50 protein-coding genes and 1 tRNA gene (2 of these 51 only partly in view) are annotated in these 56,775 nt (G+C 66.0%); 28 read left to right on the top strand and 23 right to left on the bottom strand.

What is annotated here, in order from left to right:
• On the top strand, window positions 1-854 hold the 3' portion of the coding sequence (locus tag BM353_RS01090; protein WP_092075751.1) for a YeeE/YedE family protein. The gene continues 229 nt to the left of window position 1, outside the view; only the last 854 of its 1,083 coding nucleotides appear in the window; the start codon falls outside the window, past its left edge; its stop codon occupies window positions 852-854.
• Here the strand turns inward: BM353_RS01090 and BM353_RS01085 are convergent.
• Both BM353_RS01085 and BM353_RS01080 read right to left on the bottom strand, forming a co-directional pair.
• The gene (locus BM353_RS01085; protein ID WP_092075749.1) at window positions 790-2,067 is read right to left on the bottom strand and encodes a DUF3422 family protein; all 1,278 of its coding nucleotides are present in this window, start codon (window positions 2,065-2,067) and stop codon (window positions 790-792) included. The two genes, BM353_RS01090 and BM353_RS01085, sit on opposite strands and share 65 nt — an antisense overlap.
• A gap of 127 nt (window positions 2,068-2,194) precedes the next feature.
• A complete protein-coding gene (locus tag BM353_RS01080) occupies window positions 2,195-2,614 on the bottom strand; it encodes a PaaI family thioesterase (protein WP_092075747.1) in 420 nt (139 codons plus the stop codon).
• Window positions 2,615-2,729: 115 nt separating this feature from the next.
• Here BM353_RS01080 and trmFO point away from each other — a divergent pair, with 115 nt between their 5' ends.
• Both trmFO and gluQRS read left to right on the top strand, forming a co-directional pair.
• On the top strand, window positions 2,730-4,082 hold the full coding sequence (trmFO, locus tag BM353_RS01075) for a methylenetetrahydrofolate--tRNA-(uracil(54)-C(5))-methyltransferase (FADH(2)-oxidizing) TrmFO (protein ID WP_092075745.1): 1,353 nt from the start codon (window positions 2,730-2,732) through the stop codon (window positions 4,080-4,082).
• Window positions 4,079-4,939, top strand: a complete 861-nt coding sequence (gene gluQRS / locus BM353_RS01070) for a tRNA glutamyl-Q(34) synthetase GluQRS (RefSeq protein WP_092075743.1) — start codon at window positions 4,079-4,081, stop codon at window positions 4,937-4,939. Before trmFO ends, gluQRS begins: the two co-directional genes overlap by 4 nt.
• Here gluQRS and hisI read toward each other — a convergent pair.
• Window positions 4,920-5,279 (bottom strand): phosphoribosyl-AMP cyclohydrolase, encoded by a 360-nt coding sequence (gene hisI / locus BM353_RS01065; protein ID WP_092075741.1) that lies wholly within the window; start codon window positions 5,277-5,279, stop codon window positions 4,920-4,922. The genes gluQRS and hisI overlap by 20 nt on opposite strands.
• Window positions 5,280-5,345: 66 nt before the next feature.
• Here hisI and BM353_RS01060 point away from each other — a divergent pair, with 66 nt between their 5' ends.
• Together BM353_RS01060 and BM353_RS01055 are read left to right on the top strand one after the other, a co-directional pair.
• A complete protein-coding gene (locus BM353_RS01060) occupies window positions 5,346-5,792 on the top strand; it encodes an iron-sulfur cluster assembly scaffold protein (protein WP_092075739.1) in 447 nt (148 codons plus the stop codon).
• Between the two features lie 76 nt (window positions 5,793-5,868).
• Entirely contained in the window at window positions 5,869-7,281 is a 1,413-nt protein-coding gene (locus tag BM353_RS01055) for a methyl-accepting chemotaxis protein (protein WP_177220415.1), read from the top strand.
• Window positions 7,282-7,439: 158 nt separating this feature from the next.
• Here the strand turns inward: BM353_RS01055 and BM353_RS01050 are convergent, their stop codons facing one another.
• From BM353_RS01050 to dnaG, 4 genes are all read right to left on the bottom strand, one after another.
• Complete coding sequence (locus BM353_RS01050; protein ID WP_092075735.1) at window positions 7,440-8,873, bottom strand: NAD(P)(+) transhydrogenase (Re/Si-specific) subunit beta; 1,434 nt, start codon at window positions 8,871-8,873, stop codon at window positions 7,440-7,442.
• Window positions 8,874-8,886: 13 nt separating this feature from the next.
• The gene (locus BM353_RS01045; RefSeq protein WP_092075733.1) at window positions 8,887-10,461 is read right to left on the bottom strand and encodes a Re/Si-specific NAD(P)(+) transhydrogenase subunit alpha; all 1,575 of its coding nucleotides are present in this window, start codon (window positions 10,459-10,461) and stop codon (window positions 8,887-8,889) included.
• A gap of 542 nt (window positions 10,462-11,003) precedes the next feature.
• On the bottom strand, window positions 11,004-12,980 hold the full coding sequence (gene rpoD / locus BM353_RS01040) for an RNA polymerase sigma factor RpoD (protein WP_092075731.1): 1,977 nt from the start codon (window positions 12,978-12,980) through the stop codon (window positions 11,004-11,006).
• A 188-nt stretch (window positions 12,981-13,168) separates the two neighbouring features.
• A complete protein-coding gene (gene dnaG / locus BM353_RS01035; RefSeq protein WP_092075729.1) occupies window positions 13,169-15,160 on the bottom strand; it encodes a DNA primase in 1,992 nt (663 codons plus the stop codon).
• Window positions 15,161-15,258: 98 nt separating this feature from the next.
• Here dnaG and BM353_RS01030 point away from each other — a divergent pair, with 98 nt between their 5' ends.
• The 7 genes from BM353_RS01030 to BM353_RS01000 all read left to right on the top strand — a co-directional run bounded on the left by BM353_RS01030 (window position 15,259) and on the right by BM353_RS01000 (window position 24,168).
• A complete protein-coding gene (locus BM353_RS01030) occupies window positions 15,259-16,392 on the top strand; it encodes an alpha-hydroxy acid oxidase (protein ID WP_177220414.1) in 1,134 nt (377 codons plus the stop codon).
• 193 nt (window positions 16,393-16,585) lie between these two features.
• Window positions 16,586-17,227: a YrbL family protein gene (locus BM353_RS01025; RefSeq protein ID WP_092075727.1), complete on the top strand. Its 642-nt coding sequence runs from the start codon at window positions 16,586-16,588 to the stop codon at window positions 17,225-17,227.
• 107 nt (window positions 17,228-17,334) lie between these two features.
• Window positions 17,335-17,409, top strand: a tRNA-Gly gene (locus BM353_RS01020).
• Window positions 17,410-17,540: 131 nt separating this feature from the next.
• Window positions 17,541-19,055, top strand: a complete 1,515-nt coding sequence (locus tag BM353_RS01015; protein WP_092075725.1) for a malonate--CoA ligase — start codon at window positions 17,541-17,543, stop codon at window positions 19,053-19,055.
• A gap of 235 nt (window positions 19,056-19,290) precedes the next feature.
• Window positions 19,291-19,824, top strand: a complete 534-nt coding sequence (locus tag BM353_RS01010) for a MarR family winged helix-turn-helix transcriptional regulator (RefSeq protein WP_092075723.1) — start codon at window positions 19,291-19,293, stop codon at window positions 19,822-19,824.
• Window positions 19,825-19,915: 91 nt separating this feature from the next.
• Window positions 19,916-21,049, top strand: a complete 1,134-nt coding sequence (locus tag BM353_RS01005; protein ID WP_092075721.1) for an efflux RND transporter periplasmic adaptor subunit — start codon at window positions 19,916-19,918, stop codon at window positions 21,047-21,049.
• Entirely contained in the window at window positions 21,046-24,168 is a 3,123-nt protein-coding gene (locus BM353_RS01000) for an efflux RND transporter permease subunit (protein ID WP_092075719.1), read from the top strand. The genes BM353_RS01005 and BM353_RS01000 overlap by 4 nt, the downstream gene beginning before the upstream one ends.
• 71 nt (window positions 24,169-24,239) lie before the next feature.
• Here the strand turns inward: BM353_RS01000 and ggt are convergent, their stop codons facing one another.
• The 5 genes from ggt to BM353_RS00975 all read right to left on the bottom strand — a co-directional run bounded on the left by ggt (window position 24,240) and on the right by BM353_RS00975 (window position 31,162).
• Complete coding sequence (gene ggt, locus BM353_RS00995; RefSeq protein WP_092075717.1) at window positions 24,240-26,054, bottom strand: gamma-glutamyltransferase; 1,815 nt, start codon at window positions 26,052-26,054, stop codon at window positions 24,240-24,242.
• Window positions 26,055-26,168: 114 nt separating this feature from the next.
• Window positions 26,169-27,020: a hypothetical protein gene (locus BM353_RS00990; RefSeq protein WP_092075715.1), complete on the bottom strand. Its 852-nt coding sequence runs from the start codon at window positions 27,018-27,020 to the stop codon at window positions 26,169-26,171.
• Between the two features lie 117 nt (window positions 27,021-27,137).
• The gene (gene polA, locus BM353_RS00985; protein ID WP_177220413.1) at window positions 27,138-29,936 is read right to left on the bottom strand and encodes a DNA polymerase I; all 2,799 of its coding nucleotides are present in this window, start codon (window positions 29,934-29,936) and stop codon (window positions 27,138-27,140) included.
• 324 nt (window positions 29,937-30,260) lie between these two features.
• On the bottom strand, window positions 30,261-30,980 hold the full coding sequence (locus tag BM353_RS00980; protein ID WP_092075713.1) for a DsbA family protein: 720 nt from the start codon (window positions 30,978-30,980) through the stop codon (window positions 30,261-30,263).
• A gap of 2 nt (window positions 30,981-30,982) precedes the next feature.
• Complete coding sequence (locus BM353_RS00975; protein ID WP_092075711.1) at window positions 30,983-31,162, bottom strand: zinc-finger domain-containing protein; 180 nt, start codon at window positions 31,160-31,162, stop codon at window positions 30,983-30,985.
• A gap of 65 nt (window positions 31,163-31,227) precedes the next feature.
• On the opposite strand from BM353_RS00975, the gene BM353_RS00970 reads away from it, so the two are divergent.
• A complete protein-coding gene (locus BM353_RS00970; RefSeq protein WP_092075710.1) occupies window positions 31,228-32,169 on the top strand; it encodes an ABC transporter ATP-binding protein in 942 nt (313 codons plus the stop codon).
• On the opposite strand, the gene rlmN is transcribed toward BM353_RS00970, so the two are convergent.
• The gene (rlmN, locus tag BM353_RS00965) at window positions 32,166-33,347 is read right to left on the bottom strand and encodes a dual-specificity RNA methyltransferase RlmN (protein WP_092075708.1); all 1,182 of its coding nucleotides are present in this window, start codon (window positions 33,345-33,347) and stop codon (window positions 32,166-32,168) included. The two genes, BM353_RS00970 and rlmN, sit on opposite strands and share 4 nt — an antisense overlap.
• Before the next feature lie 188 nt (window positions 33,348-33,535).
• Between rlmN and BM353_RS00960 the strand changes: the two genes are divergently transcribed.
• Window positions 33,536-34,312, top strand: coding sequence for an SDR family NAD(P)-dependent oxidoreductase (locus BM353_RS00960; RefSeq protein WP_092075706.1), 777 nt, complete (start codon window positions 33,536-33,538; stop codon window positions 34,310-34,312).
• A 531-nt stretch (window positions 34,313-34,843) separates the two neighbouring features.
• On the opposite strand, the gene BM353_RS00955 is transcribed toward BM353_RS00960, so the two are convergent.
• Window positions 34,844-35,839, bottom strand: a complete 996-nt coding sequence (locus BM353_RS00955) for a GNAT family N-acetyltransferase (protein WP_143104070.1) — start codon at window positions 35,837-35,839, stop codon at window positions 34,844-34,846.
• A gap of 124 nt (window positions 35,840-35,963) precedes the next feature.
• Between BM353_RS00955 and BM353_RS00950 the strand changes: the two genes are divergently transcribed.
• Window positions 35,964-36,827, top strand: a complete 864-nt coding sequence (locus BM353_RS00950; RefSeq protein ID WP_092075702.1) for a LysR family transcriptional regulator — start codon at window positions 35,964-35,966, stop codon at window positions 36,825-36,827.
• A gap of 96 nt (window positions 36,828-36,923) precedes the next feature.
• Here the strand turns inward: BM353_RS00950 and BM353_RS00945 are convergent, their stop codons facing one another.
• Complete coding sequence (locus tag BM353_RS00945; protein WP_092075700.1) at window positions 36,924-37,490, bottom strand: invasion associated locus B family protein; 567 nt, start codon at window positions 37,488-37,490, stop codon at window positions 36,924-36,926.
• Window positions 37,491-37,658: 168 nt separating this feature from the next.
• On the opposite strand from BM353_RS00945, the gene BM353_RS00940 reads away from it, so the two are divergent.
• A complete protein-coding gene (locus BM353_RS00940; protein WP_092075698.1) occupies window positions 37,659-38,654 on the top strand; it encodes an asparaginase in 996 nt (331 codons plus the stop codon).
• A gap of 13 nt (window positions 38,655-38,667) precedes the next feature.
• On the opposite strand, the gene serB is transcribed toward BM353_RS00940, so the two are convergent.
• A complete protein-coding gene (gene serB, locus BM353_RS00935; protein ID WP_092075696.1) occupies window positions 38,668-39,543 on the bottom strand; it encodes a phosphoserine phosphatase SerB in 876 nt (291 codons plus the stop codon).
• A 237-nt stretch (window positions 39,544-39,780) separates the two neighbouring features.
• On the opposite strand from serB, the gene BM353_RS00930 reads away from it, so the two are divergent.
• From BM353_RS00930 to BM353_RS00920, 3 genes are all read left to right on the top strand, one after another.
• On the top strand, window positions 39,781-40,935 hold the full coding sequence (locus BM353_RS00930; protein ID WP_092075693.1) for a phosphoserine transaminase: 1,155 nt from the start codon (window positions 39,781-39,783) through the stop codon (window positions 40,933-40,935).
• Window positions 40,936-41,034: 99 nt separating this feature from the next.
• Window positions 41,035-42,630 (top strand): phosphoglycerate dehydrogenase, encoded by a 1,596-nt coding sequence (gene serA, locus BM353_RS00925; RefSeq protein ID WP_092075691.1) that lies wholly within the window; start codon window positions 41,035-41,037, stop codon window positions 42,628-42,630.
• A 61-nt stretch (window positions 42,631-42,691) separates the two neighbouring features.
• Window positions 42,692-43,429, top strand: a complete 738-nt coding sequence (locus BM353_RS00920) for a metallophosphoesterase family protein (RefSeq protein ID WP_092075689.1) — start codon at window positions 42,692-42,694, stop codon at window positions 43,427-43,429.
• Between the two features lie 60 nt (window positions 43,430-43,489).
• On the opposite strand, the gene BM353_RS00915 is transcribed toward BM353_RS00920, so the two are convergent.
• The 3 genes from BM353_RS00915 to mgtE are packed head-to-tail and all read right to left on the bottom strand — an operon-like array spanning window position 43,490 to window position 45,914.
• Complete coding sequence (locus BM353_RS00915) at window positions 43,490-43,957, bottom strand: OsmC family protein (RefSeq protein ID WP_092075687.1); 468 nt, start codon at window positions 43,955-43,957, stop codon at window positions 43,490-43,492.
• Window positions 43,954-44,520, bottom strand: coding sequence for a 5-formyltetrahydrofolate cyclo-ligase (locus tag BM353_RS00910; protein ID WP_092075685.1), 567 nt, complete (start codon window positions 44,518-44,520; stop codon window positions 43,954-43,956). Before BM353_RS00910 ends, BM353_RS00915 begins: the two co-directional genes overlap by 4 nt.
• Entirely contained in the window at window positions 44,517-45,914 is a 1,398-nt protein-coding gene (gene mgtE, locus BM353_RS00905; RefSeq protein WP_092075683.1) for a magnesium transporter, read from the bottom strand. The genes BM353_RS00910 and mgtE overlap by 4 nt, the downstream gene beginning before the upstream one ends.
• Before the next feature lie 151 nt (window positions 45,915-46,065).
• Between mgtE and guaD the strand changes: the two genes are divergently transcribed.
• On the top strand, window positions 46,066-47,382 hold the full coding sequence (guaD, locus tag BM353_RS00900; RefSeq protein ID WP_092075681.1) for a guanine deaminase: 1,317 nt from the start codon (window positions 46,066-46,068) through the stop codon (window positions 47,380-47,382).
• A gap of 69 nt (window positions 47,383-47,451) precedes the next feature.
• Here guaD and hisN read toward each other — a convergent pair whose 3' ends face one another.
• Together hisN and BM353_RS00890 are read right to left on the bottom strand one after the other, a co-directional pair.
• Entirely contained in the window at window positions 47,452-48,252 is an 801-nt protein-coding gene (gene hisN, locus BM353_RS00895; RefSeq protein WP_092075679.1) for a histidinol-phosphatase, read from the bottom strand.
• A gap of 89 nt (window positions 48,253-48,341) precedes the next feature.
• Window positions 48,342-48,716 carry a helix-turn-helix domain-containing protein gene (locus tag BM353_RS00890; protein WP_092075677.1) on the bottom strand — a complete coding sequence of 125 codons (375 nt, stop codon included), beginning with the start codon at window positions 48,714-48,716 and terminating at the stop codon, window positions 48,342-48,344.
• A gap of 321 nt (window positions 48,717-49,037) precedes the next feature.
• Here BM353_RS00890 and BM353_RS00885 point away from each other — a divergent pair, with 321 nt between their 5' ends.
• Window positions 49,038-50,012: an NADPH:quinone oxidoreductase family protein gene (locus BM353_RS00885; protein WP_092075675.1), complete on the top strand. Its 975-nt coding sequence runs from the start codon at window positions 49,038-49,040 to the stop codon at window positions 50,010-50,012.
• Window positions 50,013-50,018: 6 nt separating this feature from the next.
• Here the strand turns inward: BM353_RS00885 and BM353_RS00880 are convergent, their stop codons facing one another.
• Window positions 50,019-50,900 carry a LysR family transcriptional regulator gene (locus tag BM353_RS00880; protein WP_092076436.1) on the bottom strand — a complete coding sequence of 294 codons (882 nt, stop codon included), beginning with the start codon at window positions 50,898-50,900 and terminating at the stop codon, window positions 50,019-50,021.
• A gap of 117 nt (window positions 50,901-51,017) precedes the next feature.
• Between BM353_RS00880 and BM353_RS00875 the strand changes: the two genes are divergently transcribed.
• The 4 genes from BM353_RS00875 to rlmH all read left to right on the top strand — a co-directional run bounded on the left by BM353_RS00875 (window position 51,018) and on the right by rlmH (window position 53,196).
• Complete coding sequence (locus tag BM353_RS00875) at window positions 51,018-51,227, top strand: DUF1127 domain-containing protein (RefSeq protein WP_092075673.1); 210 nt, start codon at window positions 51,018-51,020, stop codon at window positions 51,225-51,227.
• 148 nt (window positions 51,228-51,375) lie between these two features.
• On the top strand, window positions 51,376-52,113 hold the full coding sequence (locus tag BM353_RS00870; RefSeq protein ID WP_092075671.1) for a Bax inhibitor-1/YccA family protein: 738 nt from the start codon (window positions 51,376-51,378) through the stop codon (window positions 52,111-52,113).
• Between the two features lie 259 nt (window positions 52,114-52,372).
• Window positions 52,373-52,726: a ribosome silencing factor gene (rsfS, locus tag BM353_RS00865; protein ID WP_092076434.1), complete on the top strand. Its 354-nt coding sequence runs from the start codon at window positions 52,373-52,375 to the stop codon at window positions 52,724-52,726.
• Complete coding sequence (rlmH, locus tag BM353_RS00860) at window positions 52,726-53,196, top strand: 23S rRNA (pseudouridine(1915)-N(3))-methyltransferase RlmH (RefSeq protein ID WP_092076432.1); 471 nt, start codon at window positions 52,726-52,728, stop codon at window positions 53,194-53,196. Before rsfS ends, rlmH begins: the two co-directional genes overlap by 1 nt.
• Here the strand turns inward: rlmH and BM353_RS00855 are convergent, their stop codons facing one another.
• Complete coding sequence (locus BM353_RS00855; protein WP_092075669.1) at window positions 53,197-53,397, bottom strand: hypothetical protein; 201 nt, start codon at window positions 53,395-53,397, stop codon at window positions 53,197-53,199.
• 201 nt (window positions 53,398-53,598) lie between these two features.
• Between BM353_RS00855 and gpmI the strand changes: the two genes are divergently transcribed.
• The 3 genes from gpmI to BM353_RS00840 all read left to right on the top strand — a co-directional run.
• Window positions 53,599-55,128 (top strand): 2,3-bisphosphoglycerate-independent phosphoglycerate mutase, encoded by a 1,530-nt coding sequence (gene gpmI / locus BM353_RS00850; protein WP_092076430.1) that lies wholly within the window; start codon window positions 53,599-53,601, stop codon window positions 55,126-55,128.
• A gap of 168 nt (window positions 55,129-55,296) precedes the next feature.
• Window positions 55,297-56,628, top strand: coding sequence for a S41 family peptidase (locus BM353_RS00845; protein ID WP_092075667.1), 1,332 nt, complete (start codon window positions 55,297-55,299; stop codon window positions 56,626-56,628).
• A 102-nt stretch (window positions 56,629-56,730) separates the two neighbouring features.
• A protein-coding gene (locus BM353_RS00840; RefSeq protein WP_092075665.1) for an RNA pyrophosphohydrolase crosses the window boundary here: on the top strand, window positions 56,731-56,775 show its start. Its footprint extends 459 nt past the window's final position; only the first 45 of its 504 coding nucleotides appear in the window; the start codon lies at window positions 56,731-56,733; its stop codon lies off the right edge, out of view.

Genomic DNA, 56,775 nt, shown 5'->3' with positions numbered 1-56,775 from the left:
ACGATCACCGCTTCATGGCGGCGGACCTGCCCGCGATTGCCATCGTCATCGGCGGGCTCCTGTTCGGCGCGGGCATGGTGCTCACGCGCGGCTGCATCTCGCGGCTGACCGTCCTGACGGCGGGCGGCAACCTGCGCGCGCTTACCGTGGTGATCGTCTTCGCCGTGACCGCCCACGCCGCGCTCAAAGGCGTGCTTGCCCCCCTGCGCACTGCGCTCGGCTCCGTCACCCTCCCGCTCGGCGAGGCCGTCTCGCTCGCCGCCTTGCCCGGCGGCGCGCTCCTTTGGGCCGCTGTCCTCGCCGCTGGCGCGCTCGTCGTGGGCCTGCGTTCGGGCAATCGCACCGGTTCGCTCATCATGGCAGCGCTCATCGGAGCGCTGGTCCCGCTCGGCTGGGTCGGCACCGGCTTTCTGCTCTATGACGACTTCGATCCCATCGCGATGGAGAGCCTGTCATTCACCCTGCCCCACGCCGAAACACTCTTCTGGACCGTGGCCAGCACCTCGATCCCCGCAGGCTTCGGCACCGGCCTCATTGGCGGAACGCTGGCGGGCGCACTCGTCTCGGCCCTCGCTTTTCGCGAATTCACCTGGGAAAGCTTCGAGACCCCGGCGCAGACCGGACGTTACCTGCTGGGAGGGCTCTTCATGGGCCTGGGCGGCGTACTCGCCGGCGGCTGCACGCTCGGCGCGGGTCTCTCGGGCGTCCCGACCCTCTCCGTTGCCGCGATCCTCGCGATCCTCTCCATCGCCGCAGGCGGGCTCATCGCCGGCCGGCTGGTCGATGGGGTCACTCCATTTTCTCGCGGATCCGCCGGATCATCAGCAGGACGGCCAGCACAACAGGCGGCGTGACCAGCGCGATCAAAAGCCCCTTGCTCATCCCCAGCCACCCGGCGACCGGATAGAGCAGATAGCCCGCGAGCGAGACCGCGTAGTAGCTGATCGCCACGACGGAGAGCCCCTCGACCGTCTTCTGAAGGCGCAGTTGCAGATCCGCCCGGCGGTCCATGCTTGCCAGGAGCGCCTGGTTCTGGGCCGAACGTTCCACATCGACCCGTGTGCGCAACAGCTCCGCCGCCCGGATCGCCCGGTTGGCAAGCGCCCCAAGCCGCGCCTCGGTGCTCTTGACGGTGCGCATCGCCGGATCGAACCGGCGCAGCATGAACTCCGCGAAGGTCTGCCGCCCGTCGAAGCGCACCTCGCGCAGCACCTTGATCCGCTCCAGCACCAGCGCCTCATAAGCCCCGGTCGCGCCGAAACGGAAGGCCGCACGGGCGGAAAGCGATTCCAGTTCAGCCGAGATCGCCAGCAGCTGGCGCAGGGTCTCTTCCGCCGCGCCGTCCTGCGACGTCATCCGGTCCATGAGCTGGGTGAGGCGCGTGTCGAGCGCGCCCATCTGGGCCGACATCTCCCGCGCCCGCGCAAGGCCCAGCATCGACATCGTCTTGTAGGTCTCCACCTCGCAGAGCCGCTGGACGATCCGGCCGACGCGCCGCGCATTGGCCTCGGGTTCGGAGAAGACCGCAAAGCGCAGATGCCCGCCCGCATCGATGCGAAAATCCCCCGCGATCACCGCCGTGTCATCGAGAACCGACGACACCGCCACGCTCTCGGCCACGAACCACTCCGCCACCAGCGCCTCGATCCGGTCCGGCGCGGGGCGCGGCTCGACCCGGATCATCGCCGATGTCATCCGCACGCCGGGCGCGCCGGCCAGCCATTCCTCGGGGAAAACCTCGGTCTCGGCCGCATCGAAGGGCCGCGGCGAGACCCCCTCGGCGAAGGCGGTGTAGGTGACGAATTCGGTGTGCTGTTCCCACTTCAGCCGGTGCCGCCCGATGCGGCAGGAATGATGCGTCGCGCCCGGGGCGGGATGGGCCGCGCCGTGCCGGTCCAGCAGGGCCAGAAGATGCGCCCGATCCTCGCCGCGATCGCGCGCGGCGGCATCCTCGGGCTGCTTGATGGCGACGAAATGCACCATCGCCGGGGCGGTGAGCTTTGGAAATGGCCGCGCGTGGAGCTCGTTGGCAAGCTCGAAGCGTCGGGGGTGATCTTCTATCGGCATCCGCGTCTCGGCTGGGCCGCTCCCTCATCCGTCCGGTCCCCGCGAGCATAGCGCAGACGGGGCGGCTGTACAGGAATAATCCTTTGGATACCAAGGCTTGTCGGTGCGCCGCGGTATACGGGAGGGCTCACTGCGGCGGACGCGAATAGGTGAGCGAGGCCCGCGCCACGGGCGCGTCGTCGCCCTCCGAGGTGATCAAGGCCTCCCCCACCGCGAGCACCCGCCCGAGCTTCAAAAGCCGCACCTGCGCCAGCAGATCGGCCCCCGCGCGCGGTTTGCGCAGAAAATCGATCGAGGCATTGGTGGTCACGGCCAGCGCCTCCGGCCCCACGCTCGCGAGTATCGCGAGATAGACGCCGACATCGGCCAGCGCGAACATCGCCGGGCCCGAAACGGTCCCACCCGGGCGCAGGTGACGCTCATCGGTCAGAAGCCGCAAGGTCAGCCCCACCTCGGCCACCGCCTCGATGCGAAACGTCTCCGCCACCTGCGGGAATTGAGCCTTGAGAAACGCCTCAAGCGCCGGAATATCCATCTTCAGCGGCATGTGCGCCTCCCCCCTCGTCGCGGCTGACCGTGGCAAGCCCGCGCGCGCCATGCAACCCCGCGTTTCGGCGGTTTCCCCCGTGACAGCACGCGCCAAACCCCCTACATGGCGGCACATGACACAAGAGCTTCATATCATCGGCGGTGGCATGGCCGGGTCCGAGGCCGCGTGGCAGGCCGCCAATGCCGGCGTGCCCGTGGTCATCCACGAGATGCGCCCCCAGACCGGCACCTTCGCCCACCAGACCGGCAACCTCGCCGAGATGGTCTGCTCCAACTCCTTCCGCTCCGACGATGACGAGCAAAACGCTGTGGGCCTGCTGCATTGGGAAATGCGCGCGGCCGACGGGCTCATCATGGCCATGGCCGACCGGCACCGCCTGCCCGCCGGCGGCGCGCTTGCCGTGGACCGCGAGGCGTTTGCCGAGGCCGTGACCGCGGCGCTGCGGGCCCATCCGGGGATCCGTGTCGAGCCCGGCGAGATCGACCACCTCCCCCAGAGCGGCCAATGGATCATCGCCACCGGCCCGCTCACCTCCGCCAGCCTTGGCGCCGCGATCGCCGCGGAGACCGGCGAGGATCGGCTGGCGTTTTTCGACGCAATCGCCCCCATCGTCCATGCCGACAGCATCGACATGGAGAAGGCCTGGTTCCAGTCGCGCTACGACAAGGGCGAGACCGAGGAGGAGCGCCGCGCCTATCTCAACTGCCCGATGGGCCGCGACCAGTACGAGGCCTTCATCGACGCGCTGCTCGCGGCCGAGAAGACCGAGTTTCACGAAGGTGAAACGGCCGGGTATTTCGACGGCTGCCTGCCGATCGAGGTCATGGCCGAGCGCGGCCGCGAGACGCTGCGCCACGGCCCGATGAAGCCGGTGGGCCTCACCAACCCGCACGCACCCGACGTCAAGGCTCATGCCATCGTCCAGCTCCGGCGGGACAACGCGCTCGGCACGCTCTTCAACATCGTGGGCTTTCAGACCAAGATGAAGTATGGTGCGCAAACCGATGTTTTCAAAATGATTCCCGGGCTTGAGAATGCCCGTTTCGCGCGCCTTGGCGGGATCCACCGCAACACGTTCCTCAACTCGCCCACCCTGCTGGACGCCCAGATGCGCCTGCGCTCGCGCCCGAACATCCGCTTCGCCGGTCAGGTGACCGGTGTGGAAGGCTATGTCGAGAGCGCCGCGATGGGCCTGATCGCGGGGCGCATGGCCGCCGCCGAGATCCTCGGCCAGCCGCTTCCCGATGTGCCGCAGGACAGCGCCATGGGCGCGCTCATCCATCACATCACCGGCGGGGCCGAGGCCAAGACCTTTCAGCCGATGAACGTCAACTTCGGGCTCTTCCGTCCGCTCGACGGGCTGCGCGGCGGGCGGCGGGGCCGCAAGGAGCGCTACAAGGGCTACACCGACCGCGCCAAGGCGGCCTGGACCGAGTGGCTCGCGCAGGCGCACGCCCCCGCGTGATCACCCGCTTCGCCCCGTCCCCCACCGGCCCGCTGCACCTCGGCCATGCCTATGCGGCGCTGGTGGCGGAGAGGCTGGCGGCCGGTCACGGGGGCAGGTTTCTGGTGCGGATCGACGATCTGGACCAAAGCCGCAGCCGGCCGGCCTGGGAGGCACAGATTTTCGATGATCTGCACTGGCTCGGGCTTGATTGGCCGGTCCCGGTGCGCCGCCAGTCGGACCACCCCGCCGAGTACGCCAGCGCCCTGGGCCACCTCACCGAGATGGGCCTCACCTACCCCTGCCGCTGCACCCGCCGCGACATCGACGCCGCCGCCAGCGCGCCGCAAGAAGGGGCACCAGAGTTTGGCCCAGACGGCCGGATCTATCCCGGCACCTGCCGCGCCCGCCCCATGGCGGAGCGAGGCCCGACCGACGCGATCCGCCTCGACATGGCCCGCGCGGCGGCGCGCCTGACCGGCGATCCGGGGTTTGACGAGATCGGCCCGGGTTTCGCCGGGCGCCACCGGCTCAGCGCGGAGGATCTGATCACCAGCATCGGCGATATCGTGCTCGCGCGGCGGGACATGGGCGCGTCCTATCACCTCGGCGTCGTGGTGGATGATGCGGCTCAGGGCGTGAGCCATGTGACCCGCGGCGAAGACCTCTTCGAGGCGACCCGCATCCATGTGCTGCTGCAACATCTGCTCGGCCTGCCGACTCCGGTCTATCATCACCACGCGCTGATCCGGGACGAGACAGGAAAGCGGCTCGCCAAACGCGACGACGCCCGCGCCATCGCAACCTATCGCGCCGAGGGGCTTGGCCCCGCAGATCTCCGGGCAATGCTGCCGGAAATCAGCTCATCGGCGCCATGATCTCGACCTCTTCGCCGTCCTGCACGGCGGTGTAGAAGCAGCTCCGGCGATTGGTGTGACAGGCGGGGCCGGTCTGGTTGACGAGGACCAGAAGGCAATCGCTGTCGCAATCGACGCGCAGCTCGACCAGCTCCTGCACATGCCCGCTCGTCTCGCCCTTCACCCAGAAATCGGCCCGCGAGCGCGACCAGTAGGTGACGCGGCCCGTCTTGAGCGTCCGCGCCACGGCCTCGGCATTCATCCAGGCCATCATCAGCACCTCGCCCCCCGCCGCATCCTGCGCGATCGCCGGAATAAGGCCCTGAGCATCATACTTTAGTCGGGAGGGATCGAAGGGCACGGGGTTTCTCCTTTGCATTGCCGGAGGCCTCGCCTATCTAAATCAAGGGGCCGCAAAGAGAAAGCCATGTCCGACAGCGATCTGATCAAGCTCTATTCTTCGCGCATCCTCGCGCTCGCGGCCGATATCCCCCGTCTGGGCCAGCTCGACGCCCCGACGGCCCGGGCCCGCAAGCGCTCGCCGCTCTGCGGCTCCACCGTGACGGTCGATGTCAAATTCGAAGATGGCGTCGTGACCGACTACGCCCAGGACGTGAAGGCCTGCGCGCTCGGTCAGGCATCGGCCTCGGTGGTGGGCGAGGCGGTGGTCGGCGCGACGGAGGCCCAGATCCGCGCGGCCCGCGATGCGCTGGAAGCGATGCTGAAGTCCGGCGGCCCGCCCCCCGCGGCGCCCTTCGACGGGCTTGAGGTCCTGCTGCCTGCACGCGCCTACAAGAACCGCCACGCCTCCATCCTGCTCACGCTCGATGCGATCACCGAAGCGCTCGACATGGCCCGGCAAAGCACAGCCTGATTTAACGCGATCTTCAACCTTGTCTGACTTTTTGGCCCGAACCCGACGGATGCCAGATCAAGCGCAAGGATCCCTGATGACCGCCCTGCAAGACCTCAATACCCGGCCGACGCCGGACCGGAATCTGACTTCCATCGTCGAGACCAGTGCTTCTCTGGGCTATGAGATCGTCGATCTGGCGGGGTTTCTCGACGACGTGGACGCGCGCTCCAAGGCGCAGCAAGCCGCGCTTGATGGCGTCTATAGCGGCGCGCGTACCCTGGCCGAGAGCAACAAGCGCGTCTCCGCGGCGATCGACCGGGTGATCGAGACCGCCGGTGAGATGGACGCCAAGGTCAGCGGCTCGCTTGACGGGCTCGCCGCCGACAGCGAGCGCATTGGCGAGGTGAGCGCTTTTGTCCAGACCCTTGCGGGCAAGATGGGCGAGGTGAGCGATGCGCTGGCCGATGTTCAAAGCAGCACCGCCCAGATCTCCGGCATCGCAACGCAAGTCAACATCCTCGCCATCAACGCCAAGATCGAAGCCGCCCGCGCGGGCGAGGCCGGGCGCGGCTTTGCCGTCGTGGCCGAAGAGATCAACGAGCTGTCGAACCGCACCGCCACCTCCGCCTCGGGGATCCGCGAGAGCATCGACCGGTTGGCCGAGTGGATCGCCGGGTTCCGCAAGGAAGCCGACCACGCAGGCGGCGAAGCCGCGCTCGTCCAGACGTCCTCCGGTCAGGTGCAGGAAACGCTCGGCACGATCGCAAGCGCCGCCAAGGACACCGAGACCCGCGCCCGCGAAATCGGCGATGAGGCCGAGAGCGTCCGCGGTGCTGTCGAGGGGTTCCTGCCGGCCTTCGAAGAGATGCACCACGCGAGCCGCGCGATCACCCAGAGCATCAGCGCCGCCCGCGACCGGACGCACAAGCTCATCGATCAGGGTGAAACGATCCTCCAGCGCGGCGTGGCCGCCGGCGGCGGCAGTTCCGACGACCGCTTCATCACCCGGGTGAAACAGGACGCGGCCCAGATCGGCGCGCGTTTCGAAGAGGCGCTGGAGCGTGGGGTCATCTCCTCCGGCCAGCTCTTCTCGACCGACTACCGCGCGATTCCCGGCACCGATCCCGAGCAGGTGATGACCCCCTTCACCAGCCTCACCGACAAGCTCCTGCCCCCGATCCTAGAAGCCGCACTGGCCGCGGATCGGCGGATCGTCTTCTGCGCTGCGGTGGATCGAAACGGCTACCTGCCCACGCACAACAAGCAGTTCTCGCAGCCTCAGGGCAACGACCCGGTGGAAAACGCCGCCAAGAGCCGCAACCGCCGCATCTTCAATGACCGTGTCGGGCTCAAGGCCGGCCGCTCCGAAGCACCCTTCCTGCTTCAGGTCTATCGCCGCGATATGGGCGGCGGCAATTTCAAGATGATGAAGGACCTCTCCGCCCCGATCATGGTGCGCGGGCGGCACTGGGGCGGGCTCCGCCTCGCCTATGAATTCGGCCGCTAGGCCGCGCTCTTCCCGGGACGCTGCTCCCGGCTTCCAAAGCAAGCAGGCGGTGCGCGCCAGTCCCCAGGGCCCGCCGCCAACGAAAAGCGGCCCGCCAACCGGCGGGCCGTTTTTTTCTTTGCCTCATGCGGCGGGGCATACCCCGCCGCCCGCGCGTCTCAGTTGATGCGGGTCAGAAGTTCGTCGAGCGACTTCTTGGCATCCCCGTAGAACATCCGCGTGTTCTCTTTGAAGAAAAGTGGGTTCTCGATGCCCGAATAGCCCGTGCCCTGTCCCCGTTTGGAGACGAAGACCTGCTTGGCTTTCCACACTTCCAGCACCGGCATCCCGGCGATGGGCGAATTGGGATCATCCTGCGCGGCCGGGTTCACGATGTCATTGGAGCCGATCACGATCACCACGTCCGTATCGGGGAAATCGTCGTTGATCTCGTCCATTTCCATCACGATGTCATAGGGCACCTTGGCCTCCGCCAGCAGCACGTTCATGTGCCCGGGCAGACGGCCCGCAACGGGGTGAATCGCGAAACGCACGTTCTTGCCCTTGCCCCGCAGCCGCTTGGTCAGTTCGGAGACCGATTGCTGCGCCTGCGCCACCGCCATGCCGTAGCCGGGCACGATGATGACGCTGTCGGCCTCATCAAGCGCGGTCGCGACGCCATCGGCATCGATCGCGATCTGCTCGCCTTCAACCGCCATCGCAGGGCCGCTCGTGCCGCCGAAGCCGCCGAGGATCACCGACACGAAGCTGCGGTTCATCGCCTTGCACATGATGTAGCTCAGGATCGCCCCCGAGGAGCCCACCAGCGCGCCGACCACGATCAGCAGATCGTTGCCCAGCGAGAAGCCGATCGCCGCCGCGGCCCAGCCCGAATAGGAGTTGAGCATCGAGACAACCACCGGCATGTCGGCCCCGCCGATGCCCATGATCAGGTGATACCCGATGAAGAGCGCCGCGATGGTCAGGATCAGCAGCGGCAGGAAGGCGCCGGAGCCGAGGTACCAGATCAGGCAGATCAGCGACAGGATCGCCGCGCCCGCGTTGAGAAGATGCCCGCCCGGCAGCTTGGTCGCCGCAGAGCCGACGCGGCCCGACAGCTTGCCATAGGCGATGACCGAACCGGTGAAGGTCACCGCGCCGATCCAGATCCCGAGCGCCGCTTCGACGCGCAAGATGTTGACCTCGACCGCTTCTTTCTTGGCGAGAAGCGCCGCAAAACCTTCAAGCGCCTGCTTCTCCGCCGCGTCCATGGCGAGGACACGGCCCAGCTCGACGTGTGCGATGAAGCCCACGAAGACAGCCGCAAGGCCGACAAGCGCGTGCATCCCCGCGACCAGTTCCGGCATCTGGGTCATCTCGACGCGCGAGGCGAGCATGTAGCCGATCGCCCCCCCGCCTGCGATGAGGATGAGCGACAAGAGCCAAAGCCCCGAGCCCGGGCCGATCAGCGTCGCGACGACCGCGATGGCCATCCCGACGATGCCGTACCAGACCGCGCGCTTGGCGCTTTCCTGCCCCGAGAGCCCCCCGAGTGACAGGATGAAGAGCACCGCTGAAACGACATAAGCCGCTGTGGTAAAACCGAATTCCATGATCTGCGCCCCCTTACGATTTCTGGAACATGGCGAGCATGCGCCGGGTCACGAGGAAGCCGCCGAAGATATTGATCCCGGCCATGAAGACCGAAAGCGCGGCGAGAAGAATCACCAGAAATGAGCCCGAACCGATTTGCATCAGCGCGCCCAGAATGATGATCGAGGAGATCGCGTTCGTTACCGCCATGAGCGGGGTGTGCAGGCTGTGCGAGACGTTCCAGATGACCTGGAAGCCCACGAAGACCGCGAGGACGAAGACGATGAAGTGCTGCATGAAGCTTGCAGGGGCCACGAGGCCGACCGCGAGCAAAAGCACCGCGCCCACGGTGAGCAGCGTGACCTGTTGCTTGGTCTGGGCCTTGAAGGCGGCCACTTCTGCTGCGCGTTTTTCCTCGGGCGTGAGCTCCTTGGGCGCCTCCTTCTTGGGCGCGGCGGCGATGGCCTGCACCTTTGGCGGCGGCGGCGGGAAGGTGATCTCGCTCTTGTGCGCGATGGTCGCGCCGCGGATCACGTCATCCTCCATGTCATGCACCGCGACACCGTCTTTTTCCGGCGTCAGATCCGTCATCAGGTGGCGGATGTTGGTCGCATAGAGCGTCGAGGATTGCGTCGCCATGCGGCTCGGGAAATCGGTGTAGCCAACGATGGTCACGCCGTTTTCCGTGACGATCTTCTCGTCCTTCACCGTGAGCTTGCAGTTGCCGCCCCGCTCGGCCGCGAGATCGATGATGACCGAGCCCGGTTTCATGGCCTTGACCATGTCTTCGGTCCAGAGCTCGGGCGCCTCGCGGTTGGGGATGAGCGCTGTGGTGATGACGATGTCGACCTCGGGCGCTAGTTCGCGGAACTTGGCGAGCTGTGCTTCGCGGAATTCCGGGCTGGACACGGAGGCATAGCCGCCGCTCGATGATCCATCCGCCTGCTCTTCCTCGAAGTCGAGGTAAACGAATTGGGCGCCCATGGATTCGACCTGTTCGGCCACTTCGGGCCGCACGTCGAAGGCATAGGTGATCGCGCCGAGCGATGTCGAGGTTCCGATCGCGGCAAGCCCGGCCACACCGGCCCCGACCACGAGCACCTTTGCCGGCGGGACCTTGCCCGCGGCGGTGATCTGCCCGGTGAAGAAGCGGCCGAAGTTGTTGCCCGCCTCGATGACCGCGCGGTAGCCCGCGATATTGGCCATGGACGAGAGCGCATCCATCTTCTGCGCGCGCGAGATCCGCGGGACCATGTCCATCGCGATGACCGAGGCACCCTTTTGGGAAGCGGCCTCCATCAGCGCCTCGTTGGACGCGGGATAGAAGAAGGAAATCAGGGTCTTGTCGCCGTTGAGGCGCTTGACCTCCGTGTCGGTCGGCGGGCGCACCTTTGCGATGATGTCCGCGTCCTTCCACAGCGCCGCGGCGGTTTTGGCCACGGCAACCCCGGCGGCTTCATAGTCGGCGTCAGCAAATCCCGCCGCCACACCCGCGCCGCTCTCAATGATGCAGTCATATCCGAGTTTCTGAAGCTGAAGCGCCGAGTCAGGCGTCATCGCGACGCGTGCCTCCCCTTCGAGCACCTCTTTCGGTGTTCCGATCTTCAAATGTCCGTCCCCCTTGCGTCAGAACGAGGTTGCGCCGCTTGACGCGGCTTGTTGCATGCAGGGCTCGCCCACAAGACACCGATGCGCATAGAGCATAGCAAGCGCGGCGGTTAAACCGACCATTTAGGCTATTGTACACTTCGGGAAGCCCACAATGCGAACTGCGACAATCTTGTGCAAGTTTCTTTTCGGAAACAGAGGGTAGGCATACGAATGTATACGCCGGGTTGCCCTTTTAAGGTCACAATCTGTCGTTTGGACTGTGGTGCCCTGGCCGGCCCGAATCAACAGGTTGGCGAGGAGGGGAAGCCGGCGATGCCGGCTTGCCTCCGGCGGAAGTATTTTTAAAGAGAAGAAGCGGGGGCGTGGCGTTTGCCTTGGCACTCGGTTTTGAGCGCTCTCGTTTGTCGCCAAATGCCATTCCGATAGCACAAGGGCAACAGCGTTTGCCACGGGCGCCAGCGCGACGCCGAAGGCGGCGCAACTCAAAGGCGTAGCGCGCGGGCTTGCCCGCGCGCTTCCGTTTGATCACTAGACCCGGGTTATTGGTCGAGGAAACTGCGAAGCTTGCGCGACCTGCTCGGGTGCTTCAGTTTCCGCAGCGCTTTGGCTTCGATTTGCCGGATGCGTTCGCGGGTGACAGAGAATTGTTGGCCCACTTCTTCCAGCGTGTGGTCGGTGTTCATGCCGATCCCGAAGCGCATGCGCAGCACGCGTTCTTCGCGCGGGGTGAGGGATGAGAGGACGCGGGTTGTGGTTTCCTTCAGGTTCTCCTGAATCGCCGAGTCGAGCGGCAGGATTGCGTTCTTGTCCTCGATGAAATCGCCAAGCTGGCTGTCTTCCTCATCACCGATAGGTGTCTCCAGAGAGATCGGCTCCTTGGCGATTTTCATCACCTTGCGGACCTTCTCCAGCGGCATTTGCAGCTTGGCGGCCAGTTCTTCCGGGGTGGGCTCGCGGCCGATCTCGTGCAGCATCTGGCGGCCCGTGCGCACCAGTTTGTTGATCGTCTCGATCATGTGCACCGGGATGCGGATCGTCCGCGCCTGGTCCGCGATGCTCCGCGTGATCGCCTGGCGGATCCACCAGGTCGCGTAGGTGGAGAACTTGTAGCCGCGGCGGTATTCGAACTTGTCCACCGCCTTCATCAGGCCGATATTGCCTTCCTGAATGAGATCAAGGAATTGCAGCCCACGGTTGGTGTATTTCTTGGCGATCGAGATCACCAGTCGCAGGTTGGCTTCGACCATTTCCTTCTTGGCCTGCCGCGCCTCTTTTTCGCCCTTCTGGACCTGGCCCACGATGCGGCGGAATTCGGAGATGTCGAGGCCGACGTATTGGCCGACTTGCGCCATGTCCGCGCGCAGTTCCAGCGCCTTGTCGGTGTGGCGTTCAGCGAACATCTGCCAGCCGCGACCCGGTTTCTCGGCCATGCGGTCGAGCCAGCCGGGATCGAGTTCGTAGCCGCGGTATTCGTCCACGAATTCACGGCGGTTGATGCGCGCCTGGTCGGCGAGTTTGACCATGGCGCTGTCGATCTGCATCACGCGGCGGTTGATGCCGTAGAGCTGGTCGATCAGGGCCTCGATGCGGCCGTTGTGCAGGTGCAGCTCGTTGACAAGCTCGACGATTTCGCTGCGCAGGTTCTGGTATTCCGCTTCCTGCGTTTCGGAGAACGTCCCATCCTCGTTGATGGTGGCGGAAATCCGGCTGTCCTGCATTTCCGACAGGCGGGAGAAATCCTCGGCGATCCGGTCGAGCGTCTCCAACACGCGCGGCTTGAGCGCCGCTTCCATCGCGGCGAGCGAGAGGTTGGCCTGATCGTCCTCGTCCTCGTCATCCTCGGTCTGGAGCGGGTTGCCATCGGCGTCGAGCTCCTGGCCCTCTTCCTTCTTGGCGTTCTCTTCCGTCAAGGGCGCGGCCACGGCCGGCTCTTCGTCGCCCTCTTCGCCCAGCTGGTTGCCGAAGGTGGTCTCAAGATCGATCACGTCACGCAGCAGGATATCTTCGTCGAGAAGTTCGTCACGCCAGATCGTGATCGCCTGAAAGGTCAGCGGGCTCTCGCAGAGCCCCGCGATCATGGTGTTGCGCCCTGCCTCGATGCGTTTCGCGATGGCGATCTCGCCCTCGCGCGACAGCAGTTCCACCGAGCCCATCTCGCGCAGGTACATGCGCACAGGATCATCGGTCCGGTCGAGCTTTTCGGATTGGCCGGAGGACAGCGCCACGTCGCCGCCACGGTTGGCCTCGACGACTGCGGTGGACTTCTGCTCCTCCTCCTCGACCTCTTCATCCTCGATGATGTTGATGCCCATTTCCGAGAGCATCGACATCACGTCTTCGATCTGTTCGGAGTTGACCTGATCCGGCGGCAGAACCTGGTTGAGCTGGTCGTAGGTGATGTAGCCCTTTTCCCGCGCCTCCGAGATCATCTTCTTCACGGCGGCTTGGCTCATGTCGAGAGAGACGTCGTCCTCACCCGATCCTTGCTTGCTGTCGTCGGTATCTTTGGGGGCCATGCAATGCTCCTCGCGGCGGATGGATGGGCGACCTCGGGCGGGCCGAAGTGCTGTGGCGCTCGTATCGCGGTCGGTTGTCGCGCCCGAGGTCGGGCGCAAGTGATTCGGCGATTTCGAATCATTTAGCGTCTTGGAGCGATTCGAAAACCCGGTAGTGGGTGTTTTCTGTATTAATTCTCAGTCTGAGGTCATTTTTCCCCTGTCGGGCCGCTCCGGCCCTGACTGATTCGCGCCAGCAGGTCATCCAGCTTGCCGCGTTCGTCGCGCCGAATCGGCAGGCCATTGTCGGCGATGTCGTGCTCGGTGCTGTCCCCTTGCTGGCTGCGCGTGGCGCTGAGCACGGCGGCGGAGGCCTGTCCCAGACGCCATGTCACAGATTCATCCGCCGCGCCGCTGAGGTCCTCGCAGGCCTCGGCAATCTCTGCGGCGAGGCCGCGATGAGCATCGAGCTTGGTAAGCTCTTCTTCCAGCGTCAATCGGGCAAACTCCGCATTTCCCGGGTGGCGTACCGCGGGCACGATCGCCACATGGTCAGCCGTGAGCAGGTTTTCAAGCGCCTCGGCCCCGAGATTTTGCATCAAAGTCTCCCGGAAGGCCTCCGCTCCCTGCCCCGCACCGGCGTTTGCGGCGCGCAGGATCGCATCGCGCGTGCGCGCAAGAGACGGCTCCGAAAAGCGCAATCGCTCCAGCCGATCCTCGAATTCCTCGATCACCTGGGGCGTGGCAATCAGCGTGGCGAGGATCACGGTTTCGCGCAGCCGGTCTTGCGCGCCCTCGTCGCCCCGCGCGAGCAGCGAGGCGCGGGTGGTGGCGCGCGGCGCGATGGGTTGTGTCTTGAAGGCCCCGCCGCGTTTCTGCCCGCCCGGCCGGTTCATGGAGGCGCCGCGCTCGGGGCGTTTGCGGAAGAGCTGCCAGAGCAGGTCCTTTACTTCGCGCTCGTAGTGGCCTTTGAGCACTGGGTCCTGAATCGCCGAGACCGCCTGGCGCAGGGACTTGTCGAGCGCGGCCTTGCGTTCCGGGCTGTCGAAGACGCGCCCCTCCGTCTCGCGCCGCCAGAGCAGCGAGAGCAGCGGCGCGGCCGCATCGAGCGCGCCCTGCACCGCCTCCGGCCCCTTGGCGCGGATCAGATCGTCCGGGTCCATGCCATCGGGCATCAGCGCAAAGCGCAGCGCACGGCCCGCGGCCAGCAGCGGCAGCGCAATGTCGATCACCTTGTAGGCCGCGCGCAGGCCCGCCGTATCCCCATCGAGCGCGATGATCGGCTCGGGCGCGATGCGCCACAACAGGTCCAGATGCTGCGGCGTCACCGCCGTGCCCAGCGGCGCGACGGCCCCCTCGAACCCCGCCTCCGAGAGCGCGATCACATCCATGTAGCCCTCGGCAACGATCAGCGGCGCGCCCCGCCCCGCCGCCGCACGGGCCGGCCCGTGGTTGTAAAGCGTGCGCGACTTGTCGAAGAGCTGGGTCGCGGGGGAGTTGAGGTATTTGGCGTTGTCATCCGGGTCCATCGCCCGGCCGCCAAAGGCGATGCAGCGCCCGCGCGGATCGCGGATCGGGAAGATGATCCGGTCGCGGAAGACATCATAGGGCCGGTTGCCCTGCTTGCCCTCGCGTACGAGCCCCGCATCGAGCATCATCTGCGGCGCGATCCCCTTGGCCGTCAGGTGGTCAAAGAGCCCCTGCCAGCCGGCGGGGGCATAGCCGATCTCGAATGTGCCTTGCGTCTCGGCCGCCATGCCGCGCTTGTCGAGATAGGCCCGCGCCGCGGAGGCCGCGCCAGTCCGGAGCTGGAGCCGGAAGAACTTCACCGCCTCTTCCATCACGTCGGCGAGCTGGGTCGCCCGGTCGGCCTTTTCCTGGGCCTTGGGATCGCGTGCGGGCATCTGCATCCCGGCCTCGCGGGCGAGGATCTCGACCGCCTCCATGAAGCTCGCGTTTTCCGTCTCCTGCACGAACTTGAACACATCGCCCTTCGCGCCGCAGCCGAAGCAATTGTAGAATCCCTTGCGGTCGTCGACGTGAAAGGACGCGGTCTTTTCCTGGTGGAAGGGGCACGGGGCCCACATGTCGCCCTTGGCCTGGTTGGATTTGCGCGTATCCCACATGACCTTGCGGCCCACGACCTGGGTCATGCTCAGGCGATTGCGCAGCTCGTCAATAAATCCGGGTGGGAGACTCATGGCCGGAGTATCTCTCCGGCGACCGCCGCTGTCCAGACGCGACGCCGCGCGCCGATCCCATCTGGACATCGCCGGGACGTCATATGAATGTGCGCCGCATGGATCTCGACTCCCTTTACCCCGGCCTTGAAGACCTGCGCGCAAAGGCGCGCCGGCGCATCCCGCATTTCGTCTGGGAATACCTCGACAGCGCAACCGGGCAGGAACGCACCCGCGCCCGCAATCGCCAGCATCTCGACGACGTGCGCTTCATGCCATCGATTCTCCACGGCGAGACGGTGCCCGACCTCTCGACCACCCTGCTGGGCCAGCGCTTCGCCCTGCCCTTCGGCATCGCGCCGGTGGGGATGTCGGGGCTCATCTGGCCTGATGCGGAGCGGCTTCTGGCCAAGGCCGCGACGGAGGCCCGGATCCCCTACGCGCTCTCGACCGTCGCGACCCGGCGGCCGGAAGATCTCGCGCCGCACCTGAGCGACAACGGCTGGTTCCAGATCTACCCGCCGCCCGATCCAGCCATGCGGCGCGACATGCTGGCGCGCGCCAAGGCGGCGGGGTTCCGCGCGCTGGTGCTGACGGTCGATGTGCCGGTGCCCTCGCGGCGCGAACGACAGGTCCGCTCGGGCCTGACCGCGCCGCCGCGCCTGAGCCCGCGGATCCTCGCCCAGATCGCCACATGCCCGGCCTGGGCCCTTGGAACGCTGCGCCACGGCATGCCGCGGATGGCGCTGATCGACGACTACGCCGGCAAGACCGCCGGGCTCTCCAGCATCTCCCACGCCGGCTACATGCTACGCACCTCGCCCGACGCGAGCTACCTCGACGCGCTCCGCGCTGAATGGGACGGCCCGCTCATCGTCAAGGGCGTGCTGCAGGCCGCCGACGTGCCGCGGCTCGAAGCGGCCGGGGCGGACGCGATCTGGATCTCCAATCACGCCGGGCGCCAGTTTGACGCCGCCCCATCCACAGTCGAAGTACTGCCGGCAATCCGCGCGGCGACCGGGCTGCCCCTGCTCTTCGACAGCGGCATCAGCGGCGGACTCGACATCCTGCGCGCTCTGGCCCTCGGGGCGGATTTCGTGATGCTCGGCAGCGCCTGGCACTACGCCCTCGGCGCACTCGGCCCCCGCGGCCCGGCCCACCTCGCCCATATCCTGCACGCAGATCTCATCGCCAATCTCGGCCAACTGGGCATCGCTGATTTGTCAGATCTGCCCAAACGCCTCATCGACTGACTGTCGCGCCACAACAGCCAAGGCGACCGGAAAATGATCGATCATTTTCCGTGCCGGAATGTGATTGATCACATTCCGATTCCCCCGGCCCCACCCGCGCGCTACCATCTCCGGCACGCGCAGGCAGACCCGGCTCGAGGGGCCGCGGAACCCATAGCCCGCGCAGTGACTTGAGATCGAAACCGGAGCAAAGATGATCATCGACCTGTCCCACGCACCTGTGCTTCGACGCGGAGGAAAGCGGTCTGTTTTCGAACACCCGACCGCGCGCAACCAGCTCATCAAGGTGTTGATGCCGCGAACGCGCAAGAAAGAGGCGCGGCGCGGGCTTTGGGAGCGCCTGACCAAGCCGCCCTATGAATGGGAATACCTGCGCGAGTTGCGCATGGTTTACGAGGTGACCCGGCGGGCGGGCGGCATTCCGCGCCTGCCCATCGTCGAGAGCGCGGGCCTGGTGCGCACAACCGAAGGGCTGGGCCTGTCGATCGAGCGGATCACCGCGCCCGACGGCCAGCTTGCGCCCACCATGCGCGATCTGCTCGAGAGCGGCGCGTTCACCGCGGAGCATCTGCGCAGTCTCAATCACTTCGTCGCCGAGATCTATCGCCTCGGTGTCGTCGCCAACGATCTCGCGCCGCACAATATCGTTTACGAGGCCGCCACCGGCCATGCGATCATGATCGATGGCTTCGGCGAGCGCACGCTCATCCCTCTGCATCTGTGGAGCCAGCGCGCCAATGCCCGCCATCTCGACAGCCGCTTCGAGCGCTATGCCGCGCAATATCAGGGCCTGCGGTGGGATCGGGCCCGCCGATCGTTTCACCTCGAAACCTGATCGCGCGGGCCGGGACCGGGGCTGGCGCGAAGAAAAGTTCTCCCCGGCTCAATTTTCCTCTTGCAGCCAATCGCGCAGGTTTATAAATGACGCCTCACCCAATGGATGCGGGCGTAGCTCAGGGGTAGAGCATTACCTTGCCAAGGTAAGGGTCGTGAGTTCGAATCTCATCGCCCGCTCCAATTAAACCACCCGACATATCATGCTCGATGAGAGCAACCGCCCCGGGCGGTCGGGCCGCGCTTGTCGGCCCCGTGCAGCGTGTGGCAAAGCTTCTGGCGACTCGCACGATTTCGACAGGGGGACCGCGCCCATGACCAACCCGCTCTTCGATACACTTTTTGGCGCGCATGTTGGCCGCTCCGATCCGTTCCTGCATCTGCCGGACGGCCAGACCCTGACGTACGACGCTTTTCTCCAGACCGCTGCGCGATTGGCCCGGCTCACCGCACGTCTCGGCCTGACCCCGGGGGACCGGGTCGCCGTTCAGGTGGCCAAGTCGCCCGACGCCCTCGCGCTCTACGCCGCCTGCGCGCAGGCCGGGCTCGTCTTCTTGCCGCTCAACACCGCCTATACCGGCGCAGAGCTGGCCTATTTCATCGAGGATAGCGGCGCGGCCCTTGTAGTCTGCGACACGCGTGACGAGGCCGCGCTGGCGCCCCTCTGCGCCACGCTGGGCGCCCGGCTGGAGACCCTCGGCGCAGACGGCGCAGGTTCGCTCATGACCAAGGCCGCCGAGGAAGCGCCCCGGTTCCAAACCGCCGCGCGCGCATACAGCGATCTCGCCGCACTGCTCTATACCTCGGGCACCACCGGCCGCTCCAAGGGGGCGATGCTTACGCAGGAGAACCTTCTGACGAACGCGCTGACGCTGGTCGAGGCCTGGCGCTTCACCGCCGACGACGTGCTGCTCCACGCGTTGCCGATCTTCCACACCCACGGGCTCTTCGTCGCCACCAACATCACCCTCGCCGCAGGCGGGTCGATGATCTTCCAGCCGCGGTTCGATCTCGACGCGATCTTCGCGGCCCTGCCCCGCGCCACGACGATGATGGGCGTGCCCACCTTCTACACCCGGATGCTCGATGATCCGCGCCTGACCCGCGCCGCGACCGAGCACATGCGCCTGTTTGTCTCCGGCTCCGCTCCCCTTCTCGCCGAGACCCACGCCGCCTTCGCGCAGCGCACCGGCCAGGCGATTCTCGAGCGCTACGGCATGACCGAAACCGGGATGAACAGCTCCAACCCCTATGAGGGCGCGCGCCGGGCCGGGACCGTGGGCCCGCCCCTGCCCGGCGTCGAGGTCGCGATCACCGAGGCCGAGAGCGGCGCGCCCCTGCCGCAGGGAGAGATCGGACAGATCGAGGTGCGCGGGCCCAACGTCTTCGCGGGCTACTGGAACATGCCGGAAAAGACCGCCGCTGAGCTGCGCGAAAACGGGTTTTTCCAGACGGGCGATCTGGGGCGCATCGACGAGGCGGGCTATCTGCACATCGTCGGGCGCTCCAAGGACCTGATCATCTCGGGCGGGCTCAACATCTATCCCAAGGAGATCGAGACCCTGCTCGACGCCCAGCCCGGCATCCGCGAGAGCGCGGTGATCGGCGTGCCCCATCCCGATTTCGGCGAAACCGTGGTGGCGCTTCTCGTGCCCGAGCCGGGGGCCACGCCGCAGATCGACGCGATCACCGCGGCCGCGCGGGCTGAACTTGCCCGGTTCAAGATGCCGCGCGAGATGATCTTGGTGGATGATTTGCCGCGAAACGCGATGGGCAAGGTCCAGAAGGCGCAGCTCCGCGCCAGGTACGCGGATCTTTTCACCGGCTGACGCCCTGCTGGCCCGCCGATGCTGCCCTGACGCTGGTGCAAAGCCGCCATCGCCGCAGCGCATCCCGGGCGCGATAAAGGGGCAAATGGTCATCATTTGGTCACCAAACTCTGCGATTTAGACGCGCAAAGGCGCTTTGGCTCCGAAATTGCGCGGCAAACTAGTTGACAGTGTCAATTAAATTCCTAGCTAAGGGGCTTCACTACAAAGCCCTGCGCGGAAAGCTCCGAATTTCATGTCCGACACCCATCTCGCCGTCCTGCTGCACCGATTTCTGCGCCGCCTGCACGGCGAGCTGCGCGGTCGGCTGCTGCGCTGCAACCTCGCGGCAATCGGGCCTGCGGGCGCGCAGGTGCTGATCACGCTCGACGAGGAGGGCACGCTCTCGCTCAAGGAGCTTTCGGAGACCTTGATGCGCGACAAATCACAGATCACGCGCGACGTGAAGGCGCTGGAAAGAGCCGATCTGGTGACGCGGAAGCCCGCGCCCTCGGATGCCCGGGTGAGCCTGATGTCGCTGACCCGCGCGGGCCGCGATGCGGTCAAGATGCACCGGCGCGTGCTGGCGGACTCGCTCGGCGCGCTGATCGGCCCGCTCGGCCCCGAAGACAAACAGACCCTGCGCGCCCTGCTTGGCCGCGCCGTGGATGGTGCACCCGAGTGCCCGGACGCGTGCCCCGCAGAGACCCGCGAGACAATCAACGAAACACAGGCCCGCGCCGGGGGCGACCCGGTCCGGCCCGATGAAATCCGGGAGGAGCCGCAATGAGCGCCCTGCCCCCGCTGCCGCAACAACATGTTCAGAATACCGCCGGGGCCCTGCGCACCCGCGCCCCCCAGATCTGGTTTGGAGACCCGTCATGACGAGTGAGAGCACCACCGACAAGAGCGCACATGCCGGGGCCGACCGGCTCCAGTTCGAAGACGATCCCGGCGCGCGCCGCCCGCTCGTTCTGGCCACGACGCTGCTGATCGCGATCGTGGCCTGGATGGGCAGCGGGTTCATCTTGCCGACCGAGACCGAGGCCAACCCCGAGCGGCCCGCGATCGAGGCCCAGCCTGTGACGACGCGCATTTCCCGCGCCGAAGAGGTGACGCTCTATTTCAATGCCGAAGGTCAGGCCGAGGCCGACCGCGACACCGCGATCCGCGCCGAAGCCTCCGGCGAGGTCGCCGAGCTTCTGGTCGACAAGGGCACGGACGTGACCGAGGGCCAACTCATCGCGCGGCTCACCACCGATCAGGTGGAGGCCAACCTGCGCCGCGCCCGCGAGGCGCGCGACCAGGCGCAGCGCGAGTTCGACAATGCCACCGCGCTGCTCGAACGGGGCGTCGCCACGCAAGACCGGCTGACCGCCGCGCGCGCCGCCCTCGCCGCCGCCGAGGCCGACCTCATCGCCGCCGAGCAATCGGTCGAGGACACCGCCATCACCGCGCCCTTCGCCGGCCGGATCGAGACCCTGTCGCTCGATCCCGGCGAATATATCGCCGCCGGCACCGAGATCGGCCGTATCGTCGACCACAAGCCGCTCACCGTCGCGCTGCAGGTCCCGCAACAGGCGCTCAATCGCATCAAGAACGGCCAGCAGGCGCAAGTCAGCTTCATCACCGGCGAGACCGAGACCGGCGAAGTGACATTCGTCGGCACCTCCGCCGCCGCCGCCACGCGGACCTTCCTCGCCGAGATCGAGGTCCCCAATGACGACGGCGCGATCCCCGCGGGCATCTCCGCCGAGATCCGCATCCCGACCGGCACGCGCGAGGCGCATTTCATCTCGCCCTCGTTGGTCTCGCTCGATCCCAACGGGGTCACCGGGGTCAAGACGGTCGAGGACGGCAAGGTCCGGTTCCACGAGATCGAACTGGTGCGCGCCGAGGTCGACGGGATCTGGGTCACCGGCATCCCCGACACGGCCGAGATCATCGTCATAGGGCAGGGCTATGTCCGCGACGGCGAAGAGGTGCGCGCGCAGCGCGAGGAGGCCTCCGAATGAACGGCCTCATCGACGCGGCCTTTTCCCGCGCGCGGGTGGTGGTCATGGCGCTTGTCATGATGCTCATCGTCGGCGCGCTCTCGTATCTCGCGATTCCCAAGGAGGCCAACCCCGAGATCCCGCTGCCGATGGTCTATGTCTCGACCGGGCTCGACGGCATCAGCCCCTCCGACGCCGAACGGCTGCTGATCGAGCCGATGGAGGCCGAATTCGGCGCGATCGAAGACCTCGAAACCATGACGAGCAACGCCTCCGAAGGCCATGCCTCCGTCCAGCTCGAATTCACCCCCGGCGGCGATATCGATGAGGCGCTCGACAAGGTCCGCGACGCGGCCGACAAGGTCGAGGGCGAGCTGCCCGAGGACGCCACAGAGCTCACCATCACCGAGATCAACACCGCGCTCTTCCCGATCATCACCGCCGTGCTCGCGGGCCCCGTGCCTGAGCGCACGCTCAACGCCATCGCCGAGGATCTGCAGGACCGGCTGGAGGCGCTGCCCGGCGTGCTGGAGGTCGACATCGGCGGCGCGCGCGATGAATTCGTCGAGGTGCTGATCGACCCCACCGTCTTCCAGACCTACAACCTCAGCTTCGAGGAGGTGATCGGCCAGCTCACCCGCAACAACCGTCTGATCGCGGCCGGCGCCATCGAGACCGGCGGCGCGCGGATCGTGCTCAAGGTCCCTGGCCTGATCGAGGATCTGCAGGACGTGTTGTCGATGCCGATCAAGGTGAGCGGCGATGCGGTCGTGACCTTTCAGGACGTCGCCACCGTGCGCCGCGCCTTCGAGGATCCGACCGGATTTGCGCGCATCAACGGCCAGCCCGCCCTTGCGCTGGAGGTGACGAAACGCTCCGGCGCCAACATCATCGACACGGTCGAACAGGTCCGCGCCGTGACCGAGGAAATGAGCGCCGACTGGCCCGACAGCCTTCAGGTCACCTACCTGCAGGACCAGAGCGAGGACGTGAAATCCCTGCTGTCGGACCTGGAGGCCAACGTGATCGCGGCCATCATCCTGGTGATGATCGTCATCGTCTTCGCGCTCGGGCTGCGCTCGGCGATCCTCGTGGGCCTTGCGATTCCCGGCGCCTTCCTTGCGGGCGTAACCGCGCTCTGGCTCTTCGGCTACACGATGAACATCGTGGTGCTTTTCTCGCTCATCCTCGTTGTCGGGATGCTGGTGGACGGCGCCATCGTGACCGTGGAACTCGCCGACCGTCTGCTGCAGGAGGGCCACAGCCCCAAGGAGGCCTACGCCCAGGCCGCCAAGCGCATGGCCTGGCCGATCATCGCCTCCACGGCGACGACGCTCTCGGTCTTCTTCCCGCTCCTTTTCTGGGAGGACATGGTGGGCCAGTTCATGAAATTCATGCCCATCACCGTGATCCTGACGCTCTTTGCCTCGCTCTTCATGGCGCTGATCTTCATCCCCGTGGTGGGGGGCGTCATCGGCCGCCGCCAACCGCAAACGGCGCGCCAGAAGGCCGCGCTCGCCGCGGCCGAGACGGGCGATCCGCGCGACATTCCCGGCTTCACCGGCGGTTACGTGCGCCTGCTGGAATGGGCGATCCTGCGGCCCGGCGCGGTGCTGACGCTGGCGGTGGCGCTGCTGATGGGGGCCTTCGCGCTTTATGGCCAGTTCGGCCGGGGCCTGTCGTTCTTTCCCTCTGTCGAGCCCGAATCGATGCAGGTGCAGGTGCGCACCCGCGACAACTTCTCGATCTGGGAGCGCGACGCGCTGGTGCGCGCGGTTGAGAACCGGCTGCTCGATTATGACGAGATCGACGCGGTCTATGCCCGCTCGACCATGAGCGCGGGCCAGGGCGACGAGGAGACCATCGGTACGATCCAACTCGATCTCGCCGAATGGGACACCCGCCGCACCGCCGAGGACATCGGCGTCCAGATCCGCGCTGATGTGGCCGATATCGCCGGCATCGAAGTCCAGGTCGAGACCGAGAGCGGCGGCCCGAGCGCGGGCAAGCCGGTCAACATCAAGATCAAGGGCAACAACCCCGAGGACCAGAAAACCGCGGTCGAGGTGATCCTCAACGCCATGGCCGAGGTGGGCGGATTCACCGATGTGGAGAACACCCTGCCCCTGCCCGGTGTCGAGGTCTCGATCCTGGTGGACCGCGAGGAAGCCGCGCGCTACGGCGCCGACATCAGCCTCCTCGGCCAGGCGGTGCAGCTTCTGACGCAAGGCATCACCGTGGCCGACTACCGCCCCGACGACAAGGACGGCGCGCTCGACATCCGCGTGCGCTTCCCGCAGGAAGACCGCTCGCTCTCCGAGCTCTCCAACCTGCGCGTGCCGACCACCGCGGGCCTCGTGCCGATCTCGAACTTCGTCGATTTCGCGCCCACCGAACGGGTCGGCATCATCCGCCGCGAGGATGAGCGCAGGGTGGTGATCATCGAGGCCAACGTCGCCGCCGACGTTCTGGTCAACGACCAGATCATCGCCCTCGGCGCGGCGCTCGATGCGGCCGATCTGCCCGACGGGGTCACCTATGAGTTCGGCGGCGAGGCCGCGGATCAGGCCGATGCCATGACCTTCCTCATCGGTGCCTTCCTCTCGGCGCTCCTACTGATGGTCGTGATCCTGGTGCTGCAATTCAACAGCTTCTACCAGGCGCTCGTGGTGATGAGCGCGATCATCTTCTCGGTCGCAGGGGTGCTCCTGGGCCTCATCGTCACGGGCCGGCCCTTCGGTGTTGTGATGGGCGGGATCGGGGTGATCGCGCTGGCGGGGATCGTGGTCAACAACAACATCGTGTTGATCGACACCTACAACGACCTCAAGCGCGCCGGCCTCTCGCCGCTCGAAGCCGCGCTGCGCACAGGGGCTCAGCGTCTGCGTCCGGTGCTCCTGACCTCGATCACCACCGCGCTCGGGCTCATGCCCATGGTGTTCGCGCTGAACCTCAACTTCTTCACCCGCGAGATCGTCCACGGCGCGCCCTCGACGCAGTGGTGGACGGAGCTGTCCAGCGCCATCGCCGGCGGGCTCGTGGTCGCGACGGTGCTCACGCTGGTGGTCACGCCCGCCATGCTGATGCTGCGCGAAAAGCGCGAGACGCGGCACCTGCCGAGCCCCGTCCCGGCGGAATGAAATGAAAACGGCGGCCCGAAACCTCCGGGCCGCCGTCCACTATCGTCATACCGGGCCCAAGCCCCGAAAGATCACTCTCCCAGAGCAATCCCCTCGCGGCGCGGATCCGCCCCGCCAAGCAGCGTCTCGCCGATGGTGATCGCGTGCAGGCCGGAGGTAAGATCACGCAGGTTGGTCTCGAACCCAAGCGCGCCAAGCGGCTCGGCCAAGCCTTCCGCCGCTGTTCCGGCCTCGATGTCCATCGTGCCGAACCGGTTGACCAGATGCGGCGCGGCCAGCGCTTCTTGCGGATCCATGCCCCAGTCGAGCTGGTTGATGATCGCCTGCGCGACATAGCCGATGATCCGGCTGCCCCCGGGCGAGCCCAGCACCATCACCGGCGCGCCGTCCTTGAGCACGATGGTCGGCGACATCGACGAGCGCGGTCGCTTGCCTGGCTCCAGCCGGTTGGCGATGGGGACCCCGTCGCTATGGCTGCGGAAGCTGAAATCGGTCATCTCGTTGTTGAGCAGGAAGCCGCGCACGAAGACGCGCGAGCCGAACCCGTTCTCGATGGTCGTGGTCATCGACAGCGCGTTGCCGTCTCCGTCCACGATGGAGATATGGCTGGTCGATGGCAGCTCCAGCGAGATGTCATCAGCCAGCCGCATCGCGTGATCCCACTCCGGCTGCCCCGGCGCCACGCTCTCCAACGCGACGTCCGTGGCCTCGATCAGTGCAGCGCGCTCGGAGAGGTAATCGGGATCGACCAACCCTTCGGTCGGCATCGGGACAAAATCGCTGTCGGCCATGTAGCGGCCACGATCCGCGAAGGCGAGGCGCGAGGCATCGCCGATCAGGCGCCAGGATTCGGCCTGAAGCGGACCGAGCGCGCCGAGTTCGAAGTAATCCAGCGTGCCCAGGATCTGCCCCACGGTGAGCGCGCCCGAAGACGGCGGGCCCATCCCGCAAACCTCATGCGCGCGATAGGTCACACAGACCGGCGCGCGCTCGATCACATCATAAAGCGCCAGATCGGTGGCGCTCAGGAGGCCCGCGTTCGTCTCGGTCCCGCGCACCGCGCGCACGATATCCGCCGCGATCTCGCCGGTGTAGAAGGCGGTGCTGCCCTCGCTCGCAATCGCCCGCAAGGTGGCCGCATAGTCGGCGTTGACCTTGATGTCGCCCTCCGCGATCGCCGTGCCCTCAGGAAAGAAATATTCCGCCGTCGCCGGGAACCGCTGGAGCCGCTCGGCATCGCCCGCGACCAAGCCCGCGAGCCGCGGTGAGACGGTAAACCCTTGTTCCGCAAGCTCGATCGCCTCCGAAAAGAGCCCGCCCCAATTGGCCCGGCCCCAGCGGCGATGCGCCTCTTCCATCAGCCGGACCGTGCCCGGCGTGCCGACCGACCGGCCCCCGACCACCGCGTCCCAGAAGCCCAGAGGCTCGCCGTTTTCATCCTGAAAATAGCGCGGATCCGCTTCCAAAGGCGCGGTTTCCCGCCCGTCGAGCGTCGTCACCGCGCCGGTCGTCGCATCGTACCAGACAAGGAACGCGCCGCCGCCGAGGCCCGAACTCTGCGGCTCGACCAGCCCCAGCACCGATTGCACCGCGACCATCGCATCCGCCGCGCTGCCGCCCTCGCGCAGCACCCGCGCGCCCGCTTCGACCGCCAGCGGATTGGCCGCCGCGACCATCCAGTTTTCCGCCTCGACCGGACGCCCGGCCTCCTTCGCCTCGATCGCCGCCAGCGCCGCCTCGGAAAGCCCACCAAAGGCATCACCCGCCGCAGCCGCGCTCCCCGCCTCGGGCGCCACGGCATCCGCCGCGTCCTGCGCCCAGACGGGCCCCGAAACCATCAGGCCAAGGCCCAGCCACGACACCGTCGACAAGATAACCGTTCGCATCTCAATCTCCCTCAATCTCAAAGCAAAGGCGCCTCTTTGGCACACGCGGAGAAGGCTAGCCCCCGATGTCCCTCGCGTCTACGTTGCAGTTCGGTTGAGCCCGCGCGGCGGCGCTCAGCCGCATTTGAACGCCACGCCTTGAAGGATCGTGCCGACCTGAAACGGATCGGCATAGACGCCCTCCGGCGAGGCCGCGATGCTGAGCGCATTGGCCTCGCGCAGCGTCTCGGCGAGGGGCACGAGCGCCGCGCAATCCGTCCCGCGCCAAAACTCGTTCATGACCCGAACCGCGAGGATTTTCTCTGTCATTTCATGCTGCTGACCTGCCCGTCCGATGTCGGCAATCATCGCTTCGCCCGCCCCCAGAACCTCACGGGCGCGTTCCATGTCATGGCCCGGGCCTTCGGCGAAAAGGATGCGCGCCTCCAAAATCTTCTGGTCGATCCGCGCGATCGGATCGAGCCCATCGGTCTTCACCGCGCGCACAACCTCGAGCGCCTCAGCGGTACGATTCTGCCCCATCAACGCCTCGGCCAGCGCGTTGAGATCATGGCGCACCAGCATGTCCGGCTGCTCCGCCCAGGCCTGATGAATATAGTCGGTAAGCCGCGCGATCTTGCCGCGATTGGCCTCGATGATGGCAAAGGCCGAGCCCGGGTTGCCCTCGGTCTGTAGCCGGTAGATCTCTTCGTTGATCGCCTGAAGCTCATCCAGCCGCTCGATCGTCTTGTCCCGCTGGGCGAGGTTGCGCGTCTCCTGAGCGCTCAGGATTTCCTCGTCAAAGGCCTGATAGGCGAGCACAATCGTGACCGGCAGGCCGACGAGATAGAGAAGGTTTCGAATGCTTTCGAGCGAAAGAAGACGCGCCCACAGGGACTTCGGCGGCTTGGGGCCGAGATGCTCGGCCAGCAGTTTGATGTTGGCCTCCGCCCCGATCAGACGGTGCTCCAGATCTTCTTGATCCATGGCTTTGCCCCCCGACGGCGGTCGATCTCCGAATCGACCTCTCGCGCCGCATCTTATCATCGGAAGGCCAAGGGCCGGCGGATTTCCGGTGCGGAGCCTCTTCGGGGCGCCGCGCCGCTAGTGCGCCTCGGCCCAGTTCGCCCCCGTCCCGGCATCGACCACGAGCGGCACGTCAAGCTTGATGACCGGCTCGGCCGCCTCTTCCATGACCCTCCGCGCAGCCGCGATGAGCGCGTCCTCGGCGCCCTCCTCGACCTCGAAGAGCAATTCGTCATGGACCTGAAGCAGCATCGTCGCGGGCAAATCGCGGATCGCGTCCTCCATCCGGATCATCGCCCGGCGGATGATGTCGGCGGCCGTGCCCTGGATCGGCGCGTTGATCGCGGCACGTTGGGCAAAGCCGGCGCGCGGGCCGCGGGCGTTGATCTCGGGCGTGTGGATCTTGCGGCCGAAGAGCGTCGCGACATGGCCGTGTTCCTTGGCGAACCCCTTGGTTGCGTCCATGTAGTCGCGGATGCCGGGGAAGCGCTCGAAATAGCGGTCGATGAAGGCCTTGGCCTCCTCGCGCGGGATGCGCAGGTTGCGCGCAAGTCCGAAGGCCGAGATCCCGTAGATCACGCCGAAGTTGATCGCCTTGGCCTGCCGCCGCACGTCGGGCGTCATCTCGTCCAAGGGCACGCCGAACATCTCGCTCGCGGTCGCGGCGTGGATGTCCTGCCCCTCGCGAAACGCCTCCTTGAGCGCGTCGATCTGGGCGATATGGGCCAGAATCCGCAACTCGATCTGGGAATAGTCAAGCGCGATCAACTGCTTGCCAGGCTCGGCGACGAAGGCTTCCCGGATGCGCCGCCCCTCTTCGGTACGGATCGGAATGTTCTGCAGGTTGGGATCGGTCGAGGCGAGCCGCCCGGTCGAGGCACCGGCGATAGAATAGGAGGTGTGAACCCGCCCGGTCTCAGAGTTGATATGCTCCTGCAACGCATCGGTGTAGGTGCTCTTGAGCTTGGAGAGCTGGCGCCAGTCGAGCACGCGGGCGGGGAGCTCGTGCAAGGTGGCGAGGTCTTCGAGCACATCCGCGCCGGTGGCATAGGCCCCGGTCTTGCCGCGCTTGCCGCCCTCCAGCCCCATCTCGTCGAACAGGATCTCGCCGAGCTGCTTGGGCGAGCCGACGTTGAACGTCCGCCCGGCGAGCCCGTGGATTTCCTCCTCCAGCTGCGCCATCTTTTGGGCAAAGGCGCCGGACATGCGGCTCAGCGTCTCGCGGTCGACCTTGATCCCCGCCATCTCCATCCGCGCCAGCACCGGCACGAGAGGCCGCTCCAGCCGCTCATAGACGCGGGTGACCTGCGCGGTATGGAGGCGCGGGCGGAACATCTGCCATAGCCGGAGCGTGATATCGGCATCCTCGGCGGCGTATTTCACCGCTTCGTCCAGAGGCACGCGGTCAAAGGTGATCTGGCTCTTGCCCGAGCCAAGGAGCGACTTGATCGGGATCGGCGTGTGGCCGAGGTACTTGTCCGACAGCGCGTCCATCCCGTGGCCGTGGAGCCCGGCGTGCATCGCATAGGACATGAGCATCGTGTCGTCGATCGGCGCGATCTCGATGCCCTGGCGCGCGAAAATCTTCGCGTCATATTTCATGTTCTGCCCGATCTTGAGGACGGCCGGGTCCTCCAGTACGGGCTTGAGGAGCGCGAGCGCGTCGGCCATCGGCATCTGCCCCTCGACGGGCGCGTCCTCGGTGAAGAGGTCATCCGCCGCCCCCGGCGCCTTGTGCGCGAGCGGGATGTAACAGGCCTCGCCCGGCTCGATGCAGAGCGAAATCCCCACCAGATCGGCGGTCATCTCGTTGAGCCCGGTGGTCTCGGTATCGACCGCAACCCAGCCGCGCGCGTGGATCTGCGCGATCCACGGGGCGAGGTCCTCGGCGCTGCGCACGCAGGTGTAGCTGTCCGGATCGAACGGCAGATCGGCGAGCGAGGGGCCCTCTTCGGGCGCCGGGGCCGCGATCTGGATCTCCGGGGACTCGACCCCAAGCTTGTCGGCGATGCGCTTGGTCAGCGTGCGGAATTCCATCTCGGCGAGGAAAGGCAGGAGCACCTCGGGGTCCGGTTCCAACACCTCTAGGTCGTCCAGCGTGAAATCAAGCGGCGTCGCCTCGTCAAGCTGCACCAACCTCTTGGACAGCTCGATCTGCTCGCGCTTCTCGATCAGCGTCTGGCGCCGCTTGGGCTGCTTGATCTGCTCCGCGCTGTCCAGAAGCTCCTCCAACGTGCCGTATTCATTGATGAGCTGGGCGGCGGTCTTGATCCCGATCCCCGGCGCGCCGGGCACGTTGTCGACCGAATCCCCGGCCAGCGCCTGCACATCGACAACGCGTTCGGGGTAGACGCCGAATTTCTCAAGCACCCCCTCGCGGTCGATCCGCCGGTTCTTCATCGCATCGAGCATCTCGACCCCGTCGCCCACCAGCTGCATCAGGTCCTTGTCGGAACTGATGATCGTGACCCGCCCGCCCGCGGCCTGCGCCTGCCGCGAAAGGGTGGCGATGATGTCATCGGCCTCATACCCCTCGATCTCCTTGCAGGCGATGTTGAAGGCGCGGGTCGCCTCGCGCGTGAGTGGCATCTGCGGGCGCAGATCCTCGGGCATCGCGTCGCGATTGGCCTTGTACTGGTCATAGAGATCGTTGCGGAACGTGTGGCTGCCCTTGTCGAAAATGACGGCCACATGGGTCGGCGCATCGGGCCCCTCATTGGCCTCCACGTAGCGGAAGATCATGTTGCAAAAGCCCGCAACCGCCCCGATGGGCAGCCCGTCGGACTTGCGCGTCAGCGGCGGCAGCGCGTGATAGGCGCGGAAAATGAAGGCCGAGCCGTCAATCAGATGCAGGTGGCAGCCTTTGCCGAAAGCCATGATGTTCCCCTTCACGCCACTGGTGGGGCCGTCTTGCCACGAAGCCCGCGCGGCTTCTAGGGGGGAGCGCCCCCAAGGCTCGGAATCAAGGCGAGCCGCCTAGCCGGGCGAGCGCCTGCCCGTGGGATGGCGCCGCCAACGCTTGAGCGGGTGCGCTTTATAGGGCCAAGAACATCTACCGCGCGTGGTCATCCCTATCCCAACCACAGCGCCAGCCCGCCGGAACGGGCAGGCGCTTGACCGGCGGCCCTCCGGGCCTTTGCTCCGGGCTTGGCCTCAGCAAACCCGTTTGCAGCTCAGAGCTCAAACCAGTCATCTATTTACCTAACAAGGCAACGGCGAACTCTCACCCCTCTCCAATGCCACCAGCCTCTCAATGTCCGGACGCCCGAGCACGGCGGTGCGTCCGATGACGAGCCCCGGTGTGGCGTAGAAGCCGAAGCGCTTGGCGAGGGTCGCCGAGACGGCCAGACGCTGCGCGACCTCCGCGCCCTCCATATCCCGCAGCAGCCGGTCGGGATCGATATCCGCCTCCTCGGCAAGCTCGGAGAGCCGTGCGCGACCCGGCAGGAGCGGCGAGCCCATGAGGCGGCTGTGGAAGGCCTCCCGCGCGCCTTGCAGCCCGGCGGCCTCCTCCGCCCGCGCCGCGATGCGCGAGACCTCCCCAAGCAGCGGCAGGCTGTGATGAGTGAGGGCGATGCCTGTGGTGCGCACAAGCTCGGGCGAGAGCCCGGCACAGACCGCACAGCGCGCGTCGGAGAAGTAGGCCACAGGCACACTCTTCATGTTATGCGTGAAGAGCGCATCGCAAATATTTGGTATATCTATATATTCACTGGTTTCTTGCGCACCTTCCAACCCAGCAAAGATGGCAGAGCTTGCGCTCATCGCGCCACTGTCCACGCGGCGAAACCCGGGCAATCCCGGGATCGGCGCGAGGGCAAGCTCCTGCGCCCGCAACCGCCGCAGCAGCGCAGTCCCGCCATAAGCTCCAGCGACCAGCGCGCCGAGTCCCAGAACGCGCAGCGCCTCGCGGCGGTCCATCCTCAGACCTTGCCCTCGAAGTCCCTGTGGATCAGCTTCGCATCGCAATAGGGGCATTCGACGAAGCCCAGATCCTGCGGGATCTGCAGCCAGACGCGCGGATGCCCAAGCGCCCCCTCGCCCCCGTCACAGGCCACGCGAAAGCTCTCGACGATGCGGATTTCCGGCGGGGGCGTGGGCATGAGAGGTTTCCTTTTCGACGCTTCGGCCCTAGTTATGCGACACGCCAGCAAGGGGGACAAGCGCCGTGACGCGCCATGCCATTGAAATCCGCGAGCTCCGCAAAACCTATGCCGCACAAGCGGGTGAGCCGCCCAAGGAGGCGCTCAAGGGCATCGACCTCGACATCCCCGCAGGCTCGGTCTTCGGCCTGCTCGGGCCCAACGGCGCCGGCAAGTCAACGCTGATCAACATCCTCGCGGGGCTTGTCCTCAAGACTTCGGGAAAAGTCTCGATCTGGGGCTTCGATCAGGACGTGAACCCGCGCCAGAGCCGCGCCTCGATCGGGGTCATGCCGCAGGAGCTCAACCTCGATCCGTTCTTTCCGCCCCGCGCCGCGCTCGAGGTCCAGGCCGGGCTCTACGGCGTGCCGAAATCCCAGCGTCGCACCGATGAAATCCTCGAGATGATCGGGCTGTCCGACAAGGCCAACGCCTATGCCCGGACGCTTTCCGGCGGCATGCGGCGGCGGCTTTTGCTCGGCAAGGCGCTGGTGCATCACCCGCAGGTTCTGGTGCTTGACGAGCCCACCGCCGGGGTCGATATCGAGCTGCGCCAGATGCTGTGGGAAAACGTCCGCCGGCTCAACGCCGAGCGCGGCACGACCATCATCCTGACGACCCACTACCTCGAGGAGGCCGAAGAGATGTGCGACGAGATCGCCATCATCAACCACGGCAGCGTGATCGCCCGCGACAGCACCGCGAACCTTCTGGGCAAGCTCGACACGAAATGCATGGTGATCCAGCCCGACACCCCGCCCGAACGCTTGCCGCAAGGGCCGGGGCTCGAGGTCGAAACACGCAAGGACGGCGCGCTCGCCATCTCCTACCACGCCTTGACCACAAGCGCCGAGGATGTGCTCGGCGCGGTCCGCGCCGCCGGGATCACGATCCGCGACGTGCGCACCGAACAGGCCGATCTCGAGGACGTCTTCCTCAAACTGACCCGCAGCGCCAACGCGGCCTAGCCGAGCCCCGCTTCGCTTTCGATCTGGCGACGGGATTTGCGCGCGCGCTCGGTGGCGGACTTGAGCTGCCCGCAGGCGGCCATGATGTCCTCGCCCCGCGGCGTGCGGATCGGCGAGGCATAGCCGGCCTTGTAGATGATGTCGGCAAAGGCCTTGATCCGGCTCCAGTCCGAGCGCTCATAAGGCGCGCCGGGCCATTCATTGAAGGGGATCAGGTTGATCTTGGCCGGAATGCCCTGAATGAGTTTGACCAGCCGCCGCGCATCCGCATCGCTGTCATTCACATCCTTGAGCATGACGTATTCGAAGGTGATCCGCTCCGAATTGCTCAGCCGCGGGTACTCCCGCAGCGCATCGAGCAGCGCCGCGATATTCCAGCGCCGGTTGATCGGCACCAGCTTGTCGCGCACCTCGTCGGTCGTCGCATGAAAAGACACGGCCAGCAGACAACCGATCTCCTCCGCCGTCTTGGCGATCTCCGGCACGACGCCCGAAGTCGACAGCGTGATCCGTCGGCGCGACAGTGAAATCCCTTCCGGATCCATCGCGATCTTCATCGCGTCGCGGACATTGTCGAAATTGTAGAGCGGCTCGCCCATACCCATCAGCACGATGTTGCTGAGCAACCGCGTCTCGTCCTTCGGCGCCCCCGGCTCGGGCCATTCGCCAAGGTCATCGCGCGCCATCATGACCTGACCCACGATCTCGCCCGCGGTGAGATTGCGCACAAGTTTCTGCGTCCCTGTGTGACAGAAGGAACAGGTCAGCGTGCAGCCCACCTGAGACGAGATGCACAGTGTCCCGCGCCCCTCTTCGGGAATATAGACCACCTCGACCTCATGCCCGCCCGCGATCCGCACAAGGTACTTCCGCGTGCCGTCCTCGCTCACCTGCCGCGAGACCAACTCGGGGATCTCGACGGTAAAATTCTCCTCAAGCTGCGCCCGGTAGCCCTTGGCGAGATTGGTCATGAGGGAGAAATCGCGCACGCCCCACTGGTAGATCCACTGCCAGATCTGGCCCGTGCGCATCTTCGCCTGCTTCTCCGGCGTGCCCATTTCAATCAGCGCCTCGCGCAACTGCGGCCGCGTCAGGCCCACAAGATTGCGCCGCCCGGCCTCGGGAGCCTTGCGGGGAATCGTCAGGACATCCTGCGTGATGGGGGCGCTGGCACTCATTGGATCACTCTCGGCTCGAAGCCTATCATGGAAAGCAAGCCGCTCTCATACAGGATTCGCGCCCGAAGTCCAATCTTTCAGGCGCGCCCGCAACGCCCCGGCCCACAGAGGCCCGCCTCCGGCCTATTGACAGCCCAAGGCCGCACCCCATCTGGGCATGACATCACCCGTCGAGCTCAGGAGCCCCCATGCAAAACACAGCGCTCGTAACCGGCGCCTCTTCTGGCATCGGCGCGGAAATCGCCCGCTACCATGCCCGCCAGGGCGGCGATCTCGTCATCGTGGCGCGCCGCGAGGGGCCGCTCAATGACCTGAAGGCCGAGCTCGAGGCCGCGCATGGCATCACGGCCCAGGTCATCGCGATGGACCTCGGCACCCCCGATCAGGCCAAGGCCCTCGCCGAGCGAATCGCATCCCAAGGGATCGGGATCGACATCCTCGTCAACAACGCCGGCTTCGGCGGCCACGGCGCCTTCCTAGAGCGCGACCTCGACAAGGACCTGGCGATGATCGACCTCAACATCTCCGCCCTGGTCACCCTGAGCCACCTGATCGGCAATCAAATGCGCGCACGCGGCGGCGGGAAGATGCTCCAGGTCTCCTCGACGGCCGGCTTCCTCCCGGGCCCCTACCAGGCGGTATACTACGCGACCAAAGCCTTCGTGACCTCCTTCAGCCAGGCCGTCGACCAGGAGCTCCGCCCCCACGGCATCACCTCAACCGCGCTCTGCCCCGGGCTCGTCCATACCGAATTCGTCGCCTCGGCCAACCTCGAAGGCACAGGGCTCGCAAACCAGAAAGGCGCAAGCCCCGCCTCGGTCGCGAAATGCGGCTATGACGCGATGCAGTCCGGTAAACTGATCGCCATAAACGATCGACGCATGTCGATCATGGTCAACTGGATCGCCCCGTTCCTGCCCCGCCGCAGCGTGCTCAAATCGGTGGCAGGCCTGCAAACCAAATAACCCCACCCGCTTCTTCTCTTGAAAAATACTCCGGGGGAGTCCGCCCCCGGCGGACGGGGGCAGCGCCCCCCTCTCTGCTCCCCACAGATCCAAAAAACGGCGATAGACCCCCTCGGGGAATTCGAACCAGGTGATTTGGTCAAAAGGGTCGTCAAACAACAGGCTCCCCGGTGCGACGGAAGCCGGGCGTGCGGCTGCCCGTGGGGTAGCGCAGTGACGGCTGAGCCAAGCGCTTTATGGCATCCAATCCCCTCTACCAACTGATCTCTGCACTGGCGTCACCAAAGCGCCAGCCCGTGGGGATGGGCAGCCGCGCCCGGCGCCTTCGGCGTGAGTCCGGACGATTTGAACACCCGTCGATCGCCCGTTTCGTCCCGCACAGCCGACACACGGTATCTGTGTTTAAACGGTCGATTTCGCCGATGACAGAAAGGCCCGAGTTTTGGCGTCTCCTGCGGTGCGGAGAATGTCCGGGACGAGACCCACTTTACCGGTTGCTGCACAACACCCCAAAGGCTGCTTTGCGGATTGCTACCGCTTGATAGACCAGATCATTGCAGTCTCGTAGCCAGCGGATTCAAGCAACTCGATCTTGGACGCCCATCCCGCCGGGCAGACGACAAAGGCGGCTCCCATACCACGGTTGGCAAACGCCGTCTCGGCCGCGCGCAGCAGTGCATTGGAAGCCTCACTGCCTCGGTCAAGCGCCGTCGGTTTGGCCAGCTCATGGTGGTAGTAGTCATCAATCACACCTGTCCCTATGATGTCGTGGGCAGGGGGAAAGTGCAGCCGTGAGGCGGGCTGTGCGATGATGTAGCCCCTCAAATCCTCGGCCTCTCCCAGAACCATCATGTCCCGATCCCGAAGCGTCAGGCTCCGCGTCATCCATGCAGAAAAACGTGGATCAGCCTCGGGATGAATTTCCCAGAACGGGTCGATTTCGAAAAGAACCTGCCGGTTCTCGGCGCTGCGTGCAACGATACCTGGCACATCTTCTTCCGTCGCTTGTCGAACACCTGCGGGCATTCCCTGATCGCCAAGGTCACTACGTGACAGATAAAGCGTGAGAGGTTCATACCCGCTTGCCTCGAACGCGGTTCGCCAGATTTCACCTACGACGTAGGATGCCAGCTTGATCCGGGCACCGGCTTCGTGAAGGGCGTCCTCGGCTGCGGCCAACAGGTCGTCAACAGTGCCGCTCGGTGCATCGGCTGCAACAAAAGAGTCGGGCAGGATCAGTCCCGGCTCGCCGAACGGGCCTGCATAGATTGGGGGGATCGGCAGCATCATCGCATGGATGACACCCGTGATCTGACCCCCATCCTCCGCGACACGCCAAAACTGTTGAAAGGGTTGTTGTTCTGCCGTCAGAGCAAAAGTCAGCGCCTTTTCAATCTGCGCGGGCGCGTCATCTGCCATCTTCCAAAGGATCGCATCCTCTGCACGACGTTCCTGCGCATCCAGCATGAGGAGCTCAACCAGGCGCGGCATGTCGTCGGGTGTCGCTGGACGGATAGTCTGAGTCATGGCTTGGTCTCTCTTGGTTTTTGCTGAGTTTTACTTCCCCGGTTGTATCGACCGACTGCACCAAATTGACAAAGCGAGATAATTCCATCAGCGTTTAGAAAAACTATCGCCTTTGAGGCATCAAATGAAGAACGTAAACCTGAACGCGCTCCGGGTGTTCTCTGTCGTCGCATCGCACGGGAACCTGCAACGTGCGGCTGAGGAGCTAAATCTATCGCGTGGCGCAGTCTCCCAGCGGATCAAGCAGCTCGAAATCGAGCTGGGGGTGGTTCTTCTCGTGCGTGGCGCACGCGGTGTCTCGCTCACGGCGGAAGGTGAGCGATGCCATGCAGCCATGCAAGACGCCCTCGCGACGCTTGACACCGCGTTGGTGGGCATTTGCAAGGACGGTGATCGTGTCACGCTCCACCTTGGTTCTTCCACCGCAACGAAGTGGCTGATGCCCCGGATGGACGCTTTCGCGGCCAAGTTCCCGAACGTATCCCTCACCACACAGGTCCATGAGCAGATTCTTGCGCGCAGTCTGGGCCGAAATGAAATCGCGATCTGGCCGGGCAAAGCGCGCGACACGAATGCAGCCCACGGATCGCGCCGCTTGGCCGATATCCGCCTTGTTGCGGTATGCAGTCCTGATTTTCTGCGACCGGATTGGCCAATGGGGTTGGAGACGTTGCTGACGCTGCCACTCCTTCAGGATGCACACCGACGGTGGGAAAAGCTGATCCAGGAAACCGGGTATGGCGACACACACAAGCTGCTCAACTTTGACCGATCTGCCTTGGCTCTCGATGCAGCTATCGGTGGTCACGGCATTGCCATCGCGCCGACGTACATGGTGGAAAATGATCTTCGGTCAAAGAAACTGGTGGAAATTTGGGTCGATCCCGACCCTTCTGATGATGAGCTCTATATCTCATGGTCAAAGGACCATCTGAGCCAGACGCGCATCAAGCGGATCGTTGATTGGATTGCGTCTGAATTCGAGTGAAGCAGAACTTCGGTTCGGGAAAGCGAACGGAAGCAAAGTCCCGCTGAGCGGACGTTGCGTCTTTCCGAAATCCCTCTCTCTGACTGACCGCGGGAGTTACCCCCCGCAGCGGCTCTGGGCTTCGTCCAGTGCGGCGGTGAAGCCGATGAGCGAGAAGGTGTCCTTGGTGACGGTCCCGCGGCTCGACCGTGCGGTCAGCAACGCTTCGGCCCCGCGCTTCATCGCCGCGATGATGCGCGCGTCGTCCGAGGCGCTTGTCGGCCAGGCCCAGCCCAGGGATTCGCCCGAGGCGTTCGTCACGTTCTGGGTGAACATCTCGAACTCGGTGCCGCCGATGTTGACGTTGACCGTCGAGCCATCCGCAAAGGGATAGCCCCCGGTGAAGGTCACCTGCCCCTTCACCTCCGATTCCGGCCGGTAATAGACAAAGAGCAGGATGTCACCGCGGTTGACCGCCTTGATCCGGCCATTGCTGTCGGTGTTGACGGTCTCCTTGGGCACCGAGACGCTCCAGCATTCCTTGGGGTTGTCCTCCATGAACACCGACCAGTCCGATACCGATGTCACCTGATTGTCGCTTTGCTCCTGTGCCGCCGCCGCGCTTGTGATCATGCTCACCACGATCGCCGCCGCGGCCAGCCGGCCCGCACCCCATGCCTTCATCCGTCGCGCCTCCATTGTGCCCGCCCCGTCATTCTCTGTCTTCCGAATTGAGCCCGTCCGCCTCTGGCGGGGGCGATCCTGTCTCGACAGATTATTGATAGCCTGAAATGAAGGGGAGCCAAAAGGCCCATTGGCAAAATATCGCCAAACCGGAACAGGAGAGAGACCATGTCGCAAGCTGAAGCTCTGGTGGAGGTCTGGCGGGGTGATTTTCTGGAATGCGTGCATCGCGGCCATGCGGTGGTCTGTGATGGCGCGGGCGAGGTCGTGGCCGCCTGGGGCGATCCGGGGGCGGTGATCCTGCCGCGCAGTTCGGTCAAGGTGTTCCAGGCGCTGCCACTGGTGGCCTCGGGGGCGGCCGATCGCGCCGGGCTCACCGATCGCCATCTCGCGCTCGCCTGCGCCTCCCACAGCGGCGCCTTCATCCACAACCGGCTCGCCCGGTCCTGGCTGCGGGATCTGGGCTTCGGCCCCGAGGATCTGCTTTGCGGCGCGCAAAGCCCGCAGGACCGCGAGACCCGTCATGACCTGATCCGCCACGGCCAGTCTCCGGACCCCACCCATCACAACTGTTCGGGCAAGCATTGCGGTTTTCTCACCCTGCGCCAGCATCTCGGCGCGGGGCCCGATTACGTCGACCCGGCCCACCCGGTGCAGCGCGCGGTGCGCGAGCTTTTCGAAGAGGTGACGGGCGCGCCCTCCCCCGGCTACGGCATCGACGGCTGCGCCGCGCCCAATTTCGCCACCACGGTGACCGGGCTCGCGCGCGGGGCCGCCTGGATCGCCACCGCCGGCACCCGCGCCGATGCTCTGAGCGGGGCGGGCGGGCGGCTCGCAGAGGCGATGATGGCCCATCCCGAGCTCGTCGCCGGAGAGGGCCGTGCCTGCACCGCGCTGATGCGCGCAGCGCCCGGGGCGGTGCTTGCCAAGACCGGGGCCGAAGGCGTTTATCTCGCCGCCCTACCCAATGCCGGCCTCGGCATCGGCCTCAAGATCGAAGACGGCGCGACCCGGGCCTCGGAATGCGCGGTCGCCGCGCTGCTCGCCAGGCTGGGCGCGCTCGATCCCGAGCATCCCGCGGTCCAGAGCCTGCTCAGCCCCGCGATCCACAACCAGCGCGGCGATGCGGTCGGCGCCATCCGCCCGGCCGCAGCGTTGATGTAGCGCGCGCCGCGCCCTAGCTCAGCGTGACAAACTCCTCGCGCCGGTAGCCTTGCAGGTAGAGCAGCGCGGTCAGATCGCCGTGATCGATCCGGATCCCCGCCTGCGCCGCGACCGTGGGCTTGGCGTGGAGCGCAACGCCCGCCCCGGCCCGCGCGAGCATCCCCAGATCGTTGGCCCCGTCGCCCACCGCGAGCACTTCGGCCGGCGTAATCCCGAGCCCCAAGGTGATCTCTTCCAGCGCCGCCACCTTCGCCTCGCGCCCAAGGATCGGCAGCCCGACGCGCCCGGTAAGCACATCGCCCTCGGCCAGAAGCGTGTTCGCCCGCGCCTCGTGGAACCCCACCGCCGCGCGCACCCGGTCGGTGAAGGCGGTGAACCCGCCCGACACCAGCACGCAGCGCGCCCCGTTGGCCCGCATCGTCCCCAGCAGCGCCTCGGCCCCGGGAGCAAGCGTGATCCGCTCGCGCCAGACCTGCTCGATCACCGTCACCGGCAACCCCTCCAAAAGCGCCACGCGCTCCAGCAAGGCCCCCTCGAAATCGAGCTCGCCATTCATCGCCCGCGCCGTGATCTCGCGCACCTGCGCGCCCACGCCCGCAACCTCGGCCAGCTCGTCAATGCACTCCTGCTCGATGATCGTGCTGTCCATGTCGGCCAGCAGCATCGCCTTGCGCCGCCCCGCCGCGGGTTGGACCGCCAGATCGATCCCAAGCGCCCCGAGCTCGTCGCGCACCGCCTCCGCATTGGCCGGGACCGCCTCCAGCGCAAACTCCGCCGCCTCTCCGGGTGCGAGCCAGTCGATCGTCCCGCCGCCCCAGGCATCGCGCAGCGCCTCCACCGGCGCGCGCTCCAGTTTGCCCCGCGGCGCGATCAAGCTGACGACATGCATGGCGGCTCTCCTTTGACTTGCCTTCCCCGGCGACTTAGCGCCCCGCGCGCGCCATGACCAGACCCGGGGCCCGGCGCGCGGCCTGCGTTTCCAATCGGAACCAGGCGGCGCCAAATTTCGCAACAAACCGCCCGGGCCCGCCCATTTCCCCGCTTGCGCGGCCATTGGCGCGGCTGTATCCCCGCCCGTGGGACACCCCTCCCCAACGAGGGGCGCTTATCTGGAAGGATAGCAGCAATGGCTATTGAAGCTCCGGCCACGCGGCCGGCAAACCCGCGTTTCTCGTCTGGCCCCTGTGCCAAACCCCCCGCATTCGCGCTTGATGCGCTCTCCGATGCCGCCCTTGGCCGCTCCCACCGCGCCGCCATCGGCAAGGACAAGCTCAAATCCGCCATCGAGCGGACGCGCGAGATCCTCGGCATCCCGGCTGACTACCGCATCGGCATCGTGCCCGCCTCCGACACCGGCGCGGTCGAGATGGCGATGTGGTCGCTCCTCGGCGCGCGCAAGGCGACGATGGTCGCCTGGGAAAGCTTCGGGGCCGGCTGGGTTACAGACGTGGTCAAACAGCTCAAGATCGACGCCGAGGTTCGGACCGCCGAGTATGGCGAGATCGTAGACATGGGCGCGATCGACTACGACACAGATGTGGTCTTCACCTGGAACGGCACCACCTCCGGCGTGCGGATGCCGAACGGAGACGCGATCCCCGCCGAGCGCGCGGGCCTCACGATCTGCGACGCCACCTCCGCCGCTTTCGCCATGGACCTGCCCTGGGACAAGCTCGACGTGACGACCTTCTCCTGGCAAAAGGTGCTCGGCGGCGAAGCGGCGCACGGGATGCTCATCCTCTCCCCCCGCGCGGTCGAACGGCTCGAAACCTACACGCCGCCTTGGCCGCTGCCCAAGATCTTCCGCCTGACCAAGGGCGGCAAGCTGATCGAGGGCATCTTCCGCGGCGAGACGATCAACACCCCCTCGATGCTCGCAGTCGAAGACTACCTCGTCGCGCTCGACTGGGCCGGATCCGTGGGCGGGCTCCCCGGCCTCATCGCCCGGGCCGACGCCAACACCGGCGCCATCGCCCGCTTCGTTGCGGCCCATGACTGGATCGACTTCCTCGCCGCCGACCCGGCGACGCGCTCCAACACCTCGGTCTGCCTGAAGTTCACCGACGCACGGATCACCGACGGCGCGGCCTTCGCCAAGGCAATCGCCAAGCGGCTCGAAGCCGAGGGCGCCGCGCTCGACGTCGGCGCCTACCGCGATGCGCCTCCCGGCCTGCGGATCTGGTGCGGCGGCACGGTCGAAACAGCGGATATCGAAGCGATGCTCCCCTGGCTCGCCTGGGCCTTCGAGACCGAAATCGCCGCGCTCTCCGAGCCCGCCTGAGCCAGCTTGCGTCCGGCCCTGACCGCCGGGCGCCCTCCCCCCAGTTTTGCCGCGTGGCCCGCGCGCCCGCGCCCCATCACAGCCAGAGGACCCCTCAAGATGGCCCCTAAAGTACTCGTTTCCGACAAGCTTTCCGAAACCGCCGTCCAGATCTTCCGCGACCGCGGGATCGAGGTCGATTTCCGCCCCGAACTCGGCAAGGACAAGGACAAGCTCGCCGAGGTGATCGGCAGCTATGACGGGCTCGCGATCCGCTCGGCCACGAAAGTGACCGAGAAGCTTCTGGAAAACGCCCCCAATCTCAAGGTCGTTGGCCGCGCCGGGATCGGTGTCGATAATGTCGACCGCGTGGCGGCCTCCAAGAAGGGGGTGATCGTGATGAACACGCCCTTCGGCAACATGATCACCACCGCCGAACACGCCATAGCGATGATGTTCGCCGTGGCCCGCCAAATCCCCGAAGCCAGCGCCTCGACCCACGCCGGGAAATGGGAAAAATCGAAATTCATGGGGGTCGAGCTCACCAGCAAGACCCTCGGCGTGATCGGCGCTGGCAACATCGGCGGCATCGTCTGCGACCGCGCCCGCGGCCTCAAGATGAAAGTCATCGCCTATGATCCCTTCCTCAGCGAGGAAAAGGCCGATCAGATGGGCGTCGAAAAGGTCGAGCTCGACACGCTCCTGAAGCGCGCCGATTTCATCACGCTGCACGTGCCGCTCACCGACAGCACGCGCAACATCCTCTCCCGCGACGCTCTTGAACAGACGAAGAAAGGCGTGCGCATCATCAACTGCGCCCGGGGCGGGCTCATCGACGAAGAGGCGCTTGCCGAGCTGATCAAATCGGGCCACGTTGCCGGCGCCGCGCTCGATGTCTTCGCGGTCGAGCCCGCCACAGACAACCCGCTCTTCGGCCTGCCCAACGTGGTCTGCACGCCCCACCTCGGCGCCTCCACCACCGAGGCGCAGGAGAACGTCGCGCTGCAGGTGGCCGAGCAGATGTCGGACTACCTGCTGACAGGCGCGGTCCAGAACGCGCTCAACATGCCCTCCGTCACCGCCGAAGAGGCCAAGACCATGGGCCCCTGGATCAAGCTTGCCGACCACCTCGGCGCCTTTATCGGCCAGATGACCGACGAGCCGATTCAGGAAATCAACATCCTCTACGACGGGATCGCGGCCGAGATGAACCTTGACGCGCTCAACTGCGCCGCAGTGGCGGGCATCCTCAAGGCCTCCAATCCGGACGTCAACATGGTCTCAGCGCCGGTGATCGCCAAGGATCGCGGCATGAAGATCGCCACCACGAACCAGGCCCAAGCCGGTGTGTTCGAAGGCTATATCAAGATCATCGTCCGCACCGATGCGCGCGAACGATCGATCGCCGGCACGGTCTTCTCCGATGGCAAACCGCGCTTCATCCAGATCAAGGGCATCAACATCGACGCCGAAATCGGCGAGCACATGATCTACACCACCAACGAGGACGTCCCCGGCATCATCGGCACGCTCGGCCACACCATGGGCAAACACGGCATCAACATCGCCAACTTCACCCTGGGCCGCAAGGAATCCAAGGGAGAGGCGATCGCGCTGCTCTATGTGGATGACGCGGTGCCTGCCAACGTGCTGGAGGAACTCAGCGGCACGGGCCTCTTCCAACAGGTCAAACCCCTGCAGTTCACGCTCGGATGACCCTACCTGCAAGGGTGCGGGCCCCGCGTCCGCGCCGCCCCAACCAGAAGGACCCGAGGCGATGACCCCCATCTACGTCCTCGCCGATATCCACGGCTTCATCGACGAGCTCGACACCGCGCTCGCCCTCATCGAGGCCGACGGCGGCCCGGACGCAGAGGTTGTCTTCCTCGGCGATTACGTCGACCGCGGCCCCGACAGCCGGGCGGTGATCGAGCGGCTGTCCTCCGGCGTCGCCCAGGGGCGCAACTGGACCTGCCTGCTCGGCAACCACGACCGGATGTTCCTGCGGTTCCTCGAGGATCAACGCATCGACGACCCCGCCATCTCCTCCGGCCGCACCTGGCTCGATCCGCGCCTCGGCGGGCTCACAACGCTGGACAGCTACGGCCCGATGCCCCGGCCCTCGCGCCTGCGCACCCCGCCCACCGCGCGCATCTGGGACGCCGCGCGCGACGCCGTCCCCGACGCCCACCGCGCCTTCCTCACCACGCGCCCACTCACCCATCAAACCGGCGAGCTGCTCTTCGTCCATGCCGGCATCCGCCCCGAAGTCCCTCTGGACGATCAGGCCGAAGACGACCTCGTCTGGATCCGCAGCCCCTTTCTCGAACACGAAGCGCCGCACCCCTGGCTGGTGGTCCACGGCCACACCGCGCTCGACGCCCCCGCCCACCACGGCAACCGCGTCAACCTCGACGGCGGAACAGGCTACGGCCGCCGCCTCTACCCCGCCGCCTTCGAAGGCCGCTCCTGCCGCCTGCTGACCCGCGGCGGCAGCATCCCCCTCGCGCCCTGACCTTCTTCTCTTCGAAAAATACTCCGGGGGAGCCTGCAGCGCAGGCGGGGGCAGCGCCCCCTACCCGTCCACCACCACGTAACGCGCCGCGTGATGGACCGGAAACGCCACCGAACGCGCGATGAAACAGACCGCCCCGATGCGCGCATGCAAGGTATCGGCCAGCGCAAGATCACTTCCCGGCGCCACCCCGATCCGGGGCCGCAGCGTCACGGCGGTAAACCGCCCCGCCCCGCTGGCATCGCTCTCGAACTCGGCCTCCGGCGCATCCTCATAGCGCAGCACCACCACGCCCGCCTCCGCCGCGAGATGCAGATACCAAAGCATGTGACAGGCCGACAGCGCCGCGAGCAGCATGTCCTCGGGATTGTGCAACCCCGGATCCCCGCCCAGCATCGGATCATTCGAACAGGCGATGACCGGCTTGCCCGGCGTCGCCACCTCCCAGCTGCGATCATAGCCGTGATACCGCGCCGTCCCCTCGCCGCGGTTGCCCGTCCAGCGGATCTGTGGAGCAAACCGGCTCATGTCGGCTCGATCACGTCACGTTCCGTGACGATGAGGTCAAGCGGCTGGTCGGTCGTTTCGCTCGGAATATCCCCCGACTCTTGCGCGCCATAGGCAAAGCCGATCGCCAGAACCGGCCCCTGCGCACGCAACAGCTCAAGCGTCCGGTCATAAAACCCGCCGCCGTAGCCGAGCCGTCCGCCCCGGCGGTCAAAGGCCAGAAGCGGGATGATCAGGATTTCCGGCCGTATGAAATCATCAACCTCCGGCACCATGACGTTGAACGGCCCTTTGCGCAGCGGCGCTTCCGGCTGCCAGCGCGAAAATTTCAGCGGGCGCGCAGGGCCCGTGATCACCGGCACGCCAACCGCCCCATGCGCGGCCGCTTCGGCCATGGCCGGGATCGGGTCGATCTCGCTCCGGATCGGCAGATATCCCGAGAGCGGCACCCCGCGATACCCCGCCAGAACTTCCGAGAGCCGCCCCGCGGCGCCCCCCAGATCGCCCGCATGCGCCGCCTCACGCCGCGCTGCCGCCAGCACGCGGGCCGCGGCCTTGCGGTCGGCCAGCGCCTCCCCGCTCACAGCAGGACCACCACGGCGAGCCCAAGAAAGGCAAAGAAACCAACCACATCCGTGACGGTTGTGACGAAAGCCCCCGACGCGAGCGCGGGATCGACCCCCAGCTTTTCAAGCGCGACGGGGATGACCGTCCCGGCAAGCCCCGCGACCACGAGGTTGATGACCATCGCCACCGCGATGACATAGCCAAGCGCCGGCGAGCCGAACCAAAAGAGCCCGACGATCCCCATCACCACCGCGAAGACCACGCCATTGACCAGCCCGACGAGCACCTCTCGCCGGATCACCCGCCAGACGTTCGCGCCCGTGAGGTCGCGCGTGGCGATCGCGCGCACCGCGACGGTGAGCGATTGCGTCCCGGCGTTGCCGCCCATCGAGGCCACGATCGGCATCAGCACCGCGAGCGCGACGATCTGCGTGATCGCGGCTTCGAATTGCGCGATCACCAGCGAGGCCAGCACCGCCGTCACGAGGTTGACCGCCAGCCACGGGAACCGCCGCTTGACCGTGTCGAAGACCTTGTCGCTGAGGCTCCCCTCGCCCACACCGGCGAGGCGCAGGATGTCCTCCTCATGCTCCTCGTCGAGCACGGCCATCGCGTCATCGATGGTGATCTGCCCCACGAGCCGCCCTTCCTCATCGACCACCGGCGCTGAGATCAGGTGATACTGGTTGAAGGCATAGGCCACGTCGCCTTCGTATTGCGTGACCGGAAAGGTGCGGAACATCTCTTCGGTCAGCTCGACAAGCGGCGTCTCCCGCCGCGCGGCCATCAGGCGGCCCAGCGTCACATTGGCGATCGGGTGCAGGCGCGGATCGACCACCACGATGTGATAGAATTGCTTGGGCAACTCCTCGGCGCTGCGCATGTGATCGATGGCATCGCCCACCGTCCAGTGCTCGGGCGCCATCACCACCTCGCGCTGCATCAGACGCCCGGCGGAAAACTCCGGATAGCTCAGCGCCTGCTCGACCGCGATCCGGTCGCTGTCATCCAGCGCGTCGAGGATTTCCTCCTGCCGGTCCTCGTCGAGATCCTCGACAAGGTCGACCACATCGTCGGTATCGAGATCGCGCACCGCATCCGCAAGGTTCTCGGGGCTGAGGATCGCGATGACCTCTTCGCGCAGGGTCTCGTCCAGCTCCGAGAGGATCTCGCCGTCGATCTCCGGATGATAGAGCTCCAGCAGGCGGCGCCGGTCGTATGTGTTGATCTGCTCCAGAAGGTCGGCGATGTCGGCGGCGTGCAGCGGCGCCATGAGCGTCGCGAGCTTTGCGGCATCGCCCGCGTCCACCGCAAAGAGAATCGCCGCGACCGCCTTGGGACGAAGCGCGTAGTCCTCGTCCTCCTCCGCACCCTCGGGCGCGACGTCGATCTGATCCGCGGGCTCGGTCATGAGGGGGGCTCCCTGCGTCATGGACTGTCTCGCCGCTGACCATAGGCAAGCCCCAACTGGGCCACAATGGCCCGGGCTACGTTTTGCGCTTGCCCGCGCCGCGCCATTCATGTTTCGCCTTTGAGGACGGCGCGGCGGCGAGGCGAAGCACATGAACACACAGCTGATCATCGGACAGGTTCTGCGTTTCACGCGCGATCCCTTCCTCGGCGCCCCGCAGGAGGCCGCCGAGATCACCGCGCGCGGCGGCGTGCTGATCGAAGATGGTCGGATCGCGGCCCTGGGAGACGGCGCGGCGCTGCGCGCGGCCCACCCCGATGCGGAGGTCTTCGACGAGGGCGATGCGCTGATCTCCGCCGGGTTCGTCGATGCCCACGCCCATTACCCGCAGACGGCGATGATCGCCAGCTGGGGCAAACGTCTGATCGACTGGCTCAACACCTACACCTTCCCCGAGGAAATGCGCTTCGAAGACCGCGCCTACGCCGACGAGATCGCGGGCCGCTGGCTCGATTTGCTCATCGCCCATGGCACCACGAGCGCGCTCAGCTTCTGCACGGTGCACGCGCAAAGCGCCGACGCGCTTTTCGCCGCCGCGCAATCGCGCGGGATGCGACTCGCCGCGGGCAAGACCTGCATGGACCGCAACGCGCCCGACGGCCTGCGCGACAGCCCCGAGCGCGCCTATGACGAGAGCCGTACGCTGTTGCAACGCTGGCACGGGGTTGACCGGCTCTCCTACGCGATCACGCCGAGATTCTCGCCGACCTCGACGCCCGAACAGCTCTCCGCGCTCGGCGCGCTCTGGGCCGAACACCCCGACTGCCTGATGCAGACACACCTTTCCGAGCAGATCGACGAGATCGCCTGGGTGCGGGATCTCTACCCCGACGCGCGCGACTATCTCGACACTTATGAGGCTCACGGGCTTCTCGGCGACCGCGCCCTCTTCGGCCACGCGATACACCTGGAACCGCGCGAGATGGACCGGCTGCGCGAAACCGGCGCAGCGCTGGTGCATTGCCCTACGTCCAACACCTTCATCGGCTCCGGCCTCTTCGACACCGGCGCGATGAAATCCGCCGGGCTCCGCGTGGGGCTCGCTACCGACACAGGCGGCGGGTCGAGCTTTTCGATGCTGCGCACGATGGCCGCCGCCTATGAAATCGGCCAGCTCAGGGGCCGCGCGCTGCACCCCACCGAGCTGTGGTGGCTCGCCACAGCGGGCTCGGCTGAGGCGATGCACATGGGTGACCGGATCGGAAACCTTGCAGTGGGGATGGAGGCGGATATCGTGGCCATCGACCTCGCCTCGACCCCGGCCATCGCGCAACGCACGACCCGTGCCGAAGACGCCTGGTCCGCGATCTTTCCGACCATCATGATGGGCGACGACCGGGCGATCCGAAAGGTCTGGATCGCGGGTACCACCCCGGGCGCCCAGCTCTCCACGCGCACCGGAAAATGATCGATCATTTTCCGGCACGTTTTCCGATCAATCGGAAAACGGCGCCCTTCCCTGACCGCGCGAGCGGGGTCAGATCGGCGCGAGAAGGTCGAGGGCTTCGTCGTGAAGCGCCTTGGTCGCGGCGGCGATAATCTGTCCGCCGCCATGCGCGGGGCCGCCTTGCCAGGTGGTCACCACCCCGCCCGCCGCTTCGATCACGGCAATCGGCGCCTGAATGTCGTATGGATTAAGCCCCGCTTCGATCACCAGGTCAATCTGGCCCGCCGCGAGCAGGGCGTAGGCGTAGCAGTCCATGCCATATCTTGTGAGTTTCGCCCGCGCCGAGACCCGCTCGAAGGCCGATCGATCCTGCGGCGTCCCGATCTCTGGGAAGGTCGTGAAAAGCGTGGCGTCACCGAGCCGTGCGCCGCGCCGGGTCTGCAAGCTCCGCTCGCCCAGCGGGCCCGTTGTCCGGGCGCGGCCGAAGCCTCCTTCGAACCGCTCGCCAATGTAGGGTTGGTCAATGATCCCGAAGCGCGGGCCAGCCTCATCAGAGAGCGCGATGAGCACACCCCACGTCGGCGTTCCCGAGATGAACCCTCGGGTGCCGTCGATCGGATCGAGGACCCAGGTCAGCCCGCTCGATCCCTCGCGCGCGCCATATTCCTCGCCAAGAATGCCATCCATCGGCCGCTCGGCTTCGATCAGTGCGCGCATCGCGCGTTCCGCAGCGCGGTCGGCCTCGGTCACAGGGTCAAACCCCTGCGCGAGCTTGTTGTCGGTGATCAGCGAGGCTTGTCGAAACCGCGGCAGGATCTCGGCCCGCGCGGCATCCGCCAGCCGATGGGCTAGGGCCGCAATCGCGGCCTGGTCCTCATCGGAAATGCTCATCGGCGCGCCTCCCTTTGCGTCTGCCGCTTGGCTAGACTGGGAGTCGCGCAGAGGCAAGCCCGGGGGCGCGCGCCCCCGGCGCAATGTCGTCAGGCGACGTCCGAGAGCACACGCGCCAGATCGAACAGGCGACGGCGTTGTTCTTCGGGGATCGAGTAATAGGACCGCACCAGATCGAGCGCTTCCTTGTCGCCCATCAGATCGGCAGGCACCGAAGTTGCCTCGATTTCCGCGGGCTCCTGTGCATCGCCGATACCGTCGAAAAAGAAACGCACGTCAACTTCCAGCGCCTCGGCGATATCCCAAAGGCGGGAGGCGCTCACGCGGTTGGCACCGGTCTCGTATTTCTGAATCTGCTGGAATTTGATTCCGACTTTTTCGGCCAATTGCTGCTGGGTCATGCCAACAAGCCACCGGCGATGCCGAATACGTTTGCCCACATGGACGTCGACGGGATGTGCCATGGCGTTTCCTTTCACTAAAAACTTCTATTGGCGACAGTGCCCCAGACAGCCTTCGATATCGCATCGACGGATCGTGTGGATAATCCCGCCACCGGGTGCTCAATCGCATCGTTGAACGCCGCTCAAAATACCCGATAACACGTCAAAAGCAAGAAATGGGTTGGTTACTAAACGCAGAGTTGAGTTGAAATTTGGGAGTAAAATCGGACAGATAGTTAAGCCGCTGACAAAAAGTCATGGTTTTTCAGACAGAAAGTGACGCTAATATGCGTTAACATGACACATAATGTGTCAGCATCGGAGACAAAGGACGTGGCGTCAATGCGAGCTTTTCGCCTGCTGAACGGGAAAAATCAGCCCCGGTTAACCGAGATCCCGACCCCCGAACCCGGGGTCGGTGAGGTGCTGGTGAGAATCACCGCGGCGGGGCTCAACTTCGCCGATTTGCTCATGATCGAGGGCCGCTATCAGGACACGCCGGCCACGCCGTTCACGCTGGGGCTGGAGGCGGCGGGCGTCGTCGCGGCGCTCGGACCGGGGGTCGAGGGGCTCGCGGTGGGGGCGCGGGTGGCGGTCTTTGGCGGTCAGGGGGCTTTCGCCGACTATGGCGCCTTTCCGGCGGCGCGCGTGATCGAGATCCCCGACGCGCTCGACATGGTCACCGGCGCGGCCTTCCAGATCGCCTACGGCACCTCTCATCTCGCGCTCGATCACCGCGCGAAACTGCGCCCCGGCGAGACGCTCGTCGTGCTCGGCGCAGGCGGAGGTGTCGGGCTGACGGCGGTCGAGATCGGCGCGCTACTGGGGGCGCGGGTGATCGCCTTTGCGCGCGGCGCCGAAAAACTGGCCGCGGCGCGTGCCGCCGGGGCCGCGCATGTCTTTGACCCGACCGAAGCGGACATCCGCGAAACCGTGCGCAATCTGGGCGGGGCGGATGTGGTCTATGATCCCGTCGGCGGCGAGCAGTTTACCGCGGCGTTCCGCGCCTGCCGGCCCGAGGCGCGGCTCCTCACCATCGGCTTTGCCAGCGGCACCGTGCCGGACATCAAGGCCAATCACATGCTGGTCAAGAACCTGACCGTGATGGGGCTTTATTGGGGCGCCTATCTCAACTTCGCGCCGCAGGTGTTGACAGGATCGCTGCAACAGCTCGCGCGCTGGCTTGCCGAGGGCAAACTCAAGGCCCCGGTCAAGACGGTCCTGCCGTTCGAGCGGCTGGAAGACGGTCTGGCGCTGCTGCGCGCGCGCAAGGCGACTGGCAAGATCGTCTTGACGATGGACGAAACCGCGCGCTAGCCCGCCCTATTCCGCCGCAACGCGCCCCTCGACGCGCCCCTGCCCGTAGAACGTCCGGATCAGGTGATGGAGATGCTGACCGGCCTGATCCAGCGCGTCGGCGCGGCTGTAGCAGTTGATCTGCTTGCCCTTCAGCTCGGGCAGCGCGCCGCCGTGCTGGATGCGTTCGTATTGCGGCGGCTCGGTCCCCTCCAGCATCGCGGTGACCGCAAGATCGGCGCTGACTGTGGCCTCGATCGTGCGGTCCGCGTCGCTCTCCACCGCGATCTCCCAGGGCACGCCCGCCGCCTCCAACCCCTTGAGGGCCGAGCCGCGAAAGATGCAGTTGCGCGCGAACGCCAGCCGGAGCGGCCGCTGCCGCCAGGCCGTCCCGCCCGGCGCGCCCATCCAGTAGAGCGGCAATTCCGCCAAGGTCTCGCCGCCCGTCGTCGCCACGTCCTCGGTGGTGAGGATGATGTGCACGTCGCCATGGTCGAATTTCTGCTTCAACGAGCGCGTGAAGGACGACAGGAGCTGCACCCGCATCCGCGGATAATCGGCGTGGAATTGCTGTAGGACACGCGGAATCGCGGGGTAGATGATGTCATGCGGCACGCCGAGCACGACCTCGCCTTCGAAGGCGGTATCGGTCAGGCGGGAATAGACTTCGTCGTTGAGCTGTAACATCCGCCGGGCATAGGCGAGGAGCTGCTCGCCCGAGCCGGTCAGGGCAATCTGGCGCGCGGAGCGGTCAAGCAGTTGCAGCCCGAGGGACTCCTCCAGCCGCTTGAGCTGCATCGAGACCGCGGATTGCGTGAGGCTGAGGAAGCCCGCCGCCTTGGTCACGCCCCCGGTATCGGCCACCGCCACGAAAGACCGCAGGGCGGTCAGGTCCAGATTTCTCGGCATATCAACCTTCTTGATGCTTTGGATCAAAACAATTCGTTTTTAAAATGAAGCACGGCTTGCGATAAACATCAAGGAATTAGATTCACGAGCACGATAGCATCACAAAAGGAGAATGACATGTCTGTTCGCACCGCCCCCTGGAGCCTCCGCACCGACAGGCGCGCCTCCTTTTTGAGCAAATTGCGCAGCGCCCGGAGCCTCCTGCGCCAGCGCCGGGCCCTTGGCCGGCTCAGCGCGCACCAACTCGAGGACATCGGCCTGACCCGCACCCAGGCCGAGCGCGAAGCCCGCCGGCCGATCTGGGACGCGCCCGATCACTGGAGCTGAGGCGCCAAGTGCCCAAGACGGCGCGCCCACCCGGCGCGCCTTTTGCCCCATGCGCCTCAAACACCTTGAAATTCCGCGCTGCCTCGCCAATATTCTGAGCGAAAGGGTCTCGATTTTCCGGGGCCGGATAACTCACATGGAGGCTTAGATGGCTGAACTCAATCGGATGCGGACGGCAACAGGCGCCCGCTCCGCGGTAATCGACGAAGGGCTCCGCGCCCACATGAACAAGGTCTACGGCACAATGTCCGTGGGCATGCTCATCACCTTCGCCGTGGCCTGGGCCGTCGGATCCTCGGAGGCGCTTCTGTCGATCTTCCGCGACCCGATGACGCTGCGCCCCAATATCCTGGGCTACGTGGCCATGTTCGCGCCGCTCGGCATGATCTTCGCGTTTGGCCCGGTCATGCGCCGCGCCTCGGCGGAAGGCGCGCGACTGTTCTTCTTCGCCTTCGCGGCGATGATGGGCCTGTCGCTGTCTTATATCTTCGCGGCCTATACCGGCATCTCGATCGCCCAGACCTTCCTGGTGACGTCGATTGCCTTCGCGGGCCTGTCGCTCTGGGGCTACACCACCAAGCGCGACATCTCGGGCTGGGGGTCGTTCCTCATCATGGGCGTGATCGGCCTGCTGGTGGCGATGGTGATCAACATCTTCCTGCAATCGCCCGCGATCATGTTCGTGGTGTCGATCCTCGGCGTGCTTATCTTCGCCGGGCTGACCGCCTATGACACGCAGAAGATCAAGGCCGAGTATGTGGCCCACGCCCATCACGGCGATCAGGAATGGCTGGAGAAATCGGGGATCCATGGGGCGCTGAACCTCTACCTCGACTTCCTCAACATGTTCCAGTTCCTGCTCATGTTCATGGGCTCGCAGGAATAGCCTCGCGGCCCGGGGGAAACCCCATGCAAAAGCCTGCAAGCGGCGCTTCGGCGCCGCTTTTTCGTTCCGGGCCCCTGCTGCCCCCCGCAATGCGCGCGCGGGAGATTGAAAAATCGGCCCGGCGTTGCTACCTTGATCCTATCCCGGCGCCGGGGATTTGCGGCGCATGACAAAGGAGGACAATGTCCTGTCACTTAACGCCGACGCGGCACCCGCCGCTGATCCGGAAGCCGTTCGCATGAGCGGCTATGTGGATGAGATGGGCCTGAGCAATGCCATGCTCGCCCGCATCCTGACGTCCCTCGAAGATGACAAGGCCGAAGATATCGTGACGGTCGACCTGCGCGGAAAATCCGCGATGGGCGATCACATGGTGATCTGTTCCGGCCGGTCCTCGCGGCAGGTCTCGGCGATCGCCGAGAAGCTCTCCGCGCGCATCAAGGAGGAGTTCGGCCTGACCCCGCGCTCCGAAGGGGGCGATACGGGCGACTGGGTCCTGATCGACACGGGCGATGTGATCGTCCATGTCTTCCGGCCCGAGGTGCGCGACTTCTACCAGCTTGAGAAGATGTGGCTGCCCGCCGGGGCGGCTCCTGCGCAAACCCGGAGCTGATGCGGCTCCATATTTGTGCGGTCGGGCGCTTGCGCGCCGGGCCGGAACAGACGCTGATCGACGACTACCTCACCCGCGCCGCGCGCAGCGGGCGCAATCTCGGGCTCGGCCCGTGTTCTGTGCATGAGGTGGAAGACAAGAAGGGCGGCGGTCCGGCCGCCGAGGCCGCGCTGCTCACCAAATCCGCTCCCCAAGGCGCTGCGATCTGCTTGCTCGACGAGCGCGGCAAGCAGATGACGAGCCCCGGGTTCGCCCACGTACTCGCCGAGTGGCGGGATGCGGGGCGGGGCGATGCGGCCTTCATGATCGGCGGGGCCGACGGGCATGATCCCGCCCTGCGCGCCCGGGCCGACCTCTGCCTCAGTTTCGGCAAGATGGTCTGGCCCCACATGCTGGCCCGCGCGATGCTGGCCGAACAGCTGTATCGCGCGGTCTCCATCCTCGCCGGAAGCCCCTATCACCGGGTGTGATTACTGCGGCTGGTAGTGCGAGCGCATGACGTTGCCGTGCCAGTCGTCGCTGGTCACTGTGACCCCGGTGTCGAGCACCGAAAGATCGATGATCTGAGCGAGGGCAAAGCCCACGAAAAGCGCGGCGGCGAGCGCCAGCAGGCGTGTCGGGGCGGGGTGAAGGGCCTGAGAGCCGGTGTGATGCAGTGCGATATCAGCCATGTGACTGTCTCCGAAAAAGGGTTGCCGGGATTGAATATACCGCGCTCAATCATTTGCATAACGAATGTTTGTTGGCCATATGATCACATTTCGTGAAGTATTTTTCGCCCGGCATTCGCCGCCGCCACGGTTGCCCCGGCGCGGCGGGGCGCTTACCTTTGCGGCACGCTTCGCACGAAACTCCCAGTGAAAGATCCCGCCATGACCGCACCCAAACCCGTCGTCCTGTGCATCCTCGATGGCTGGGGCGAGCGCGCCGCGCGCGAGGGCAACGCGCCGCTTCTGGCCAAGACGCCCAACTTCGACCGCATCCGCGCGACCTGCCCCCATGGCACGCTGACGACCTTCGGCCCCGATGTCGGGCTGCCGAAGGGCCAGATGGGCAACTCCGAGGTCGGCCATACGAATATCGGCGCGGGGCGCGTCGTGGCGATGGATCTGGGCCAGATCGACCTCGCGATCGAAGACGGCAGCTTTTTCGAGAATGCCGCCCTGCGCGAGTTCATCTCGACCCTGAAGCAAAGCGGCGGGACGGCGCATCTCATGGGCCTCGTCTCGGACGGCGGTGTGCATGGCAGCCTGGCCCACATCCTCGCCGCGATCCGCGCGATTGCCGACGCCGGCGTCCCCGTGGTCCTGCACGCGATCACCGACGGGCGCGACGTCAGCCCCAAGACCGCCGACCGCTTCCTGGCGGAACTGGAGGGCGCGCTGCCCGAGGGCGCGCGAATCGGGACGGTCATCGGCCGCTACTACGCGATGGATCGCGACAATCGCTGGGAGCGGGTCGCCACGGCCTATCACGCGATGGTTGGCGGCAAGGGCGAAGCCGCCCCGGATGCGCAAGCCGCGGTCGCCGCCGCCTGGAACGCGGGCAAGACCGACGAGTTCGTGCCCGCCACGGTCCTCTCCGGCTACGAGGGGATGCGCGATGGCGACGGGTTTTTCTGCCTCAACTTCCGCGCCGACCGCGCGCGCGAGATCCTGCGCGCCATCGGCGAGCCGGAGTTTGACGCATTCGAGACCGGCCCGCGCCCCGCGCTCGCCGCGCGTCTCGGCATGGTCGATTATTCCCGCGCGCACAACGGCTACATGACCACCTGCTATCCCAAGCAGGAGATCGTCAACACGCTCGGCGCCTGGGTCGCGAAGGCTGGGCTCCGGCAGTTTCGCCTCGCCGAGACCGAGAAATACCCCCACGTGACCTTCTTCCTCAATGGCGGGCAGGAGGAGCCGGAGGTGGGCGAGGATCGCTACATGGCCCCCTCCCCCAAGGTCGCGACCTATGACCTCCAGCCCGAGATGAGCGCAGCGGAAGTCACCGGCGCCTTCGTGAAGGCGATCGGCGAGGGCTATGATCTCATCGTGACCAACTACGCCAACCCCGACATGGTCGGGCACACCGGCGATCTGGACGCGGCGATCGCGGCCTGCGAGGCGGTGGACGAAGGATTGGGCCGGGTGCTGGAGGCGCTGGAGGCCGCGGGGGGCGCGATGATCGTCACAGCTGATCACGGCAACTGCGACATCATGATCGACCCCGAGACCGGCGGCCCCCACACCGCACATACCACCGAGCTTGTCCCCGTCATTCTCGTCGGCGGACCCGAAGGCGCGGCGCTGCGCGAGGGTGGCCGGCTTGCGGATCTCGCGCCGACGATCCTTGAGCTCATGGGCCTCGACCAGCCGGCGGAAATGACCGGTGTCTCGCTTCTGAGGTCGCACAAATAGGGCCGGACCGAACGCAAAAGTGATCCCGCGCCCTGCGATATCCCCTCGGATTGCTCTGGCCCTCGCGGCGCTTGGGTGTAAGGTGCTGTCGACATGGCGGGGTGTAGGGGCGGCGCGCCCGCGGACGCACATCTGCCTGACGGACCGTAACCGACAAGGACTGACCCGATGAAGAAATTCGCCCTGGCCGCCATGACTGGCATCGCAGCCGGCACCATCGTGACGACACAGATCGCCGGCCCGCTGCTCGCGCAGGAAGCCGACCGCAGCTCGGTCTATGAACAGCTCGATCTCTTCGGCGACATCTTCGAGCGCATCCGCGCGCAATATGTCGAGGAAGTCGACGACAAGGAGCTCATCGAGGCGGCGATCAACGGGATGCTGACATCGCTCGATCCGCATTCGGGCTATCTCTCGGCCGATGACGCGGCGGACATGCGCGTCCAGACCCGCGGCGAATTCGGCGGGCTCGGCATCGAAGTCACGCAGGAAGAGGGGTTCGTCAAGGTCGTGGCCCCGATGGACGGAACGCCGGCGGATGAGGCGGGGATCGAGGCGGGCGATTTCATCACCCACGTGGACGGCGAAAGCGTGCTGGGCCTGATGCTCGACGAGGCGGTGGACCTGATGCGCGGGCCGGTAGGCTCCGAGATTATCATCACGGTCGTGCGCGAAGGCGAGCCGGAGCCCTTCGATGTCACCATCGTGCGCGATACGATCAAGCTGACGGCGGTGCGCGCGCGGCTCGAGGGCCAGACGGCGGTCCTGCGGATCTCTACCTTCAACGACCAGACTTACGACAACCTGCAAGCCGGGCTACGGGACGCGGTGGAAGAGGCCGGCGGGATGGACCAGATCAACGGCGTGGTCGTGGATCTGCGCAACAACCCCGGCGGCTTGCTCAACCAGGCGATCCTCGTCTCCGACGCTTTCCTCGAAAAGGGCGAGATCGTCTCGACCCGCGGCCGCCAGATCGTCGACGGCGAGCGCTACAACGCAACGGCCGGAGATCTCGCGGAAGGCAAGCCGCTCGTGGTGCTGATCAACGGCGGATCGGCCTCGGCCTCCGAGATCGTCGCGGGCGCGTTGCAGGACCACCGGCGCGCGATCGTGGTGGGCACCAAGAGCTTCGGCAAAGGCTCGGTGCAGACGGTCATGCAACTGCGCGGCGAAGGGGCGATGCGCCTGACGACCGCGCGCTACTACACACCCTCGGGCCGCTCGATTCAGGCGCTCGGCGTCTCGCCGGACATCGTCGTCGAACAGCCCCGCCGGGCGATCACCGAGGAAGCCGAAGAAGAGGCCCGCGCGCCCCGCACGGAAGCGGACCTGCGCGGCAGCCTCGACAACGACAGCCTCTCGGAAGACGAGATCCGGCAGATCGAGGAAGAACGCGCCGCAGCCGATGAAGCGGCGCGACTGCGCGAAGAGGACTACCAGCTCGCCTATGCGATCGATATCCTCAAAGGCCTCAACGCGCTCGCCCCGGTCGAGGACTGACGCCCAGCTCTGAGCAACACCGGAAAATGATCGATCATTTTCCGGCACGTTTTCTGATCGATCAGAAAACGGGGCCCGCCCAAGGCCGAACGGAGGACTTAGATGACGCCCGAAGACATTGCTCAACTGCCGTATCGTCGCTGCGTG

The organism is Poseidonocella sedimentorum, from assembly GCF_900116005.1.
Lineage (GTDB): Bacteria > Pseudomonadota > Alphaproteobacteria > Rhodobacterales > Rhodobacteraceae > Poseidonocella > Poseidonocella sedimentorum.
The sequence above is the reverse complement of the archived record's forward strand: the minus strand, read 5'-3'. Positions and strand labels throughout refer to the sequence as shown.

Excerpts from the sequence above, each read along its gene's own strand:
- BM353_RS01085 (WP_092075749.1), bottom strand. The coding sequence starts at position 2,067 with ATGCCGATAGAAGATCACCCCCGACGCTTCGAGCTTGCCAACGAGCTC.
- BM353_RS01080 (WP_092075747.1), bottom strand. The coding sequence starts at position 2,614 with ATGCCGCTGAAGATGGATATTCCGGCGCTTGAGGCGTTTCTCAAGGCT.
- trmFO (WP_092075745.1), top strand. The coding sequence starts at position 2,730 with ATGACACAAGAGCTTCATATCATCGGCGGTGGCATGGCCGGGTCCGAG.
- BM353_RS01060 (WP_092075739.1), top strand. The coding sequence starts at position 5,346 with ATGTCCGACAGCGATCTGATCAAGCTCTATTCTTCGCGCATCCTCGCG.
- BM353_RS01055 (WP_177220415.1), top strand. The coding sequence starts at position 5,869 with ATGACCGCCCTGCAAGACCTCAATACCCGGCCGACGCCGGACCGGAAT.
- BM353_RS01050 (WP_092075735.1), bottom strand. The coding sequence starts at position 8,873 with ATGGAATTCGGTTTTACCACAGCGGCTTATGTCGTTTCAGCGGTGCTC.
- rpoD (WP_092075731.1), bottom strand. The coding sequence starts at position 12,980 with ATGGCCCCCAAAGATACCGACGACAGCAAGCAAGGATCGGGTGAGGAC.
- dnaG (WP_092075729.1), bottom strand. The coding sequence starts at position 15,160 with ATGAGTCTCCCACCCGGATTTATTGACGAGCTGCGCAATCGCCTGAGC.
- BM353_RS01030 (WP_177220414.1), top strand. The coding sequence starts at position 15,259 with ATGGATCTCGACTCCCTTTACCCCGGCCTTGAAGACCTGCGCGCAAAG.
- BM353_RS01025 (WP_092075727.1), top strand. The coding sequence starts at position 16,586 with ATGATCATCGACCTGTCCCACGCACCTGTGCTTCGACGCGGAGGAAAG.
- BM353_RS01015 (WP_092075725.1), top strand. The coding sequence starts at position 17,541 with ATGACCAACCCGCTCTTCGATACACTTTTTGGCGCGCATGTTGGCCGC.
- BM353_RS01010 (WP_092075723.1), top strand. The coding sequence starts at position 19,291 with ATGTCCGACACCCATCTCGCCGTCCTGCTGCACCGATTTCTGCGCCGC.
- BM353_RS01005 (WP_092075721.1), top strand. The coding sequence starts at position 19,916 with ATGACGAGTGAGAGCACCACCGACAAGAGCGCACATGCCGGGGCCGAC.
- BM353_RS01000 (WP_092075719.1), top strand. The coding sequence starts at position 21,046 with ATGAACGGCCTCATCGACGCGGCCTTTTCCCGCGCGCGGGTGGTGGTC.
- ggt (WP_092075717.1), bottom strand. The coding sequence starts at position 26,054 with ATGCGAACGGTTATCTTGTCGACGGTGTCGTGGCTGGGCCTTGGCCTG.
- BM353_RS00990 (WP_092075715.1), bottom strand. The coding sequence starts at position 27,020 with ATGGATCAAGAAGATCTGGAGCACCGTCTGATCGGGGCGGAGGCCAAC.
- polA (WP_177220413.1), bottom strand. The coding sequence starts at position 29,936 with ATGGCTTTCGGCAAAGGCTGCCACCTGCATCTGATTGACGGCTCGGCC.
- BM353_RS00980 (WP_092075713.1), bottom strand. The coding sequence starts at position 30,980 with ATGGACCGCCGCGAGGCGCTGCGCGTTCTGGGACTCGGCGCGCTGGTC.
- BM353_RS00975 (WP_092075711.1), bottom strand. The coding sequence starts at position 31,162 with ATGCCCACGCCCCCGCCGGAAATCCGCATCGTCGAGAGCTTTCGCGTG.
- rlmN (WP_092075708.1), bottom strand. The coding sequence starts at position 33,347 with ATGAGTGCCAGCGCCCCCATCACGCAGGATGTCCTGACGATTCCCCGC.
- BM353_RS00960 (WP_092075706.1), top strand. The coding sequence starts at position 33,536 with ATGCAAAACACAGCGCTCGTAACCGGCGCCTCTTCTGGCATCGGCGCG.
- BM353_RS00955 (WP_143104070.1), bottom strand. The coding sequence starts at position 35,839 with ATGACTCAGACTATCCGTCCAGCGACACCCGACGACATGCCGCGCCTG.
- BM353_RS00950 (WP_092075702.1), top strand. The coding sequence starts at position 35,964 with ATGAAGAACGTAAACCTGAACGCGCTCCGGGTGTTCTCTGTCGTCGCA.
- BM353_RS00945 (WP_092075700.1), bottom strand. The coding sequence starts at position 37,490 with ATGAAGGCATGGGGTGCGGGCCGGCTGGCCGCGGCGGCGATCGTGGTG.
- BM353_RS00940 (WP_092075698.1), top strand. The coding sequence starts at position 37,659 with ATGTCGCAAGCTGAAGCTCTGGTGGAGGTCTGGCGGGGTGATTTTCTG.
- serB (WP_092075696.1), bottom strand. The coding sequence starts at position 39,543 with ATGCATGTCGTCAGCTTGATCGCGCCGCGGGGCAAACTGGAGCGCGCG.
- BM353_RS00930 (WP_092075693.1), top strand. The coding sequence starts at position 39,781 with ATGGCTATTGAAGCTCCGGCCACGCGGCCGGCAAACCCGCGTTTCTCG.
- serA (WP_092075691.1), top strand. The coding sequence starts at position 41,035 with ATGGCCCCTAAAGTACTCGTTTCCGACAAGCTTTCCGAAACCGCCGTC.
- BM353_RS00920 (WP_092075689.1), top strand. The coding sequence starts at position 42,692 with ATGACCCCCATCTACGTCCTCGCCGATATCCACGGCTTCATCGACGAG.
- BM353_RS00915 (WP_092075687.1), bottom strand. The coding sequence starts at position 43,957 with ATGAGCCGGTTTGCTCCACAGATCCGCTGGACGGGCAACCGCGGCGAG.
- mgtE (WP_092075683.1), bottom strand. The coding sequence starts at position 45,914 with ATGACCGAGCCCGCGGATCAGATCGACGTCGCGCCCGAGGGTGCGGAG.
- guaD (WP_092075681.1), top strand. The coding sequence starts at position 46,066 with ATGAACACACAGCTGATCATCGGACAGGTTCTGCGTTTCACGCGCGAT.
- hisN (WP_092075679.1), bottom strand. The coding sequence starts at position 48,252 with ATGAGCATTTCCGATGAGGACCAGGCCGCGATTGCGGCCCTAGCCCAT.
- BM353_RS00890 (WP_092075677.1), bottom strand. The coding sequence starts at position 48,716 with ATGGCACATCCCGTCGACGTCCATGTGGGCAAACGTATTCGGCATCGC.
- BM353_RS00885 (WP_092075675.1), top strand. The coding sequence starts at position 49,038 with ATGCGAGCTTTTCGCCTGCTGAACGGGAAAAATCAGCCCCGGTTAACC.
- BM353_RS00880 (WP_092076436.1), bottom strand. The coding sequence starts at position 50,900 with ATGCCGAGAAATCTGGACCTGACCGCCCTGCGGTCTTTCGTGGCGGTG.
- BM353_RS00875 (WP_092075673.1), top strand. The coding sequence starts at position 51,018 with ATGTCTGTTCGCACCGCCCCCTGGAGCCTCCGCACCGACAGGCGCGCC.
- BM353_RS00870 (WP_092075671.1), top strand. The coding sequence starts at position 51,376 with ATGGCTGAACTCAATCGGATGCGGACGGCAACAGGCGCCCGCTCCGCG.
- rsfS (WP_092076434.1), top strand. The coding sequence starts at position 52,373 with ATGGGCCTGAGCAATGCCATGCTCGCCCGCATCCTGACGTCCCTCGAA.
- rlmH (WP_092076432.1), top strand. The coding sequence starts at position 52,726 with ATGCGGCTCCATATTTGTGCGGTCGGGCGCTTGCGCGCCGGGCCGGAA.
- BM353_RS00855 (WP_092075669.1), bottom strand. The coding sequence starts at position 53,397 with ATGGCTGATATCGCACTGCATCACACCGGCTCTCAGGCCCTTCACCCC.
- gpmI (WP_092076430.1), top strand. The coding sequence starts at position 53,599 with ATGACCGCACCCAAACCCGTCGTCCTGTGCATCCTCGATGGCTGGGGC.
- BM353_RS00845 (WP_092075667.1), top strand. The coding sequence starts at position 55,297 with ATGAAGAAATTCGCCCTGGCCGCCATGACTGGCATCGCAGCCGGCACC.